The sequence below is a fragment of the Dankookia rubra genome (genome assembly GCF_004355005.1).
GTDB lineage: Bacteria > Pseudomonadota > Alphaproteobacteria > Acetobacterales > Acetobacteraceae > Paracraurococcus > Paracraurococcus ruber_A.
This window is the reverse complement of record NZ_SMSJ01000034.1, coordinates 1-56,394: the sequence shown is the minus strand read 5'-3', so window position 1 is coordinate 56,394 and position 56,394 is coordinate 1. Positions and strand designations below refer to the sequence as shown.

General features: G+C 69.3%; 50 protein-coding genes and 1 tRNA gene (1 of these 51 only partly in view). 30 read left to right on the top strand and 21 right to left on the bottom strand.

Annotation, left to right across the window (positions count from 1 at the left end; genetic code table 11):
* Positions 1–106 carry the 3' portion of an SDR family oxidoreductase gene (locus E2C06_RS21110; protein WP_133290599.1) on the top strand. It extends 632 nt beyond the left edge of the window, so 106 of the gene's 738 nt are visible here — the last part of the coding sequence; its start codon lies beyond the left edge, outside the window; the stop codon is at positions 104–106.
* A gap of 24 nt (positions 107–130) precedes the next feature.
* Here the strand turns inward: E2C06_RS21110 and E2C06_RS21105 are convergent, their stop codons facing one another.
* Both E2C06_RS21105 and E2C06_RS21100 read right to left on the bottom strand, forming a co-directional pair.
* Positions 131–910, bottom strand: coding sequence for an SDR family NAD(P)-dependent oxidoreductase (locus tag E2C06_RS21105; RefSeq protein WP_133290598.1), 780 nt, complete (start codon positions 908–910; stop codon positions 131–133).
* A 55-nt stretch (positions 911–965) separates the two neighbouring features.
* Positions 966–2,309: an aspartate aminotransferase family protein gene (locus tag E2C06_RS21100; RefSeq protein ID WP_133290597.1), complete on the bottom strand. Its 1,344-nt coding sequence runs from the start codon at positions 2,307–2,309 to the stop codon at positions 966–968.
* A 93-nt stretch (positions 2,310–2,402) separates the two neighbouring features.
* Between E2C06_RS21100 and E2C06_RS21095 the strand changes: the two genes are divergently transcribed.
* From E2C06_RS21095 to E2C06_RS21065, 7 genes are all read left to right on the top strand, one after another.
* Positions 2,403–3,524, top strand: a complete 1,122-nt coding sequence (locus tag E2C06_RS21095; RefSeq protein ID WP_133290596.1) for an NAD(P)/FAD-dependent oxidoreductase — start codon at positions 2,403–2,405, stop codon at positions 3,522–3,524.
* Entirely contained in the window at positions 3,505–3,801 is a 297-nt protein-coding gene (locus E2C06_RS21090) for a (2Fe-2S)-binding protein (RefSeq protein ID WP_133290595.1), read from the top strand. Before E2C06_RS21095 ends, E2C06_RS21090 begins: the two co-directional genes overlap by 20 nt.
* Complete coding sequence (locus E2C06_RS21085) at positions 3,798–5,144, top strand: (2Fe-2S)-binding protein (RefSeq protein ID WP_133290594.1); 1,347 nt, start codon at positions 3,798–3,800, stop codon at positions 5,142–5,144. Before E2C06_RS21090 ends, E2C06_RS21085 begins: the two co-directional genes overlap by 4 nt.
* A gap of 19 nt (positions 5,145–5,163) precedes the next feature.
* On the top strand, positions 5,164–6,729 hold the full coding sequence (locus tag E2C06_RS21080; protein ID WP_241671394.1) for a L,D-transpeptidase family protein: 1,566 nt from the start codon (positions 5,164–5,166) through the stop codon (positions 6,727–6,729).
* 1 nt (position 6,730) lies between these two features.
* Complete coding sequence (locus E2C06_RS21075) at positions 6,731–7,309, top strand: DUF882 domain-containing protein (protein WP_133290593.1); 579 nt, start codon at positions 6,731–6,733, stop codon at positions 7,307–7,309.
* Positions 7,310–7,324: 15 nt separating this feature from the next.
* Positions 7,325–7,789, top strand: a complete 465-nt coding sequence (locus E2C06_RS21070; RefSeq protein WP_133290592.1) for a surface-adhesin E family protein — start codon at positions 7,325–7,327, stop codon at positions 7,787–7,789.
* A gap of 137 nt (positions 7,790–7,926) precedes the next feature.
* Complete coding sequence (locus E2C06_RS21065; protein WP_165982530.1) at positions 7,927–8,292, top strand: response regulator; 366 nt, start codon at positions 7,927–7,929, stop codon at positions 8,290–8,292.
* A gap of 3 nt (positions 8,293–8,295) precedes the next feature.
* On the opposite strand, the gene E2C06_RS21060 is transcribed toward E2C06_RS21065, so the two are convergent.
* The 3 genes from E2C06_RS21060 to E2C06_RS21050 all read right to left on the bottom strand — a co-directional run bounded on the left by E2C06_RS21060 (position 8,296) and on the right by E2C06_RS21050 (position 11,809).
* Complete coding sequence (locus E2C06_RS21060) at positions 8,296–9,267, bottom strand: Bug family tripartite tricarboxylate transporter substrate binding protein (protein ID WP_133290590.1); 972 nt, start codon at positions 9,265–9,267, stop codon at positions 8,296–8,298.
* A gap of 23 nt (positions 9,268–9,290) precedes the next feature.
* Positions 9,291–10,526 (bottom strand): mandelate racemase/muconate lactonizing enzyme family protein, encoded by a 1,236-nt coding sequence (locus E2C06_RS21055; RefSeq protein ID WP_133290589.1) that lies wholly within the window; start codon positions 10,524–10,526, stop codon positions 9,291–9,293.
* Between the two features lie 122 nt (positions 10,527–10,648).
* Complete coding sequence (locus tag E2C06_RS21050; protein WP_133290588.1) at positions 10,649–11,809, bottom strand: MFS transporter; 1,161 nt, start codon at positions 11,807–11,809, stop codon at positions 10,649–10,651.
* A 109-nt stretch (positions 11,810–11,918) separates the two neighbouring features.
* Here E2C06_RS21050 and E2C06_RS21045 point away from each other — a divergent pair, with 109 nt between their 5' ends.
* Complete coding sequence (locus E2C06_RS21045) at positions 11,919–12,563, top strand: DUF47 domain-containing protein (protein WP_133290587.1); 645 nt, start codon at positions 11,919–11,921, stop codon at positions 12,561–12,563.
* A 5-nt stretch (positions 12,564–12,568) separates the two neighbouring features.
* A complete protein-coding gene (locus tag E2C06_RS21040) occupies positions 12,569–13,570 on the top strand; it encodes an inorganic phosphate transporter (RefSeq protein ID WP_133290586.1) in 1,002 nt (333 codons plus the stop codon).
* Positions 13,571–13,711: 141 nt separating this feature from the next.
* Here the strand turns inward: E2C06_RS21040 and E2C06_RS21035 are convergent, their stop codons facing one another.
* From E2C06_RS21035 to E2C06_RS21025, 3 genes are read right to left on the bottom strand one after another with little or no spacing between them, the layout of a single operon-like run.
* Complete coding sequence (locus E2C06_RS21035) at positions 13,712–14,998, bottom strand: cystathionine gamma-synthase family protein (protein ID WP_133290585.1); 1,287 nt, start codon at positions 14,996–14,998, stop codon at positions 13,712–13,714.
* Positions 14,999–15,043: 45 nt separating this feature from the next.
* Positions 15,044–15,652 (bottom strand): cysteine hydrolase family protein, encoded by a 609-nt coding sequence (locus E2C06_RS21030; protein WP_133290584.1) that lies wholly within the window; start codon positions 15,650–15,652, stop codon positions 15,044–15,046.
* Positions 15,653–15,712: 60 nt separating this feature from the next.
* Positions 15,713–17,755, bottom strand: a complete 2,043-nt coding sequence (locus E2C06_RS21025; RefSeq protein WP_133290583.1) for an NAD(+) synthase — start codon at positions 17,753–17,755, stop codon at positions 15,713–15,715.
* Positions 17,756–18,599: 844 nt separating this feature from the next.
* Between E2C06_RS21025 and E2C06_RS21020 the strand changes: the two genes are divergently transcribed.
* The 10 genes from E2C06_RS21020 (at position 18,600) to E2C06_RS20975 (ending at position 33,022) form a co-directional block, all read left to right on the top strand.
* Positions 18,600–20,873: a class I SAM-dependent methyltransferase gene (locus E2C06_RS21020; protein WP_165982529.1), complete on the top strand. Its 2,274-nt coding sequence runs from the start codon at positions 18,600–18,602 to the stop codon at positions 20,871–20,873.
* A gap of 156 nt (positions 20,874–21,029) precedes the next feature.
* Complete coding sequence (locus E2C06_RS21015) at positions 21,030–22,049, top strand: glycosyltransferase (protein WP_133290581.1); 1,020 nt, start codon at positions 21,030–21,032, stop codon at positions 22,047–22,049.
* Between the two features lie 44 nt (positions 22,050–22,093).
* A complete protein-coding gene (locus E2C06_RS21010; RefSeq protein ID WP_133290580.1) occupies positions 22,094–23,200 on the top strand; it encodes a class I SAM-dependent methyltransferase in 1,107 nt (368 codons plus the stop codon).
* Between the two features lie 27 nt (positions 23,201–23,227).
* The gene (locus tag E2C06_RS21005; protein ID WP_133290579.1) at positions 23,228–24,412 is read left to right on the top strand and encodes a class I SAM-dependent methyltransferase; all 1,185 of its coding nucleotides are present in this window, start codon (positions 23,228–23,230) and stop codon (positions 24,410–24,412) included.
* A 167-nt stretch (positions 24,413–24,579) separates the two neighbouring features.
* The gene (locus E2C06_RS21000; protein ID WP_133290578.1) at positions 24,580–26,688 is read left to right on the top strand and encodes an acetate--CoA ligase family protein; all 2,109 of its coding nucleotides are present in this window, start codon (positions 24,580–24,582) and stop codon (positions 26,686–26,688) included.
* A gap of 1 nt (position 26,689) precedes the next feature.
* On the top strand, positions 26,690–28,195 hold the full coding sequence (locus tag E2C06_RS20995; protein ID WP_206664623.1) for an acetyl-CoA acetyltransferase: 1,506 nt from the start codon (positions 26,690–26,692) through the stop codon (positions 28,193–28,195).
* A complete protein-coding gene (locus tag E2C06_RS20990; protein ID WP_133290576.1) occupies positions 28,195–28,971 on the top strand; it encodes an enoyl-CoA hydratase-related protein in 777 nt (258 codons plus the stop codon). Before E2C06_RS20995 ends, E2C06_RS20990 begins: the two co-directional genes overlap by 1 nt.
* A 10-nt stretch (positions 28,972–28,981) precedes the next feature.
* Entirely contained in the window at positions 28,982–29,809 is an 828-nt protein-coding gene (locus E2C06_RS20985; RefSeq protein WP_133290575.1) for an SDR family NAD(P)-dependent oxidoreductase, read from the top strand.
* Entirely contained in the window at positions 29,806–30,876 is a 1,071-nt protein-coding gene (locus tag E2C06_RS20980) for an SDR family oxidoreductase (RefSeq protein WP_133290574.1), read from the top strand. Before E2C06_RS20985 ends, E2C06_RS20980 begins: the two co-directional genes overlap by 4 nt.
* A gap of 10 nt (positions 30,877–30,886) precedes the next feature.
* Entirely contained in the window at positions 30,887–33,022 is a 2,136-nt protein-coding gene (locus E2C06_RS20975; RefSeq protein WP_133290573.1) for an acetate--CoA ligase family protein, read from the top strand.
* Here the strand turns inward: E2C06_RS20975 and E2C06_RS20970 are convergent.
* On the bottom strand, positions 33,019–33,987 hold the full coding sequence (locus E2C06_RS20970; protein ID WP_133290572.1) for an NADPH:quinone oxidoreductase family protein: 969 nt from the start codon (positions 33,985–33,987) through the stop codon (positions 33,019–33,021). The genes E2C06_RS20975 and E2C06_RS20970 overlap by 4 nt on opposite strands.
* Before the next feature lie 124 nt (positions 33,988–34,111).
* On the opposite strand from E2C06_RS20970, the gene E2C06_RS20965 reads away from it, so the two are divergent.
* From E2C06_RS20965 to E2C06_RS20955, 3 genes are all read left to right on the top strand, one after another.
* Complete coding sequence (locus E2C06_RS20965; RefSeq protein WP_133290571.1) at positions 34,112–35,353, top strand: acyl-CoA dehydrogenase family protein; 1,242 nt, start codon at positions 34,112–34,114, stop codon at positions 35,351–35,353.
* 3 nt (positions 35,354–35,356) lie between these two features.
* Positions 35,357–36,421: a phosphotransferase gene (locus E2C06_RS20960; RefSeq protein WP_133290570.1), complete on the top strand. Its 1,065-nt coding sequence runs from the start codon at positions 35,357–35,359 to the stop codon at positions 36,419–36,421.
* Positions 36,422–36,487: 66 nt separating this feature from the next.
* Entirely contained in the window at positions 36,488–36,934 is a 447-nt protein-coding gene (locus E2C06_RS20955) for a PaaI family thioesterase (protein WP_133290569.1), read from the top strand.
* A gap of 10 nt (positions 36,935–36,944) precedes the next feature.
* On the opposite strand, the gene E2C06_RS20950 is transcribed toward E2C06_RS20955, so the two are convergent.
* Positions 36,945–37,020 (bottom strand) — tRNA-Lys (locus E2C06_RS20950).
* Positions 37,021–37,152: 132 nt separating this feature from the next.
* Between E2C06_RS20950 and E2C06_RS20945 the strand changes: the two genes are divergently transcribed.
* Positions 37,153–38,832: a M3 family oligoendopeptidase gene (locus E2C06_RS20945; RefSeq protein WP_133290568.1), complete on the top strand. Its 1,680-nt coding sequence runs from the start codon at positions 37,153–37,155 to the stop codon at positions 38,830–38,832.
* Positions 38,833–39,097: 265 nt separating this feature from the next.
* Here the strand turns inward: E2C06_RS20945 and E2C06_RS20940 are convergent, their stop codons facing one another.
* From E2C06_RS20940 to trxB, 3 genes are all read right to left on the bottom strand, one after another.
* Entirely contained in the window at positions 39,098–40,825 is a 1,728-nt protein-coding gene (locus tag E2C06_RS20940; RefSeq protein WP_165982528.1) for a glycosyltransferase family 39 protein, read from the bottom strand.
* A 388-nt stretch (positions 40,826–41,213) separates the two neighbouring features.
* On the bottom strand, positions 41,214–42,104 hold the full coding sequence (locus E2C06_RS20935; RefSeq protein ID WP_133290566.1) for a LysR family transcriptional regulator: 891 nt from the start codon (positions 42,102–42,104) through the stop codon (positions 41,214–41,216).
* Positions 42,105–42,111: 7 nt separating this feature from the next.
* The gene (gene trxB, locus E2C06_RS20930) at positions 42,112–43,125 is read right to left on the bottom strand and encodes a thioredoxin-disulfide reductase (RefSeq protein ID WP_133290565.1); all 1,014 of its coding nucleotides are present in this window, start codon (positions 43,123–43,125) and stop codon (positions 42,112–42,114) included.
* Between the two features lie 102 nt (positions 43,126–43,227).
* Between trxB and E2C06_RS20925 the strand changes: the two genes are divergently transcribed.
* The 3 genes from E2C06_RS20925 (at position 43,228) to E2C06_RS20915 (ending at position 45,007) form a co-directional block, all read left to right on the top strand.
* Complete coding sequence (locus E2C06_RS20925) at positions 43,228–43,707, top strand: Lrp/AsnC family transcriptional regulator (protein ID WP_133290564.1); 480 nt, start codon at positions 43,228–43,230, stop codon at positions 43,705–43,707.
* 93 nt (positions 43,708–43,800) lie between these two features.
* Entirely contained in the window at positions 43,801–44,451 is a 651-nt protein-coding gene (locus tag E2C06_RS20920) for a class I SAM-dependent methyltransferase (protein WP_133290563.1), read from the top strand.
* A gap of 76 nt (positions 44,452–44,527) precedes the next feature.
* Positions 44,528–45,007 (top strand): DUF2171 domain-containing protein, encoded by a 480-nt coding sequence (locus tag E2C06_RS20915; protein WP_133290562.1) that lies wholly within the window; start codon positions 44,528–44,530, stop codon positions 45,005–45,007.
* 22 nt (positions 45,008–45,029) lie between these two features.
* Here E2C06_RS20915 and E2C06_RS20910 read toward each other — a convergent pair whose 3' ends face one another.
* From E2C06_RS20910 to carA, 8 genes are all read right to left on the bottom strand, one after another.
* Positions 45,030–46,253 carry a threonine ammonia-lyase gene (locus tag E2C06_RS20910; RefSeq protein ID WP_133290605.1) on the bottom strand — a complete coding sequence of 408 codons (1,224 nt, stop codon included), beginning with the start codon at positions 46,251–46,253 and terminating at the stop codon, positions 45,030–45,032.
* A gap of 118 nt (positions 46,254–46,371) precedes the next feature.
* Positions 46,372–46,845 (bottom strand): transcription elongation factor GreA, encoded by a 474-nt coding sequence (gene greA / locus E2C06_RS20905; protein ID WP_133290561.1) that lies wholly within the window; start codon positions 46,843–46,845, stop codon positions 46,372–46,374.
* A gap of 225 nt (positions 46,846–47,070) precedes the next feature.
* Complete coding sequence (gene carB, locus E2C06_RS20900) at positions 47,071–50,316, bottom strand: carbamoyl-phosphate synthase large subunit (protein ID WP_133290560.1); 3,246 nt, start codon at positions 50,314–50,316, stop codon at positions 47,071–47,073.
* Between the two features lie 16 nt (positions 50,317–50,332).
* Complete coding sequence (locus tag E2C06_RS37745; RefSeq protein ID WP_165982527.1) at positions 50,333–50,506, bottom strand: hypothetical protein; 174 nt, start codon at positions 50,504–50,506, stop codon at positions 50,333–50,335.
* A complete protein-coding gene (locus tag E2C06_RS20895) occupies positions 50,503–50,766 on the bottom strand; it encodes a hypothetical protein (RefSeq protein ID WP_133290559.1) in 264 nt (87 codons plus the stop codon). Before E2C06_RS20895 ends, E2C06_RS37745 begins: the two co-directional genes overlap by 4 nt.
* Complete coding sequence (locus tag E2C06_RS20890; protein WP_133290558.1) at positions 50,763–51,398, bottom strand: LysE family translocator; 636 nt, start codon at positions 51,396–51,398, stop codon at positions 50,763–50,765. Before E2C06_RS20890 ends, E2C06_RS20895 begins: the two co-directional genes overlap by 4 nt.
* Before the next feature lie 3 nt (positions 51,399–51,401).
* Positions 51,402–52,160, bottom strand: coding sequence for an SDR family NAD(P)-dependent oxidoreductase (locus tag E2C06_RS20885; protein ID WP_133290557.1), 759 nt, complete (start codon positions 52,158–52,160; stop codon positions 51,402–51,404).
* A gap of 5 nt (positions 52,161–52,165) precedes the next feature.
* On the bottom strand, positions 52,166–53,557 hold the full coding sequence (gene carA / locus E2C06_RS20880; RefSeq protein ID WP_133290556.1) for a glutamine-hydrolyzing carbamoyl-phosphate synthase small subunit: 1,392 nt from the start codon (positions 53,555–53,557) through the stop codon (positions 52,166–52,168).
* A 160-nt stretch (positions 53,558–53,717) separates the two neighbouring features.
* Here carA and E2C06_RS20875 point away from each other — a divergent pair, with 160 nt between their 5' ends.
* From E2C06_RS20875 to E2C06_RS40355, 3 genes are all read left to right on the top strand, one after another.
* Positions 53,718–54,182, top strand: a complete 465-nt coding sequence (locus tag E2C06_RS20875) for a GatB/YqeY domain-containing protein (RefSeq protein ID WP_133290555.1) — start codon at positions 53,718–53,720, stop codon at positions 54,180–54,182.
* Between the two features lie 54 nt (positions 54,183–54,236).
* The gene (gene dnaG, locus E2C06_RS20870; RefSeq protein WP_133290554.1) at positions 54,237–56,162 is read left to right on the top strand and encodes a DNA primase; all 1,926 of its coding nucleotides are present in this window, start codon (positions 54,237–54,239) and stop codon (positions 56,160–56,162) included.
* A 60-nt stretch (positions 56,163–56,222) separates the two neighbouring features.
* The coding region (locus tag E2C06_RS40355) for an RNA polymerase sigma factor region1.1 domain-containing protein (RefSeq protein WP_133290553.1) at positions 56,223–56,394 on the top strand (172 nt) is incomplete at its 3' end.

The window sequence follows — 56,394 nt, the reverse complement described above, 5'->3', positions numbered from 1 at the left end:
GCGGGGCGGCAGTGCCGAGGAGGTGGCGGAAGCGATCCTCTGGCTGCTCTCCGACGCGGCCAGCTACGTCGCGGGCGCCAGGGTGCCGGTCGGCGGCGGGCGCTAGCGACCGGGCGGGCGGTGCGCCGCGCTAGACGTGCTGCCCGCCGTTCACATGGATCTCGGCGCCGTTCACGTAGGAAGAGGCATCCGAGCAGAGGAAGTAGATCGCCTTCGCCACCTCGGCCGGCTTGCCCAGCCGTCGCAGCGGAATCTGCTCCTCGACGATCTTCTCTGTCCCGGGCGAGAGAATCGATGTGTCGATCTCCCCCGGGCTCAGCGCATTCACCCGGATGCCGAGCGGGCCGAAATCGTGCGCCATCTCCCTCGTCAGCGCCATCAGCGCCGCCTTCGAGGTTGCATAGGCCGCGCCGGCGAAGGGATGCACCCGGCTGCCGGCGATGCTGGTGACGTTGAGCACCGCGCCGCGGGTCCGCTGCAACTCCTCGATCAGCCCGCGGGCGAGCATAATGGAGGAGAAGAAATTCACCTGGAACACCCATTTCCAGTCGTCCAGCTGGGTCTGGATGGTGCCGAGCCGGCTGCCGCCCGGGCCCTTCGGGGAGATGCCGGCATTGTTCACCAGCGCGTCCAGCCGGCCGCCTTCGGGCTCCAGCCGCTGGCGGATCTCCTCGATCGCCCGGAGCGTGTCCTCGGCATTCGACAGGTCGGCCTGAATGTGGTCCTCGGGTCCCGCTTCCCAGGGACATTCCTCGGGGAAAGGGTGGCGGGAGACGGTGATGACTCGCCAGCCCGCCGCCGAGAAGACCTTGACCGTCGCATGGCCGATTCCGCGCGAGGCGCCCGTCAGCAGCATGACCCGGCGCGCCTGGTTGGGCGACCGCCGATCCGCGGCAAAGGTGGTGGTCATCGTCGTCTCCTGGGGCCGGCCAGGGTATCCGGGTGCAACTGGCGGGTGGCGCAGGCTAGCCCCGACCGGCCTCCCCCGCCAGCAGGGGGCGCCGCGCGGCGATGAACTCCTCGACGGCGGCGATGTAGCGGGCGCAGTCCGCATCGGTTACCGGCAGGGATAGGGCCACCATGCCGCGCCGCGCCAGATAGATCCCGGCCGCCAGCATGTCGAAGAAGAACAGCTCGCGGAGCCGATCCTCGGCTTGGCTTGCCGCATAGGGTCGGTCGATAACGCCATCGCGGAAATGCACCGTCAGCATCGACCCGCGGCCGGTGAACTGCAGTGCCACGCCGGCCCGGACGCAGGCGGAGTTCAGGGCGTCGCGCAGCGCCTCGCCGCGGGCATAGAGCGCCTCGGCCGCCGTCGCATCGAAGATCTCGCCCATGGCGACGCAGCCGGCGGCCATCGACCAGACATTGTTGTTGAAGGTGCCGGCATGCGGCAGCGTGCCAGGCCGGTGGCCGTCGAAGATCGCCATGATCTCGGCCCGGCCGCCGAAGGCACCGAAGCTCATCCCGCCCGCCATGTACTTGCCGAGCGTGGTCATGTCCGGGATCACCTCGGTTCGCTGCTGCAGCCCGCCGGCGCCATGTCGGCTGGTCATCACCTCGTCGAATATCAGCACCGCGCCGGTCTGCCGCGTCGCCGCGCGCAGCGCGGTCAGGAATTCGAGGCTGGCCGGGATGCAGCCGCCGGAGCCCAGCATCGGCTCGACCAGCACCGCCGCCAGCGTGTCGCCCTCGGCCAGTATGTCGCGGGTCACCGCCGCCGGGTCGTTGTAGTCGGAGAAGGCCAGCGGGATCGGCACGTTCACCGCGCTGCGCTCGTTGGCGAAGGTCAGCACGCCGCCATGGTAGCCGCCGCGCATCACCAGCGTCTTTGTGCGCCCGGTGAAACCGCGCGCCGCGGCCAATGCCATCAGATTGGCCTCGGTCCCGCTGTTGGTGAAGCGCACCTGCTCGATCGAGGGGAAGCGGCCGACGATCAGCCCGGCCAGCTCGGCCTCCTTCTCCCCGACCGAGGCCAGGTTGATCCCGCCATCGAGCGCCGCCTTGACCGCCTCGATGATCCGCGGCTCGGAATGGCCGAACAGGCCGGCGGTGTATTCGCCCAGCAGGTCGAGGTACTCGTTGCCGTCCGCGTCCCACAGCCGGCAGCCCTCGCCGCGGACCATGGCGGTGGGGAAGGGGGTGTAAAACAGGACGCTCCGGGTATTGCCGCCCGGCATCACCTCCCGCGCCCGGGCATGGATGGCGGCGCTGCGCGGGAGCCGCGCGGCATAGGCCTCGCGTGCCTCGGCCAGCGCCGCCTCCAGGTCACTGTTCCGCCGCAGGGCGGGCTCGTCGAGCGGGCTCATGGCGCGGTCTCCCCGGAGAGGCGGCAGGCTCGCCCGCGATCCCTCAGGTCGTCAACGGTTGACGCCGCCCGCCGGCCATCGTCCCCTCCGTCCATGCAGTCCGACTCCTTCGATGCGATCGTGGTGGGTGGCGGCCTGGTCGGCGCCGCCATCGCCTGGGGGCTGCGGCGGCAGGGCCTTTCGACCGTGCTGCTGGACGAGGGCGACGTCGCCTACCGCGCCAGCCGCGGCAATTTCGGCTTGGTCTGGGTGCAGTCGAAGGGCCTTGGCGCGCCCTGGTACCAGCGCTGGACCCGCGCCTCGGCGGGGAACTGGCCGGAGCTGGCCGCGGCGCTGGGCGGCGCGACCGGCACCGATGTCGGGCTGCGGCAGCCCGGCGGGGTGCATCTGTGCCTCTCGGACCGGGAGATGGCCGATCGAGCGGCCCGCATGTCGCGGATGCAGGCCGAGGCCGGCAATACCGGCTACGAATACCGGATGATCGAGGCGCCGGAACTGCGCGAGATGCTGCCCGGCCTCGGCCCGCGCGTCGTCGGCGCCTCCTGGACCCCCTACGACGGCCATGCCAACCCGCTCCGCCTGCTGCATGCGCTCCACGCGGACTTTGCGGCATCGGGCGGCGTCTATGCGCCGAATGCCAAGGTGGAGGAGGGGCACGCCGCGCCGCACGACTTCAGCGTCTTCGTCGGCGGCCGGCGCTTCGGCGCGCCCCGCATCGTCCTTGCCGCTGGCCTGGGCAATGCCGGACTCGCGCCGCGCTTCGGCCTCGCCGCGCCGGTCCGCCCGCAGCGCGGCCAGGTGCTGGTGACCGAACGCGCGGCGGAGCTGCTGTCGATGCCGACCACCACCGTGCGGCAGACCCAGGAAGGCAGCCTGATGATGGGCGACAGCATGGAGGAGGTGGGCTTCGACCTGCGCCAGAGCCCCGATGTCATGCGCCAGATCGCGGACCGTGCCGTGCTGTCCTTCCCCTGGGTCGGCCGTTTGAACATCCTCCGCGCCTGGTCGGCGCTCCGGGTCATGGCACCGGACGGGCTGCCGATCTACGACCAGTCCGCTCGCTTCCCCGGCGCCTTCACCGCGAATTGCCATTCCGGCGTGACGCTTGCCGGCGCGCATGCGCTGCTGCTGGCGCCGATGATCGCCGCCGGCGCGCTGGACCCGATGCTCGATCCCTTCACCGCGGGGCGGTTCGATGTTCGCGCCGCGTCCTGAACGTTCTGCCACGGTGGAGGTCTTCGTCGACGGCGCCGCGGTGCGGGTGCCCGCGGGCGCCTCCGCCGCCGCGGCCGTGCTTCTGGCTGGGGCGCCGCTCATCCGGGAGACGCCGATTTCCGGCGCGCCGCGGCTGCCCTATTGCATGATAGGCGTCTGCTTCGATTGCCTGGCCGAGATCGACGGCATCGCCAACCGCCAGGCCTGCATGGTCCCCGTCACGGCCGGCATGCGCGTCGCACCGCAGCGCGGCGCCCGCGTCGCCTTCCCGGCATGAGCCTCGACCTTGCCATCATCGGCGCCGGCCCGGCCGGCATGGCGGCGGCGGTGGAGGCGGCCGATCTCGGCCTCTCGGTCGCCGTCATCGACGAGAACCCGGCCCCGGGTGGGCAGGTCTTCCGCAATCTCGAAGCCGCGGCCGGCGACCCGGCGCTGCGGGGCGACTTCGCCGCAGGCCTGCCGCTGGTGCGCGCATTTCGGGCGTCGCGGATCGACTACCGTCCATCGACCACGCTCTGGCACCTGGACCCGGAGGCCGGCCTGCTCTCGGTGGCGGCGGGCGGCGCCGCCACGGAGATCGCCGCGGGCCGCGTGCTGCTGGCGACAGGCGCGCAGGAGCGTCCGGTGCCGATCCCCGGGTGGACCCTGCCGGGCGTGATGACCGCCGGCGCGGCGCAGACCCTGCTGAAGACCGCGGGCGCGGTGCCCGCCGGCCGCACGGTGCTGGCCGGGCAGGGACCGCTTCTCCTCCTGCTGGCAGCGCAGCTTATCCGCGCCGGGGTGCCGCCGGCGCTGCTGCTGGAGACGACGCCCGAGGGCCGCCTGGCCCTTGCTTGGAATACGGCGTCCCTGCTGGGCGGTGCCCCGTTGCTCGCCAAGGGGCTCGGGCTGCTGGCCGCGACGCGCCGCATCCCTCGCATCCGTGCCGCCGCCGGCCTGCGCGCCGAGGGCGACGGCCGCGTCGAGCGTGTCCTCTGGGATGGCGGCAGCGCTGCCTGCGACACGCTGCTGCTGCATGAGGGCGTGGTGCCCGCCACCCATATTCCGCTGGCCATAGGCCTCGCGCATGACTGGGACCCGGTGCAACGCTGCTGGCGGCCGCGGGTCGACGATTGCGGCGCCACCTCCGAGGCCCGGGTCGCCATCGCCGGGGACGGTGCCGGGATCGGCGGCTGGGAGGTGGCGGTCGCCTCCGGCCGGTTGGCGGCGGTGGATGCGGCGCGCCGGGTTGGTCGCCTGACAGCGGAGGGCTTTGCGCGTCGCGCCGACCCGCTGCGTGCCTCCCGCCGCGCCAAGCTGGCGCTGCGGCCCTTCCTCGATGCGCTCTATGCGCCGCCCGACTGGGTCCTGGCTCCGCCGGACGACGCCACCCTGGTATGCCGCTGCGAGGAAGTGACCGCCGGCCAAGTCCGCGCCGCCGCCCGGCTGGGCGCCACGGGTCCGAACCAGCTCAAGGCCTATCTCCGCGCCGGGATGGGTCCCTGCCAGGGGCGGCTGTGCGGTGCGACCCTCGCCGCCCTGATTGCCGAGACGCGTAACACTAGCCTTGAGGCGGTCGGTACCCTGCGGCCCCGCGCGCCCTACAAGCCACTCACCGTTGCCGAATTGGCAAAGGGCTGAGTCGAGCGCGCCGCCGGGCTTGGCGCGTCGCACCGGCGCCATGTATCACTGCAACGTGCGCACTCTCCTGGCCCTCACCCTGCTCGGCGCTGCCGCCCTGGCCGCGCTCCCCGCCCATGCCGCGCCGCCGGCGGCGCAGGGCGCCGCGCATTCGGTGCAAGGGGCGGAGGCGCTGCATCGCCTCGCCGACCGCCTGCGCCGCTTGGCCGAGGACGGGCTCGAGCCGCGCGACTATGCCATCCCCCCCGAGTCCCTGGCGCAGTTGGACCCGGCCGCCTTCGCCGCGGCGCTCCGTGCCTCCGCAGCAGCCGCTCTGGCCGACCTGTTGCATGGCCGCGTCCGCGACCTGCCGGGCCGCGCCGATATTCGCCGCGACACCGCCGCCCTGCCGCTCGGCCCCTGGACGGCCGAGCTGGGTACCGCCGCCGAGCCGGCCGCTGTTATTGACCGCGCCGCGCTGCTGCCGCAGGGGACTTCTGCGCTGAAGCGAGCGCTCGCAGCCGCCCGTGCCAGGGCGTTGGCCGGCGGCTTCCCTCCAGTGCCGCCGATGCCGGGCAACGACGCGCTGGAACCCGGCACCGCAGACCCGGTCCGGGTGCCGGCGCTCCGCGCCCGCCTCGCCGCAACCGATCCCGTCGCAGCCGCGCTCCGCCCAGCCGACCCGGCGGTCTATGACGAGGACCTCGTCGCCGCGGTGCGCCGCTTTCAGGCCGCCGAGGCGCTGGAGGCGGATGGCCGCGCCGGCCGCCTGACCTTCGCCGCCCTGAACCGCCCGGCCGAGGCCACGATCCGACAGCTTCGGGTCGCCCTCGACATGCGCCGTGCCGCCGCCAATGCCGGGTCGGAGCGGCGTATCGAGGTGAACATCCCGCACCAACGGCTGCAGGTTGTCGAAGCCGGACGGGTCCAGCTCGACATGGCGGTGATCGTCGGCAAGCCTGCCCGCGCCACGCCGATGTTGCGGGTGAGGCTGACCTCGGTAATGTTCAACCCGCCCTGGGGCGTGCCCGAGCGCAATGCGCGGGAGGACTTGCTGCCAAAATTCCGCAGCAACCCGCGGGCGATGATGGAAAAGGGCTTCCGGGTGTATGGGTTCGCCGAAGGCCAGCGGGTAGAGATCGACCCCACCACCATTGACTGGCGTTCGGTGAATCCGGAACGCTTTCCCTACGTGATTCGCCAGGATGCCGGCGAGGCCAATGCGCTCGGCCGGATCAAATTTGTCATCCCGAACACCGAGGACATCTTCATGCACGACACGCCGGATCGCGGCCTGTTCCGCCGTGCCGAGCGTGCCTTCTCCTCCGGCTGCATCCGGCTGGAGAAGCCGATGGAACTGCTGGACATCACGCTGCAGGGCGCTGCCGGCTGGGATCGGGCGCGGGTCGACCGGGTGCTCGAGAGCCGGCAGACCTCGGCAGCCACGGTGCCGCGACCGATCCCGGTGCGGCTGCACTATACGACGGTGACCGTGGAGGGGGCGGAGGTACGGATTCGCCAGGACATCTACGGGCATGACGAGGCCTATGCCCGGGCCCTGGACGCACCGCGGTTGCCGCGCGTCGCCGAATTGCGGGTCCGCTGAGATGCGCCTCGCACCGCTTGGCTGCCCCTGCTGCGCCGCGCCTGCGCCCGGACGGCGCTCGCTGCTGCGCGGGGCGGCCGGGCTGCTCTGCGCCGCGATAGGCGGCGGTGCTGCCCTGGCGCAGGTCACGGCCGGTGCCCCGCGCAGCCTCCGCATCCATCGCATGCAGACCGAAGAGAATTTCAGTGGCGTCTATTGGCAGGACGGCCGCTACGACCGGGAGGCGCTGAAGCAGCTCGACTGGCTGTTCCGCGACCCGGCGCGCGAAGAAGCCACGCCAATGGACCCGCGATTGTTCGATGTCATGCACAGCGTCGCGCTGCAGCTTGACGCCAGCGAAGGCTTCCAGGTTATCAGCGGCTATCGCTCGCCCGAGACCAATGCCGCGCGGGCCCGCGAATCCCGTCGCGTTTCGCGTGCCTCCCTGCACATGTCTGGCATGGCGGCGGATGTGCGGCTGCCCGGGCGGGACAGCTTCGGCTTGGCCCGGCTGGCGGCCGAGATGCAGATCGGCGGCGTCGGGCTTTACCGCCGCGACGGCTTCGTGCATCTCGACTGCGGCCCGGCACGGCGCTGGTAGAAGGGCTATCCGATCATGATCCGCGGCCTGCCTGGCGCCCTGCCGCTGCTCCTGCTGCTTGGCTGCGCCCAGCCGCCGCCATTGCCGCCGCCTGCCGCGGTGTCCGAGCCGCCGCTCCTAACCCTGGCGAGGCGTGCCGAATGGCGCCCGATCGCCATCGACCGGCGGGGCGGGATCGCCGCGGCTTTCGCGGCCTCAGAGGCGGCACATTGGACCGAGGGGCTGCGGCGGGTCTGGATCGTGCTGAACCTGGCGGAGCCGATCCGCCTGCCGGAAACCGGTGGCCGCGCCCGCAGCGTCGCCTTCCTTGCGGACTACCGCTGCGCCGAGCAGTCCTGGCGGCCGGTGGAGGGCAGTTGGTACCGAGCCCCGGATGCTGAAGGTCTGGAATTCGAGGAGCGCCCGCGGCTGAGCGAGGAACGCGGCGTGCAGCCGGGCACGCTGGTCGCGGTTTTCCTGGAAGCCGCCTGCCGGCTGTAATCGATTTGGCAACGCCACCCGGAAGTTGAACCCGCGGGCAGGCGACTCAGGCTCCCCGGCGGCCCATTTTGCCGTGTGCAGCCGGGGTCCGTTTGTTTCAGCCGGGGCCAGGTGCGGGCGAGGGAATGAGAGCCATCATGCGGGTCCTGCTGATCGAGGACGACGAACTCGTCCGGAGTGCCCTGTCCGAGACGCTGGACGGCAACGGCTTCGAAGTCGACGGGCTGGCCAATGCGGAAGATGCGCTGATCCTGCTGGGTGCCGGCCAGGTGCCGGACGTTCTGGTGACCGATGTCAATCTCGGCCCCGGGCTGGATGGCTTCGACCTGGCGGAGCTGGCCCGGGCACGACATCCGGATGTCGAAGTCATCCTGATCAGCGGCACCACACCCGACTTGGCGCGCCGCGCCACGGGCCGGCACGAACGCTTCCTGCAGAAGCCCTTCGAGCCGGAGCAGCTGGCGGCCAAGATCCGTGAGGCCGGCGCGGAGCGCGGCGCCTGATCCTTATTGGTCTAGGGTGATCTTGTGCTCCCGGATCACCTGGCCGAGGCTCGTCGTATCGGCCCGGAGTTGGTTGCGGAAGGCCTGGGCGCCCTCGGTGCGCGGCTCGCCGCCCAGCTCTGCCACCCTCTGACGGACCGCCGGCTCCTGCATCACCTGGCGCAGGGCGTTGTCCAGGGTCGCCACTGCCGCGGGTGGCGTATTGCCTTGCACCAGTACGCCCTGCCAGGTGCCAGCATTCGGATGCGGCCAGCCCAGCTCGGCGAAGGTCGGCAGCGCCGGCAGGCTCGCCAGGCGATGCGGACCTGAAACGGCGATGCCGCGCATCTGTCCCTGGGTGACATAGGGCATCGACTGGGTCGCGCCGGCCATGGTCAGGTCGGCCTCCCCGCTGGTGACCGCCAGCAGGCCCGGCGCGCCGCCGCGATAGGGCACCTGCGTCATCTCGCCGCCCCAGGCCGCGGCCAGCGCGACGGAGACGAGGTGGGTCAGCGTTCCGGCTCCGGCATTGGCGAAATTCAGCTTGCCCGGATTGGCCTTCACATAGGCCGCCAGCCCCGCCGCATCCTGCACCGGCAACCCGTTGCGCGCCGCCAAAATATAGGGCGCGTAGATCAGCATGGTGACCGTTGCCAAATCCTTCTCGACGTCGAAGGGGAGCCGGCTGAACAAGAATGGGTTGGTCGCCAGTACGCTGACATCCAGCAGCAGCATGGTGGTGCCGTCGGGCGCGCTCTTCGCCACGTAGTCGGCGCCGATATTGCCACCGGCGCCGGTCCGGTTCTCGACCACCACGTTCTGGCCGACCAGCTTGCCCAACGGCGTGGAAATCAGCCGCGCCAGAATGTCGCTGGTGCCACCGGGGGCATTCGGGACGATGATGCGGAGCGGCCGGTCGAAGGTCGCACCGGGCGCTTGGGCCCGCACGACGGATGGCGCCGCCAGCGCGGCGGCAAGAAGGTGGCGTCTCTGCATGGTCTCTCTCCCGGTTCCCTTGTTCAGCCGCCGGGCTGCAGCGGCGTGCCATATTCGCGGATGGCCGCATCTTCGCGCCGCCGCACCTCCGGCAGCAAATTGGTCCCGAGGCCCGGCGCGGTCGGCGCCTGGGCCATGCCGCCCTTGATGACCGGCAGGTCGGTGACGAGGTCGCGGTACCAGGTGGCCAGCGTCGCCCGCACCACCTCCTGGAAGATCGCGGTCGGCGCATGGATCGCCAGTTGCAGCCCGGCTATCAGCGTTACCGGACCGGTGCAGTCATGTGGCGCCAGCGGCTTGGCGAAGGCTTCGGCGAGCGCGGCGATCTTCCGCCCCTCGGTCAGCCCGCCGCACCAGGCAAGGTCGAGCATCACGAAATCAACCGCCCCGGCTTCCAGCATCTGGCGGTAGGAGACGGCGCCGCCCAGCGTCTCGCTGCCGCAGATCGGCACCCGGGTCTGCCGCCGCAGGTCGGCCAGGGTCTGGAAGTCGCCCATCTTGGCAATCGGGTCCTCTGCCCAGAAGATGCCGAGATCCTCCAGCCCCTGGCAGATGCGGATGGCGGCCTGGGAGGACCAGAGGCTGTGCAGCTCGGCCATCACCTCGATGCGGTCGCCGACCGCAGCACGGATTTTGCGGAAGGGTTCGAGCCCCGCCTTCAGCTCGGGCAGGGTTATCATCTGGCCGCCGCTGGCCGCCGCCTGAATGTCGAGCGGCCAGATCTTCATGGCCGAATAGCCTTCCGCGAGCAAACTCTCGGCCAGGGCGCCGGCATCCCGCATAAAGGCGATCTGGTCGTCGTAGGGGCCGGCGGCGACGTCGGCGGCGCCAATGTCGCGCCGCCCGGCGGCCAAGCCCTTGGCCGTGCCGCTGTTGTATGCATAGCCGGCACAGGTGTTGTAGGTGCGGATCTCGCTTCGGCTGGCACCGCCCAGCGCCTCGTGCACCGGGATGCCGTGCCGCTTGCCCATCAGGTCCCAGAGCGCGAGGTCGACCGCGCTCGCCGCCCGCACCTCGGCGCTGGCACTGGCAAAGCCGAGATATGGGGTCATCAGGTGGCGGGAGACGGCCTCGATCCGCCGGCTGTCGCGGCCGACCAGCCAGGGTGCGACGGTCTCGTGCAGGACCGCTTCCACCGCCTGGGCGCCGCGGAAGCTCTCGCCGAGGCCGACCAGTCCCTCATCGGTTTCGATCTCGACCCAGATCAGGTTGGGTCGCTCGGCGATGCGGATGGTGCGGAGGCATTGGATCTTGGACATGGGGCTCGCTCGGCTTGAATGCTGTTATACCCGGCCATGGCCGGCCTGACGTCCAGGGTCGATCGGCATGCGCGCCGCCTCGGCACGGCCGCTGCGTGGGATCCGGCCTGCCCAGGTCGGCGCTACCGGCGGCGTGGCAAGGCGACGGCCACCGCCGCTGCGGCCAACACGAGGGCCGTCCCGCCATAAAGCAGCCAGGGTTCCAGCACCGGCAGCAGCAGCCCCGCGGCCAGCGGCCCTAGCCCGGCGCCCAGGTCCCGCCAGGTTGCCAGCCGTGCCAGGGCCGGGACCCGGCCCGGCCCGGGATAGGCGGCGGCGGCGACCGGTGCCGGCAACGGCTGCAGCAGGCCGCGCAGCAGCACCACCAGAATCGCCCCGGTCCAAAGCGCGCCGAGGCCGTTCAGCAGCAGCCCGGCCGCCGAGGCGAGCGAGACCAGCACCAGCAGCCGCGCCGTACCGAACCGCTCGGCCAAGGCGCCGGCAGGCGGGCCCAGCACGACCTCCGCTAGGTAGCGGAGTGCCAGTGCCGTCCCGGCCGCCAGCACCGCGCCTTCCGGCATGGCGCGGGCCGCCAGGACCGAAAGCCCAAGGATGAAGATCCCGTCGAGCGCGAAGCCCTGGACGAAGGACCAGACATCCAGCCGGGTTGGCAGGGCGAAGCGTGGTCCCGGCGACTTCACCGGCCCGCCGGCGCCAGTCGGGAGTCGCCAGGCAAAGGGCAGGGCGAGCAATGCGACTGCCGCCAGCACCAGGAAGACCGCTTGCGGCCCGGCCCGTTCCGCCAGCGCCGCCCCGCCGAGCAGCCCGACCATCGGCCCGGCCGAGATGATGGCGCGCGACTTGCCACTACGGCGGGCGGCGTTCTTTGGCTCGGCGGTGGCCAGGGCCTGGGTCGCGATGTTCATGGCGGCGAAGGAGAGGCCCCAGACCAGCCGCGCCGCCAGCAGCCACCAGATCCCCGGCAGCAGGGCATAGCCCAGGGAGGAGCCGGCCGCTCCGAAGGCGGCGACGGTGCAGGCTACCCGTGGTCCCTGGCGCTCGTAGCTGCGGGCGACGAAGCCGTAGCCGAGAATGCGGACCAAACGGTTGGCCGCCAGCAGCAAGCCGGCCTCGGCCAGCGTGACACCGAAGGCGGCCGCATTCAGCGGTAGCAGTAGGTACAGGACCGTATCGGTCGGCAGGGTCAGGCCGAGGACGATGGAGGCGTCGCGGGAGGCGATGTCGGCCCGATCCGGTTGGGCGGCGGGCAAGGGCGGTGTGGCGGCTTGGGAAAGGGAACTCATCCCCGGACCGTGCCGTATGAGCCAAAATGTGACAAACGGATGACAGCGTGCCTTGTCGCCCCGGGCGGTCGGGCTGCAAGACAATGCGAACCCCTGGGGACTGCGACTGATGATGACTTGGTTCCGCCGCCTGATGCCGCGCGAGGAGCGCTTCTTCGAGATGTTCGCCCGGCATGCCGATGCTGTCGCGCGCGGCGCCGTGGAACTGCGCGGCATGCTGGAGGGCGGCGCCGCGGTGCAGCGCCATTACCCCGCGGTACTGGCCGCCGAGGACGATGCCGATGCGGTGACGCGGGAGGTGGTGCAGGCGGTCCGCCGGACCTTCGTCACTCCCTTCGACCGCGGCGACATCCAGACCCTGATTGGCCGGATGGACGACACGATCGACCAGATGAAAAAAGCGGCGAAGGCCATCGTGCTATTCGAGATGACCGACTTCGACCCTGAGCTGCGCCGTATGGGCGACGCCATCGAGCGCTGCGCCACCCTGCTGCGGGAAGCCGTGCCGCTGCTCTCCGCCATCAGTCCCAATGCCGGCCGTATCAACGAGCTCTGCGAGCAGATCCGCCAAATCGAAGGCGAGGCCGACGATATCCACGATGTCGGTGTGACCGAGCTGTTCCGCCGCTGCCCACCCGACCAGGCGCTGCGCTTTATCGCGGCGCGTGAGGTCTTCGACCAGCTCGAGAAGATCGTAGATCGTTTCGACGATGCGGCGAACGAGATCGAGAGCATCGTGGTCGAGCACGTCTGACCCCGATGGACGCGCATATCGCCCTGCCGCTGCTCTACGGCCTGATTGCCGTTGCGCTGCTCTTCGACTTTCTCAACGGTTTGCACGATGCAGCGAATTCTATCGCCACCATCGTCTCGACCCGGGTACTGCGGCCGCAATATGCCGTGGTCTGGGCGGCTTTCTTCAACTTCATAGCCTTCCTGTTCTTCGGCCTGCATGTGGCGCAGACGATCGGCACCGGCATCGTCGACGTTTCGGTCATCGACCCGAGGGTGATCTTCGGGGCGCTGGTCGGGGCAATCGCCTGGAACCTCATCACCTGGGGCCTTGGAATCCCCTCCTCCTCCTCGCATGCCCTGGTCGGCGGCATCCTCGGCGCCGGTACGGCCAAGGCGGGGTTCGGGGCGATCGTCTGGTCTGGGCTGGGCAAGACGCTGTTCGCCATCGTGCTCTCGCCGACGGTAGGGCTGCTGCTGGCCCTGGTGCTGGTGCTTCTGGTCTCCTGGGCCTTCGCCCGCAGCACGCCCTTTGCGGTCGACAACACCTTTCGGCTGATGCAATTCGGCTCCGCTTCGCTCTACTCGCTCGGCCATGGCGGCAACGATGCGCAGAAGACCATGGGCATCATCGCCGTGCTGCTCTACTCGCAAGGCCTTCTGGAGGGCGCCTTCCACGTGCCGCTCTGGGTGGTGATGTCGTGCCAAGCGGCGATGGCGCTCGGTACGCTGTTCGGCGGCTGGCGGATCGTCCACACCATGGGTTCGAAGATCACCCGGCTGACCCCGGTGCAGGGCTTTTGCGCCGAGACGGGTGGAGCGATCACGCTGTTCATGGCGACTGAGCTAGGCGTTCCCGTTTCGACCACCCATACCATCACCGGAGCGATTATCGGTGTCGGGGCCGCACGGCGGGTCTCGGCGGTACGTTGGGGCATCGCCGGCAACATCGTCGTCGCCTGGGTCGTAACCCTGCCGGCAGCGGCGCTAGTTGCGGCTGGGGCCTATTTGCTAGCCGGGGTCTTCTGAAGCGCAGCCAGATCGGGGAGGAAAAAGCATATCCGCCCCGATCGCCCGCATTGCTTTCCGTTTGCATGACATTTACCACGCGACCAGTGCCGACCCGCAAACATGGATGCGACGACTGCGGCAGGTAACGTTGTTCAAGCCTTAGGCGTCCAGGCTGGCAAGCGCCTGGGCGAGGTCAGCAATGAGGTCGTCCGGGTGCTCGATCCCGATGCTGAGACGGATCAGTCCGACTGTCACTCCGATCCGCGCCCGGGTTGCTTCCGGCACCCCGGAATGGGTAGTCGAGGCGGGATGGCTGGCCAGCGACTCGGTCCCCCCCAGACTGACCGCCAGCTTGAAGATGCGGAGCGCGTTGAGCACCTGGAAGGCCTCCGCCTGACCGCCGGCGATCTCGATGCTGAAGGTGGAGCCCGGGCCGCTGCATTGCCTGTCGTAGACCCGGCGTGGCGGGCTGCCCTCGGGCAGGTGGTTCAGGACATGCACTGCGCTGATCCGAGGATGCGCGCCAAGGAAGTCCGCCACCACCTCGGCATTCCGTGCCGCGGCCCGCATGCGCAGTGATAACGTCTCCAACGACCGTCCCAGCATCCAGCAAGAATGCGGGTCGAGCTGGGTGCCGATGGCGCCGCGCAGCAGCCGGATCGGGCGCAGCATCGCCTTGCTGCCGACCGCGGCGCCTGCGACCAAGTCGCTATGGCCGCCGACATACTTCGTCAGCGAGTAGAGCACCACATCGACACCATGCCCGAGCGGCTGCTGGAAGACCGGACCCAGCATCGTGTTATCGCAAGCGATGACTGGCCGGTGTCCTTGCGCCTCGCCGATCCGATCGGCCATGGCGCGGATCGCCGCCAGATCGACCAGGGTGTTCAGCGGGTTGGAGGGACTTTCGACCATCACCAAGCTGACCCGGCCGCGATCCATGGCGCGGGTCGCCGCGGCCTCGAGCGCCTCGGCGGAGGTTCCGTCCGAGAAGCCTTCGGAAGCGATGCCGAACTCGGCCATGCTTCGCGCTAGCAAGGTCTCCGTCCCGCCATAGAGCGGCTGGCTGTGCAGGATGGCATCGCCCGGCCGGGCATAGGCCAGGATGGTGGTGGCGATCGCCGCCATGCCGGAGGCGAAGACCAGCGCCGTCTCCGCCCCGTCCCAGACCGAGAGCCGGTCCTCGACGATCTCGCTGTTCGGATGGTTGAAGCGGGAATAAACGAGTCCGGCGCCGCCCTCCGGCGCCTCCTTCCGTCCGGCCACCACGTCGAAATATGCCTGGCCTTCTTCTGCCGAGCGAAAGGCGAAGGTCGAGGTCAGGAAAACCGGCGGCTTGACCGACCCTTCTGACAGGGCGGGGTCATACCCGTAACCCAGCATCAAGGTTTCCGGACTCAATCGATGGTTGCCGATCGTGGTGTGGTGGCTTCGGTCCTTGGCCATTCGGGCCTCCTGTCCACCCTTTCCAACGCGGCGCGGGCGGCGGCGTTAGCGCCAGGCGCGAATGATCTCCTCGACCGTCGCCGCTTCCACCTGCTGGCCATAACGATCCCGGTACAGGGTCAGCAGGGCGTCGTGGGTGTGGTCGGAGGAACTGCAGATCGCATCCGTCGCCACGACGACGCGGTAGCCGAGGTCGACCGCGCCCAGCACGGCGGCGAGGACGCAGACATCGGTCTCGGCGCCGCTGACCACCAGCGTGTCGATGCTTCGGGCCTGCAGGCGCCGATGCAGGTCGCTGTCCACCCAGGGGCTGTAGACCCGCTTGTCCACCACCTCGGCCGGCGGCGCGAAGCGGGCGAGGGAGGGGATCAACTCCACCGCCTCGGGCGGCAGCGCCGCCGAAGTCATGGACGCCCAGCGTTCCCAGTAGCGCCGCCAGGTGCCGTGGCCCTCGCCGGGGCGGTTGGCGGGTATGAAGCGAGTGAAGAGGGTGCGGTCTGGCCAAGCGGCAACTAGGCGTTCTACCACCGGCAGGACGCGCGTCATCCAGGGCGTGTGCCACTCGGTCTGGCCTGCGAACAAGGCCTGCATGTCGATGCAAAGATGCGCGCAGCTTGCGGTCAGCGGCCCGTTCTGCAAGCCTTCCTTCGGCATGGTAATCTCCCCGATGTGCCGCCCACCCAAACGGGCGGACGAACTTGGGGATGCCGCAGCTTACGCCTCCGGGACGTTCCTGCGCAGTTCCTCGATCCAGATCCGCGCATTACCGTCGGACGGAGCACGCCAATCGCCGCGCGGCGAGAGTGACCCGCCGGCAGCGACCTTCGGCCCATTCGGCATGGCGCTGCGTTTGAACTGGCTGAAGCCGAAGAAGCGCTGCAGGAAGATCTCCAGCCAGTGGCGGATGTCCTTTAGCGGATAGGCGATGCGCTTCGCCTCCGGGAAATGCGGCGGCCAGTGGCCGCGCGCAACATCGCCCCAGGCTCGCAGCGCAAGGAAAGCGATCTTCGACGGGCGGAACCCGTAACGCAATGTGTAGTAAAGGTGGAAATCCTGCAGGGCATAGGGGCCGACCTTGGCCTCCGTGCTTTGAATTGCCTGGCCCTCGGTCGCCGGGACCAACTCGGGCGAGATCTCGGTGTCCAGGATCGCAACCAGGGTCTCGCCGACCTCAGCGGAGAACTGGCCGGAGGCAATCACCCACCGGATCAGGTGCTGGATCAGCGTCTTCGGCACGCCGGCATTGACATTGTAGTGCGACATCTGGTCGCCGACGCCGTAGGTGCACCAGCCCAGCGCGAGCTCGGAGAGGTCGCCAGTGCCGAGCACGATGCCATCGAAGTAATTAGCGGCGCGGAACAGGTAATCGGTGCGAAGGCCTGCCTGCACGTTCTCGAAGGTGATGTCGTAGACGGGCTCGCCGCGCGAATAGGGATGGCCAAGATCGGCCAGCATCTGCCGCGCCGCCGGCTTGATGTCGAGCTCGTGCCCTGTGACGCCGAGCGCCGCCATCAGCTGGTGCGCATTGCCCTTGGTGTCGTCCGAGGTAGCGAAGCCAGGCAGGGTATAGGCGACGATATCGGTGCGCGGCTTTCCCAGCAGGTCCATCGCCTTGGCGGCGACGATCAGCGCGTGGGTCGAATCCAGGCCTCCGGAGACGCCGATCACCAGCCGCTTGATATGCGCCGCCTCCAACCTCTGGGTCAGGCCGGCGACCTGGATGTTGTAGGCTTCGTAACAATCCTGGGCGAGGCGTTCGGGGTTGGCGGGGACGAAGGGGAAGCGCTCGATCGGCCGCTCAAGGCCAAGGTCGGCGTCCGGCGGGTCCAGCCGGAAAGGGATGCGGCGGAAGCTGGCCGCTGCCGGAGTGTTGCGGCGGTTGTCGTCGAAGGTGCCTTGGCGCATGCGTTCCTGGCGCAGCAGGTCTAGATCTACATCGGCGATGGCATATTGCGCGCCGCGCGGGAAGCGGGCGGTCTCCGCCAGCAGGGCGCCGTTCTCCCAGATCTCCGCCTGGCCGTCCCAGGCGACCTCGGTGGTCGATTCGCCGGCGCCTGCCGCGGTATAGGCATAGGCCGCCAGGCAACGGGCGCTCTGCGACTGGCAGAGCATCCGCCGCGTCTCCGCCTTGCCGATGGTGATCGGGCTGCCGCTGATGTTCAGCAGAACGGTGGCGCCGGCCAGCGCGGCGGAGCCGCTCGGCGGGATGGGCACCCAGAAATCCTCACAGATCTCGGTATGGAGGATCAGACCTGGAACATCCTCCGCCTCGAACAGCAGGGCTGTGGCGAAGGGGGCGGTTGCACCGGCGAAGCAAATGTCGCCTGCCGGGGCGCCATCGCCCGCAGCGACCTGGCGCTTTTCGTAGAACTCCCGGTAAGTCGGCAAGTAGGTCTTCGGCACCACGCCGAGCAGCCGGCCGCGATGGATGACCATTGCGACATTATACACCCGGCCGGCATGGCGCAGCGGCGCGCCTACCACCAGCACCGGCCGCAGGATGCGGGAAGCCTCAAGTAACGTTGCTGCTGCCGCCTCGACTGCGTCCAGCACGGCGTCTTGCAGCAGCAGATCCTCGATCGAGTAGCCGGAGAGGGCGAGTTCGGGGAAGGCCGCCACCGCCGTGCCGCGGGCATCGCATTCGCGCGCCACCTCTAGGATCACCGCTGCATTCGCCGCCGGATCGGTCAGAATGGTGCGGATGGTGCAGGCGGCGATGCGGGCGAAGCCATGGCGGTAGAGGGACTCGAAGCGCATCGGGAACCCGGAGTTCGGGGTTGCGGGAGACGGCGGATGGGCGCCCGCCGCTTGAACAGCCGCAGTCTAACGCACCACCGCGTGCAGCGGCCATCCCGCGGGCCATGCAGGTGAGGCGCGACATGGACGCGAAGGGTGGTGGCGCATCAAGCCGAGAGGCCTTGGCTCAGCAACGCCACGGCCTGCTTTTCCGCTGATGGTCTTTACCTAGTCGCTTTTTCGAACCTTGTGGAGCAAAGGAGCAGCTTACGGGACCGCCTTGTCCTGCCCGAAAAAGGTCGGAGGCATGACCGTCTCGCATAGTTCAGAAACGTCGCTAGAAACCTTATATAATTGCGCTCGAGGCTGAACGAACGACATCGTGTGTCATGTTTCGTCGGTTCCCAGCCGGGAACACGTACGGACCAGGCACGTATTCGATCCGTTCCAAAAATATAATACTGCCGTGAGTGTAGTTCAGGACTGTCGAAGCTGCCTGGACAGGGGCAACCCGCCTTGCGTACAGAACATAATGGGGTGGCTTCGCAGGCGCAGCAAAACACTCACTGTGTTGTGAGGTCTGTTGAATGGCAGGATTGTCCTGTGGCGCAAGCGGAGAACCCAACCAGACGTTGGGCAGAAGCGGGGATTTGGTGCGGTGGCTATTATCCGGCAGCAGGACTGCGCGGAATTCTGGTTTTGTGCAGAGCGATGAAGGCCTCAAGAGGCCGTTCCCGGGACATCTCGGCGATGGCGGAACGAAGTGTGGATGCTTGTCCAGCTTACGTAAGCTGGCGTCGTCCCGAAGCGGAGCCGAGGCCGATGGCTTGGCATGCATGACGGACCGGCAGGCGGAGAGAGCGTGATGGATATCAATCTCCCGGCCCGGACCCGCCACGAATTCGCTTTGGGCGGAATCGATATCGGCCCGGAGGTCGACTGGACGCCGGAGCCGCAGGCCCCCACCGCATGGCACGAACATGTGCCTTTTGCTTTCTGGCTGGTGAAGGCCCTGCGGCCTCGCAGCATTGTCGAACTCGGCCCGGCCAGTGGCGTCGCCTATGCGGCCTTCTGCCTAGCGGTCGAACGGCTCGGCCTGGCTGCCCGGTGCTTCGCCGTGGAGCGGGCAGCGGAACTGCCCGGCCGGCCGCGGGAGACGGTGACCCGCATCGGCTCCGTCCGGCAGGATGGCCGCGGCCGTGCCTTCTCCACCCTGCTGCGCATGCGGCCGGAAGAAGCACGGACGCATTTCGATGCGGGCGAGGTCGACCTGCTGCATATCGATGGCACGCAGGACTCCGAAGCCGTCGCCGGCGCCTTCCAGCTGTGGCGGGAGGCTGTGTCGGACCGGGGCGTCGTCCTGTTCCATGACACCAACCTGCGGGATCGCAGGAATGGCGTCTGGCGGATCTGGCGCGAATTGCAGGCGGCGCATCCTCATTTCGAATTCCTGCACGGCCATGGGCTTGGCGTTCTGGGCCTGGGCCGCAACCTGCCGGAACCGGTCGCCGCCCTGTTTGCCACTGGCAGCCAGCCCGAGGAAGCCTTCGCCATCCGCCGCTTCTTCGCCGCGCGCGGCGAAGCGGTGCGTGACCGCTTCCTGGTGCGGACTTTGGAAGCTCGCCTGGCTGGCGCCGAGGAAACCGCATTCGCCGACCGCGACGCCGCGGTGGCTGAGCGGGACGAGGCGCGGGCGAGGGCGCAGCAGGCGGTCGCCGAGCGCGACCGCTTGGCCGCCGAATGCGCCGCCGCGCGGGCCGAACGCGACGCGACCCTGGCCGATGCGCAGCATGCCCGGGCACTGCGGGAGGCGATGATCCATTCAACCTCCTGGCGTATCACCCGGCCGATGCGCGTCGCGGTAGGGCTGGCGCGACGGGAGCCGAGCTACGTCGCCCAGGTGAAGCGGGTTCTCGGCCGCGGCGCGCCGACGCCCGGCGCCTTGCAAGCCCCCGCGGTGCCGCTGCTGGAGGCACTGCTGCCCTCCGGCACCCCGGTGGCATCCGATGCACATGCCTATGTCTCTGCCCGCCTGCCGGCGCCGCTAGCCACCTTCCCGGAAACGGACGCACCGCGTCGCCTGACGCTGGTGACTGACAGCATCAATGCCGGCCACCTGTTCGGCGGAGTTGGCACGGCCGTGGGGCTCGCGGCGCTGCTGGCCCGGCGGCTTGACGTGCCGTTGCGCGTGGTGACGCGAATCGAGCCGCCGGAGCCGCGCAACTTTGGCACTGTGCTGAACGCACATGGCATCCGCTACGACGGCAACGTGGAATTCCTGCATTCCGGTCACGGCCGGAACGTGCCGATGGGCCCCGAGGACCTGCTGCTCACGACTTCCTGGTGGAGCACCTGGGCGGCACTGCGCGCGGTACGACCGGACCGCATCCTTTACCTCCTGCAGGAGGATGAGCGGATGTTCTACCCCGCCGGTGATGAGCAGCTGCGCTGCCGCGAGGTGATGGATGACACCCGGGTACGCTTCATCATCAATACCGCGGCGCTGCGCGATTACCTCGTGGCCGACGGCGTACGCGGCGTGGCCGCCGACAGCATCGCCTTCGAGCCGGCATTTCCCGAAGGCATCTATCACCGGGAAGCTCAGCCGATCCGCGACAAGCGCCGCTTTTTCTTCTACGCCCGGCCCAACAACGACCGTAACCTCTTCCTTCGTGGGGTGGAGGCGGTAGCCGCAGCGATCGAGCAAGGCGTGTTGCCAGCTCAGGATTGGACCTACCATTTCGTCGGCAAGGACATCCCCCGCATCCTGCTGCCGGGCGGCATCCAACCGGAGATGTCGCAGAACCTGCCCTGGGCCAGCTATGCCGCGCTGATCCGCAGCATTGATGTCGGCCTGTCGCTGATGTTCACACCACATCCCAGCTACCCGCCGCTCGACCTCGCGGCCAGCGGAGCGGTGGTGGTGACCAACCGCTTCGGACCGAAGGTCTCGCTCGACCATTATTGCCGCAACATTCTCTGCGCAGAGCCTTCGGTCGAGGCGCTGGTGGCGGCCCTCGGCGACGCCGCGGCGCTGGCGCAGGACGAGCCGCGTCGCGAGGCGAACTACCGGGAGGCGCGGATCGGTCGGGACTGGGAGGCGGCTTTCGCGCCTGTCCTCGACCACATCGCTGGCTGAGCCATGTTCCTGAACGGCCCCGCCCCGGTTCGCTACAGCGACCCCTGGGCGCAGAGCTTCGCTTCTCGCCTCGCTGCCTTGTCGCGCGGGGCGCCGCGCGTTGCCTACTTCTACGAGCGGCCGGATACCAGCACTTTTCGTTATCGGTGCTTCAACATGATTGAATCCCTCGGTCTCGCTGAACCCGGCATCGGCGCCGCCTGGTTCAGCGCCGAGGAACTGGAATGGGCCGACCGGATCATCGACCGGGCAGACACGATCGTCGTCTGCCGGGCCCGCTATACCCCGGCCTTCGGCCGGCTGATCGCTACGGCCAGGTCGCGCGGCCGCCGCGTGCTGTTTGATGTCGACGACCTCATCTTCGATACCCGCTTCACTCACATGGTTATGGATACGCTCGACCAGAACACGACGGAGACCGACCTCGATTTCTGGTTCGGCGTCATGGCCCGCATCGGCGAGACGATGCGGCTCTGCGACGGCGTTATCCTCACCAACGATTACCTCGCCCGCCGCGCCACCGATTTCTGTGGCCTGCCGAGCTGGGTTGTGCCGAACTTTCTGAACGGGGCGCAGCTCGACCTCTCGGCCCGGATAGTCGAACGCAAGCGAGCCTCCGGCTGGCGCCGCGACCAGCGCATCCATCTAGGGTACTTCTCCGGCACGCCGTCGCACAACCGCGACTTCGCCATCATCGCCGACACGTTGGCCGAGCTGCTGCACCGCGACCGCCGGCTGGTGCTGCGGATCGTCGGTTTCCTCGAGCCCAAGGGCCGGCTGACCGGCCTAGCCGATCGGCTCGAACGCTTTCCGCTGCAGGATTTCATCAACCTGCAGCGCCTGATCGGCGAGGTCGAGCTGAACCTGGTGCCGTTGCAGGACAACACTTTCACCAATTGTAAATCCGAGCTGAAGATCTTCGAAGCGGCGATCACGGGTACGATCAGCGTCGCCTCCCCATCGTTCACCCTGAAGCGCGCCATCAATGAGGGCGAGACCGGCTACCTCGCCCCTGCCTACCGCTGGGAGGAGGTGCTGCTGCGGGCGATTGACCGCCTCGACGATTACGCGCGCATGGCGGAGGCAGCGGTTGCCGCGGCCGAGGAGCGGTATGCGCCGACGCGCCAGGCCAAGGCGATCACGGACGCCGTGTTCGGCGAGCGCGCGCGGGGCTGAGGCGGAGCGCGTCGGGACGGAAAGGAAGGGTGGGGAAAGCCCGAATGATGGATGCTTCGACCGTACCCGCCGAGCTCGATGTCGGCAACGACGGCGAGCGGATGATAGTCGCCAACATCTGGCCTTATTGGGCGCATCTCGCAGTCTACCACTTTGCCTTGCCTTTCGCGGTCGGTCGCCGCGTGCTCGACGCCGGCGCCGGCGAGGGGTATGGCGCCGCCTACCTTGCGCGCGGTGGGGCGAGGGCGGTGCGCGCGCTCGAATTCAGCCCGGAAGCCGTGCGCCATGCCCAGCGCCGCTATGCCGATCTGCCGGTGAGCTATGAGGAAGCCGACCTCAATCGGCCACTGCCCCTGCCGAATCGCAGCATCGACCTCGTCTTCAGCTCGAACGTCTTCGAGCATATCGCCCGTGTCGACGCGCTTGCGGCGGAGGTTGCCCGCGTGATTGTGGAGGATGGCATGGCCATCATCGCGGTGCCGCCGATCACATGGGCGGCGGCGATGGAGGCGGACATGCGCAACCAGTACCACGTGCATCATATCCCGCCGTCGGCCTGGGAGGCGAAGCTGCGACGCTTTTTCTCGGATGTGACGCTGCATGGTCACCGCGGGCGCGGCATCTACGCCTCCAAGGAGCGCGAGCGGGAGGAGATGGCACTGGCGCCGCATCGCGTGACCATCCGCGAGACCGACTTCGAATTCCCGGTCACTTCGGCCGAGGCCATGGAGAGGGATGGCGACTCGATCACGGCCATCTTCGTCTGCCGGGAGCCGCGCCTTGAAGCCCTGCCTGAGACGATTGCCGAGCGAACCCCGGCCGAGTGGTGCGAAGGCGCGGTCGCAGCACGGTTGATCGCGTCGGAGCGCGCCGAGGCACAGCGACAGGCGGAGCGCGCTTCGGCGGAGACGTTGTCCGCCGCGCTCTCACGTGCGGCGGCCGCCGAAGCGGCGTCGGCTGCTGCTGCCGCAGATGAAGCGCGACTGGCTGCTGTCGCCGCAAGCGAAGCGCGACTGGCTGCTGTCGCTGTATGCGAGACGCGGCTGGCTGCTGCCGCTGCAAGGCTTGCAGCGATTGAGGCTTCGACCACCTGGCGCATGACGGCGCCGCTTCGTCGCCTCGTCACCCGTCTGCGCGGCCTCGCTGGCTGACGCACATTCTGGAGACTTTCCGTAACTATGGACCAGCTGGGTTCGGCACGGACCGGTATTGACCGATACTGGTGCGATAGCAGCGGCATCTACCTCGAAGGTTGGGTGCAGGATGACACTGCCCGAATCGAGGCGGTGCGAATCGCGGCCGGCGAGCAGGCCTGCGACATCCACGCGTTCATCCCGCGTGGCGAGCCGGCCGGTGCTGTGGGTTTTCGTGCCTACCTCCCCTGGCGGCCCTCGGATCCCCTGACCCTAGAGGTGCGAGCCGCGGGCAATTCGGTGCGCCTGCCGGTCGTGCTGCCCGCAGGGCCAATTCCCTCCGCGCCCTGGTCGAATGCTGCCGCTGCACCGCCACAGACTGGCATCTTCGGTGCCGCGGAGATGGATGCCGCTTTCAATGTCATGCTGCAGGAGGCCAACGCGAAGAATTTCACGGTCTGCGAGGTTGGTTCGCGCAACGTCAGCCCCGGCGCGACCACGAAGCGGACGCTCTTCCCCGGTGCGGCGCGCTACATCGGCGTCGACGTGCATGCCGCCGACAACGTCGATCTCGCCGGGGACGCCCATTACCTGGACGAGCTGGTAGGCGAGGCATCGGTCGACCTAGTGTTCTCCATCGCGGTGATGGAGCATCTCTCCTTCCCCTGGCTCTTTGCCGCTGCGGTGAACCGCGCCCTGCGGCCCGGGGGCCTGACCTTCCACATGACCCACCAAGCCTGGCCGATCCACGAGGAGCCGAACGACTTCTGGCGCTTCTCCGACAACGGGCTGCGGGTTCTGTTCGGGCCCGACACGGGATTTGAGGTACTGGCGGCCGGCCTGCACGATCGCGCCTACATCCACCCGGAGGAACGGCGGGACGCCTTCGCGGGCGTGACGTTTGCTCCCTGCTACACCCACGTCTTCATCCTGGCCCGGAAGGTGGGCGATGTCGCACCCGATTCGGTGCGATGGCCGGTGGACCGGGAGGCGGCCGAGCTGCTCGCCAGCCAGTACCCGCTTCCACCCGGGGCTGCGCCGTTGCCGCCGCGGGTAAGGCCGCCCGCGGCGCCTCGCGCCGCTCGGCGGCCAAGCGAGGATGCTCTGGCGGCCGCAATGCAGCGTGCGGCCACCGCGGAGGCGCAGGTGTTGGCCTTGGAACAGTCCACCTCCTGGCGCATGACAGGGCCGTTGCGCCGGATGGTCAAACGATTGCGCGGCGCTCGCTGATCGCCGCGATATCCGGCACGCATAGACAATCCGCCGGGATCGCGCTTCGCTGGAGCAGGAGAAGGTGGGCGCCTGGAAGCAGCCCCCCCTGAGCGGAGGAAGTCCATGCGTGCCAATGCCGCCAAGGCCGGGCGAAGGTCGTGCGCCCGGCTGTCAGGACCTGAGGCATGAGCGACGCCACGCTGGGCAGCCTGTTCCGGGCGCGGTCCGTCGCACTGGTTGGCGCCACCGACCGGTCCATCTGGTCCACTGCGGCCTTCGCCAATTTCGAGCGGATTGGCTTCACCGGCCGGGTGCATCCGGTCAGCCGCAAGGGCGGCATCGTGCACGGCCTGCCAGCCGCGCCCGCTTGCGCCGCAATCGGGGAGCCGGTGGATGCGGCGCTGCTGATGGTGCCGGAAGGCGCCATCGCCGAGGCCCTTGCCGACATGAATGCCGCCGGAATCCGCAATGCCGTGGTGCTGACCTCGGGCTTCGCCGAAATCGGCGCTGAGGGCGCGGCGAAGCAGGATGCCTTGGTTGCCGCAGCGCGGGCCGAGGGGGTCACGCTGCTCGGGCCGAATTGTCTCGGCTTCATCAACTATGCCGACCGCGTGCCGATCTGGACCACGCAGCCGCCCATGCCGGTGATCCAGGGCGGCGCCATCGGCATCGTCTCGCAGAGCGGCGCGACGGCCGGCTTCATCGCCGCCTTCGCCCAGCGCCAAGGAATCGGCCTGTCCTATCAGGTCTCCACCGGCAACGAGGCGGACGTGAACGTCGCCCGTGTGGTCGACTTCCTGGTCGACGACCCGACCACCAGGGTGATCGGACTGTTCCTCGAGACCGTGCACGACGCCACGCTGCTCGCCGCCGCTGCGCGACGGGCGTTGGCGGCGGACAAGCCCATCGTCGCCATCAAGATCGGCGCCAGCGAAACTGCAGCCCGCGCGGCCGAGGCGCATACCGGGTCGCTGGTCGGCGACGACCGGGTCTTCGATGCGGTCTGCCGCCAGCTCGGCATCATCCGCGTAGCCTCGATCGAGGATCTGGTCTTCACCGCGGCGTTGCTGGCGCGGCTCGGCCATGTGCAAGACCGTCGGCTCGGCTTGGTTTCCATCTCCGGTGGAGTCTGCGAGATGGCTGCCGATCAGGCGGAACTCGCCGGCGTCGCAGTGCCGCAGCTGGCGCCAGGGACGCAGGCAGCGCTGCGCCAGGTCCTGCCGGCCTTCGGCACGCCGAACAATCCGCTGGACGTCACCGGCGGGGCAATGCTCGACGCCTCGATCTTCGCCCGCAGTCTGCCGGCCTTCGGCGCCGATCCCGCGATCGGCCTCGTCGCCTGCTTCATGGACGTGCCCGACACGCCGGAGGAGATCGCCGGCTATCGCGGCGGCATCGTGCGGCAAATTGGCGAGGGCTTCCGCGCCTCCGGATGTCCTTCGGTGATGCTCAGCGTGCTGTCTCGACCGGTGACGGAGGCCGGCAGGGCACTGCTCGAGGAGACCGGCATCACCTATCTCGGCAGCGGCGTGCAGCACGGGCTCGGAGCCATCGGCCGCGCCTTCGCCTGGGCCGAGCAGCAGGAGAAGTGCGTCCCGCGACCGCCCGCCGCACCCGACCAGGTAGCCGAACGGCCGGCGAGCGAGCATGCGACGCTCCGCTTCCTCGGCGCGCGCGGCGTGCCGGTGGTGCCGCTGAGCCTGGCGCGCAGCGCAGCCGAGGCGGTGACGGCGGCGCTTGCGCTGGGCGGCCCGGTGGTGCTGAAGGTCGCCTCCCCCGATATCGCCCATAAATCCGATATCGGCGGCGTGCTGCTGAACCTCAAGGGCGAGGAGGCCGTGGCTGCCGGCTGCGATCGCATCATGGCCAGCGTCCGCGCCGCGAAGCCGGAGGCGGCGATCGATGGCGTGCTGGTAGGGCCGATGCGATCTGGCAGCGCCGTGGAGCTTTTCGTCGGCGTGCTGCGCGATCCGCTCTGGGGCCCCGCGATCGCCGTCGGCCTCGGCGGCATCTGGGTCGAGGCATTGCGCGATACCGCCATTCGCCTGCTGCCGGTTACGCCGGATCAGGTGCTGGAGATGTTCGCCGAACTGCGCGGCGCGAAGCTGCTCGACGGCTATCGCGGCACGCCAGGTATCGACCGGCGCGCGGCGGCGGACGCGGTGGCGCGCATTGGCGATGCGGCGCTGGCGCTCGGCCCGGCACTTACGTCGCTGGAGGTCAATCCGTTGCGCGCCACGGCAACGGGCGTGGAGGCGCTCGATGCGCTGGCCATCTGGAATGAGGATGCCTGAAATGAACGCCGACCGCATCCCCGTCATCATCGGCGCCGGCGAGGTCACCGAGCGCCCCGCCGACCTGCTCCACGCGCGCGAGCCAGCCGCGCTAATGGCCGAAGCGTTGCGCCGCGCCGCCGCCGATGCCGGTGCGCCGGACCTGCTGGCGGCGCTCGACAGCCTCGACATCGTCAATTCCGTCTCCTGGCCCTACGGCGACCTGCCGGCGGCGCTGGTCCGCTTCCTCGGCATGCGGCCACGGCGCCTGGTGTACGGGCCGGTCGGCGGCGAGAGCCCGGTGCGGCACATGCACGAGGCGGCCAACCGCATCGCCCGCGGCGAGAGCATGGTCGCGGCCGTGGTGGGCGGCGAGGCGACGCATGCGGTGGGGCAAGCGCAGAAGCAGGGCGTGACCCTGCCCTGGACCGCACCCGACCCGAATTGGACAAGGACACGTGGGCGCGACTTCCTGCATCCGATGGCGGTGCAATTGGGCGTCGCCGATCCCGTCTCGGTCTATCCTTTTTATGAAAATGCGGTGGAGGCCTTCCTCGGTCAGACACCGGCGGAGGGACAGGCGGAATCGGCCGCGCTCTGGTCCGCATTCTCGGGCGTGGCCGCGCGCAATCCGGCGGCCTGGCTGAAACGCGAATATACGGCGGCGGAGATCAGCACGCCCGGGCCGAACAACCGCCCGATTGCTTATCCCTATACCAAGCTGCAGGTCGCCAACCCGATGGTGAACCAGGGTGGCGCGATCCTGCTGTGCAGCTTGTCGAAGGCGCGCGCGGCAGGTGTGCCGGAAAACCGGATGATACACCTGTGGGCCGGCGCTGCGGCAGTCGAACCGCGCGACTACCTGGCGCGCGACCACTACCACGAATCGCATGCCCAAAACGCTGTGCTGGACGCCTGCCGCGCTATCGCGGATTTGGAAGATGCCAGCTTCGAAAGCTGCGAGCTGTACAGTTGCTTCCCCTGCGTGCCGAAGATGGCGGCGCGGCGGCTCGGCCTGCCGCCCGGTATGGCGCCGACCACGACCGGTGGTTTGACCTTCTTCGGTGCGCCCCTGAACAACTACATGACCCATGCCGCGGCCGGGATGGTGCGCGCCTTGCGGGAGAAGCCGGGCAGCGCCGCGCTGCTGTATGGCCAGGGCGAGTTCGTGACCAAGCATCATGCGGTGGTGCTGGCGAGCCGTCCCCCGCGCGCGGTCCGCCTGCCGCAGGACTATTCCGTGCAGGCGGAAGCCGATAGCCGCCGTGGCCCGGTGCCGTCCTTTACGGTGGACGCGGCGGGCGAGGCGACCATCGAGACGTTTACCGTGCTGCACGACCGCGACGGCGCGCCGCACCACGGTGTGGTGATCCTGCGCACCGCGGATGGGGAGCGGACCTTCGGCCGCGTGCCAGGCACTGAGGCGGACACCATCGCCCTGCTGAAGCGCACCGACCGCACGCCGATCGGAACCCGGGGCATGCTGCGTCGCGCTGCGGATGAATTGCAGGACTGGAGCCCGAACTGATGACCGATGCCGTCCTCTTCGAGGTGATCGAGCCGCATATCGCTCTCGTCACCATCAACCGACCTGAGGCGCGCAACGCCGTCAACGCTGCTGTGGCCGCAGGTATCGAGGCCGCGGTGGAGCGAGTGGAGCAGGACCCGGACCTCTGGGCGGCGATCCTCACCGGCGCCGGGCCGCATGCCTTCTGCGCCGGCGCCGACCTGAAGGAAGTCTCGAAGGGCACGGCGGCTGGCCTTTCGACCGAGAAGGGCGGCTTCGGCGGCTTCGTCCGGGCTGCCCGCACCAAGCTGTGGATTGCCGCGGCGCAGGGCCATGCGCTGGCGGGCGGCCTTGAACTCCTGCTCGCCTGCGACCTAGCGGTGGCGGCGGAAACCGCCAGTTTCGGCCTGCCGGAGGTCAAGCGCAGCCTCGTCGCCGGGGCCGGCGGCGTCTTTCGCCTGCCACGCGCGCTGCCCAGGGCGATCGCGCTGCAGATGATCGCCACCGGTGAGCCGATCCCGGCGTCACGCGCCGCGCAATTCGGGCTGATCAATGCCGCCGTGCCGGCGGACAATGTGGCGGCGGCCGCGCTCGATCTCGCCCGCCGGGTCTGCGCCAATGCGCCAGTCGCGGTGAAGGAAAGCCTCGGCATCGCCCGCCGCGCCGCGGACCTGCCGGAGGCGGAGCTTTGGGCGTTGTCGCGCGAGGCCGGGCTGCGCGTGCGCGCCACGGAGGATTTTAAGGAAGGCCCGCGCGCCTTCGTCGAGAAACGCGCGCCGAAATGGGTCGGCAGGTAGGAGCAGTAGTATGGCAGGCAAGTTGGATGGCAAGATTGCGCTGGTCTCGGGATCCGGGCGCGGCATCGGGCGGCAGATCGCCCTGAAGCTTGCGAGCGAGGGCGCCCGCGTCGTGGTCAACGATCTCGACGACGGCCCGGGCAATGAGACGGTGGCCGAGCTTCGCGCCATGGGCGCCGAGGCGATCGCCTGCAACGGCGACGTGACGCAGGACGGCTTTGCCGAACGCTTCGTTGCTGCCGGGATCGACACCTGGGGCGGGCTCGACATCATCGTCAACAATGCCGGTTATACCTGGGACAACGTCATCCAGAAGATGACGGACGAACAATGGCACGCCATCCTCAACGTCCACCTGACCGCGCCCTTCCGCATCATGCGAGCGGCGCAGCGCTTCATCCGCGAAGCTGCGAGGCAGGAAGCGAGCGAAGGACGCGAGGTCTTCCGCAAGGTGGTGAACATCTCCTCCACCTCCGGCGTATTCGGCAATGCCGGGCAGGCGAACTATTCTACCGCGAAGGCGGGCATCCAGGGCCTGACGCGGGCCATGGCGAAGGAATGGGGGCGCTACAAGGTCAACGTGAACGCCGTCGCCTTCGGCCTGATCATGACCCGGCTGACTGAGGCACCGGCACATGGCGGTGCCACGATCGACATTTCAGGCCGGGAGATCGCCGTCGGCGTGCGGCCGGAGGTGCTGCAGACCGCGGAGAAGCTGATCCCGCTCGGCCGCGGCGGCAGGCCGGAGGAAGCGGCGGGGTCGGTCTACCTGTTCTGCATCCCGGAATCGAATTACGTCACCGGCCAGACCCTGGTCGTCGCCGGCGGGCGACCGTGACAGGCACCGTACTTGTCGCCGGCGCGCTCGGCCTGGTTGGTCGGGCGGCGCTGGCGGAGTACGAGGCAGGCGGCTGGAACATCGTCGCGCTCGCGCGGCGGAAGCCTGAGTTCGAAAGCCCGGCGCGCTTCCTTTCTGTCGACCTGACGGATGCGGAAGCCTGCCGCGCGGTGCTGTCGCCGCTGCGCGGCATCAGCCACATCGTCTACGGCGCGCTGTTCGAGAAGCCGGAACTCGGCAAGGGCTGGCTGGAGGCCGACCAGATCGCCACCAACGCGGCAATGCTGCGCAACCTGATGGATGCCGTGGAGCCGGGCAATCCGGGCCTGCGGCATGTCTCGCTGCTGCAGGGCACCAAGGCCTATGGCGTGCATCTCGGCCAGATGCCGATTCCCGGCAAGGAAGGCGCGCCGCGACACATCCATCCGAATTTCTATTGGGCGCAGGAGGACCTGATTCGTGAGCGCCAGGCGCATGCCGGCTGGGCATTCACCATCTTCCGACCACAGGCGCTGGTCGGCTTCGCCCTTGGCAGCACGATGAACATGCTGTCGGCCATAGGCGCTTATGCCGCCGTCAGCCGCGAACTCGGTGTGCCGCTGATATGGCCCGGTGCCGGTGCACGCTACACCGAGGCGACCGACGTCCGCATCCTCGCCCGCGCCATGCGCTGGGCGGGAGGGACTGAGGCCGCGGCAAATCGCACCTTCAACGTCACCAACGGAGATGTCTTCCTCTGGCAGGACCTGTTCCCGCTGGTGGCGAAGCGCTTCGGGATGGAAATGGGCGCGCCGCACCCGATGTCCCTGGCCGTGCTGATGGCCGACAAGGGCCCGGTCTGGCAGCGCATCGCGGAGAAGCACCGGCTCGCACCCTGGTCGCTCAACCAGCTTATCGGCGGTTCGTGGCAATTCGCCGATTTCGCCTTCGCGCGGCCGGGCCAGGTGGCTTCCATCCTGTCCACCATCGCCATCCGACAGGCTGGCTTCGCCGAGTGCATCGACAGTGCCGAGATGTTCGACTGGTGGCTCGCCGAGCTGCAGCGCCGCCGCATTCTACCCGCATAGGACACCCACCGTGGCCACATCGCGTCCGCTCTACCGCGCTGCCGACCTCGCCCGGCTGCTGAACCCGCAGAGCATCGCCATCATCGGCGCTTCCGAGCGCGCCGGGTCCTTTGGCGAGCGCACGCAACTCAACCTGGCGCAGTTCCAGGGCCGGGTGCACCTGGTGAATGCGCGCTACCAGACGCTGGGTGGGCTGCCCTGCCATGCCGCGATCGCCGCGCTTCCGGAGGTGCCGGACATCGCGGTGGTCGCCGCGCCGATGGAGGCGGTCGAGGGCGTGGTGCAGGATTGCGTCGCCGCCGGCGTCGGCGCCGCGATCGTCTACGCCGCCGGCTTCGCCGAAACCGGCCGGGAGGACCGCATCGCACTCCAGGCGCGCATCGCCGCCGTCGCGCACGAAGGCGGCGTGCGGCTGGTCGGGCCGAATTGCATCGGCATGCTGGACTATGCCGGCGGTGCGACCATCAGCTTCGCCGCGGTGCCACGGCCGGCGGCTGCGCCGGGGCGCGCCGCGGTCGGCATCGTCAGCCAGTCCGGCAATCTGGGCTTCGCCCTGGCGCAGGGCGTGGAACGGGGCGTCGCCATCAGCCGCGTGCTGGCTTGCGGCAATTCGGCCGATGTGGACGTCGCCGATGGAGTGGCCGCCCTGGCCGAGGATCCGGCCTGCGCCGCTATCGCCTGCGTCTTCGAAGGCATGGCAGATCCGATGCGGTTGGCGGAAGCGGCGGAGATCGCCTTGGCCGCCGACAAGCCGCTGGTGGTCTATAAGCTCGCCACTGGGGAGCAGGGTGCGGCGGCGGCGTTGTCACATACCGGATCGCTTGCCGGGTCGGATGCCGCCTACCGCGCCGCCTTCGGCCGGGCCGGCGCGGTGACGGTGGAGAATTTCGACGCTTTGCTGGAAACCGCCGCCTTCCTCGCCAAGGCGCCACCCTGCCGTGCGCCGGGCATCGCGGTGGTCTCGACCTCTGGCGGTGCCGCGATCATGGCGGCCGACAAGGCGGAGGTGCATGGGGTGACGCTGCCCCAGCCCGGGCCGGCAGCGAGGGCGGTGCTCGATGCGCGGATCCCCGAATTCGGCTCCTCCCGCAATCCGGTCGACATCACCGCGCAGGTGCTGAACGATCCGGAGTCGCTGCGCGCCTGTGCCGACGCACTCTGCGCCGACCCAGCCTACGGCGCAGTGGTGCTGCCGAACGGCTATGCCTACGACTTCGCCACGCCGCGCTTTGCCCTGCTGGGTGAGCTTGCGGCACAGCACGGCAAGGCTGCGGCAGTGGTCTGGCTGCCCGAATGGCTCGAAGGCCCAGGTGCGATGGCGGCCGAGGCCAATCCACAGGTCGGGGTGTTCCGCTCAATGGACCGCTGCTTCGCGGCACTGGCTGCTTGGCAGGGCAGGGCGACACGGCGCGCGGCAGGTCCTGGCAAGACGTCCCGGCTTTCCTCACCGGAGGCCACGGGGCAGGCAGCGGCGCTGCTGGATGCGGCCGGCAGCGCCACGTTGACCGAGCGCGAGGCGAAGGCAGTGCTCGCGATCTATGGCGTCCCGGTGGTAGGTGAACGGCTGGTCGGTGATGCCGATGCGGCGGTGGCCGCGGCAACGGCGCTTGGCTTCCCTGTGGTGCTCAAGGTCGAATCGCCCGACATCCCGCACAAGACCGAGGCCGGCGCCATCCGCCTCGGCCTGCGCGATGCGGCTGCGGTGCGGGAGGGCCATGCCGCCGTCATGGCCAATGCCGCCAGCGGCGTGCCCGGCGCGCGCATCAAGGGCGTGCTGGTGCAGCCGATGGTGCCGGAGGGGCTGGAGATTGTGGTGGGCGCGCGGCGCGATCCGCTGTTCGGGCCGATGGTCGTTGTCGGCCTCGGCGGCATCTTCGTCGAACTGCTGCGGGACACCGCCACGGCGCTTGCGCCGGTCGGCGAGGACGAAGCGCGCGCCATGCTGCGCCGTCTGAAGGGCCATCGGCTGCTGGAAGGCTTCCGAGGGATGGCTACTGTGGACCAGTCGGCCCTGGTCGGCGTCATCCGGCGCGTCTCCGAACTCGCCGCCGACCAGCGCGATCGCATCGCGGAGGTCGACGTCAATCCGCTGATCTGCGCTGGGGACCGTATCATCGCAGTGGACGGGCTTATCCTCAAGAGCTAGGTCGTCAGCACGATCTTGCCTGTCACTTGGCGCGCCACCAGCAGTTCCAGTGCCTCTGCGGCGCGGTCCAGTGGCCATACATGCGCGATCGCGGGCTTCAGCGCACCCGCGGCGATCCATTCGAAGAGCTGCGCCATCAAGGCGCGGTTAGCTTCGGGCTCCCGCTTCACATGAGTGCCGTAGAGCACGCCGAGGATGTCGCAACCCTTCAGCAGGGCGAGGTTCAAGGGGATGCGGGGAATGTCGCCGGCGGCAAAGCCCACGACCAGGTAGCGCCCGCCCCAGGCGATGGAGCGCAGCGCGGGTTCGGCATAGGGACCGCCCACTGCGTCGAACACCACCTCGACGCCGGCGGGCGCCAGCGCCTTGATCCGGTCCCGCCAGTTCTCCGCGGCATAGTCGACGACCGCCGCCGCGCCGGCCCCGAGGCAGGCGGCGTGCTTGGACGGAGAGGCCGCGGCGATCACCCGCGCGCCCATGATGCGCGCCACCTGCAACGCCGCCATGCCGGCGCCCCCGCCGGCGCCCAGCACCAGCAATGTCTCGCCGGGCTGCAGGGCGGCACGGTCCCGCAGCGCATGCAGCACGGTGCCGTAGGCGTAAGAGAGAGACGCAGCTGTCACCGCATCAATGTCGTTCGGTAGCGCCACGACGTTCTCGGTCGGGGCGCAGGCCAACTCGGCGAAACCGCCATGGCCGCACATCGCCAGAACGCGGGTGCCGGGGGCGGGACCCGCCACGGCCTCGCCCAGTGCCTCGATCCTGCCGGCGACTTCACCGCCCGGGGCGAAAGGGAAGGCCGGCTTGGCCTGATAGCGGCCCTGGATGATCAGCGTATCCGGGAAATTCACCGCTGCCGCTTCGACGCGGATCAGCACCTCGCCCTTGCCTGGCCATGGTGCCGGCACCTCGCCCAGCGCCAGCGCCGCGGGTGGCCCGAATTCCCGGCACAGCACCGCCCTCATGCGCGTCTCCTCCCCATGCGCGCAGGCTGGCCGCAGCCGCCCCCGCTGGCAAGCGCGGCTTGCCGCGCCGGCCGCCCTGAGTCAGGCTGGCCGGCGAAAACGACCGGCCGAAGGGAAGAACGCCATGGACTTCGCCTATACCGAAAAGGTCGAGCAGCTGCGCGCCCGTCTGCTGGCCTTTTTCGACGACCACATCTACCCGAACGAGCACACCTATCACCATCAGATCGATGCCGCACCCGATCGCTGGCAGCCGGTGCCGATCATCGAGGAGCTCAAGCCCAAGGCGCGCGCCGCCGGGCTGTGGAACCTCTTCCTGCCCGAAAGCGACCTCGGCGCCGGGCTGACCAACCTGGAATACGCCCCGCTGGCCGAGATCATGGGCCGCGTGCCCTGGTCGTCCGAGGTCTTCAACTGCTCCGCCCCGGATACGGGCAACATGGAGACCATCCACCGCTACGGCACCGAGGCGCACAAGCAGCGCTGGCTGGCGCCGCTGCTGGAAGGCGAGATCCGCTCCTGCTTCAGCATGACGGAGCCCGAGGTCGCCTCGTCCGACGCCACCAATATTCAGACCCGCATCACCCGTGATGGCGACCACTACGTGATCAACGGCCGCAAGTGGTGGTCGTCGGGCGCCGGCGACCCGCGTTGCGCGATCTTCATCGTCATGGGCAAGACCGCGCCGGACAGTCCGGACAAGTACCGCCAGCAATCGATGATCCTGGTGCCGCGCGAGACGCCGGGCCTGCAGATCAAGCGCATGCTGCCGGTCTTCGGCTTCGACGACGCGCCGCACGGCCATGCCGAGATCGTCTTCGACAACGTCCGGGTGCCGGTCGAGAACATCCTGCTCGGCGAGGGGCGCGGCTTCGAGATCGCCCAGGGGCGGCTCGGCCCGGGACGCATCCACCACTGCATGCGGGCGATCGGCTTGGCCGAGCGCTCGCTGGAGTTCATGTGCAAGCGGTCGCTCGAGCGCAAGCCCTTCGGCAAGCCGTTGGCCGAGCAGGGCGTGACCATCGAGCGCATCGCCAAGTCGCGCATCCTGATCGACCAGGCTCGGCTGCTGACGCTGCACGCCGCCTGGCGCATGGACACGGTGGGCAACAAGGAAGCCCGTAAGGAGATCGCCGAGATCAAGGTGGCTGCGCCCGAGATGGCCTGCCAGGTGGTGGACTGGGCGATCCAGGCGCATGGCGCCGGCGGCGTGACGGAGGATTTCCAGCTCGCCTATTTCTATAAGATCGCTCGCACCCTGCGCATCGTCGACGGGCCGGACGAGGTGCATCGCTTCCAACTCGGTCGGATGGAATTGGCAAAGTATAAGCCGGCGCGGACCGAGGCGGCCCGGGCCGCGGAGTAGCGCATGTCGGGCACGCCCGAACTGGTGCCGGTCCTCGACCGGCACCGCTTTGACGAGGCGGCGCTGGCGCGGCATCTCGCGCCGCACCTGCCGGGCTTCGACGACCCGATCGAGGTCCGGCAGTTCCAGGGCGGCCAGTCCAACCCGACCTTCCACATCGCCACGAGTGCCGGCAATTACGTGCTGCGCAAGAAGCCACCGGGCAAGCTGCTGCCGCGGGCGCATGCGATCGAGCGCGAGTACCGCATCCTGCGCGCGCTGGAAGGCAGCGATGTGCCGGTGCCGCGCGCCCGCATCCTGGTCGAGGACGAGCGCGTCATCGGCACGTCGTTCTTCGTCATGGACCACGTGCCTGGCCGCGTCTTCTTCGACCGCGTGCCGCTGGCCGCGCCGCCCGCCGACCGCGCGGCAATCTTCGAGGACATGGCACGTGTCCTGGCCGCGCTGCACAAGGTCGATTGGCGCGCCGCGGGGCTCGAGGGCTTTGGCCGGCCGGATGGCTACATGCCGCGCCAAGTCGATCTCTGGGTGCGGCAATGGGAGGCGGCGAAGGTCGAGGAGATGCCGGAGATGGACCGGCTCGGCGCTTGGCTGGCCAGCCACATCCCGCCCGACGAGCCGGCGACGATCGCGCATGGTGATTACCGTCTCGGCAACCTCATCATCCACCCGACCGAGCCGCGCATCGTCGCGGTGCTGGACTGGGAGTTGGCAACGATCGGGCATCCGCTGGCCGATCTTGGGTATTGCTGCCTGGCCTATCATTTCGATCCGGGGCCGGATGGCGTGACTGGCGTGGCGGGCATGGACCTGGGCGGCACTGGCATCCCGGATGAGCGGACCTTCGTCACCAGCTACAGCGCGCTCATGGGCCGCGGGCTGCCGCAAGCTCTGGACGTTTTCGTGGTCTTCTCGATGTTCCGGCTGGCCTCGATCGTCGCCGGGGTCTGGCGACGGGCGCTGGACGGCAATGCGTCGGACCCGCGGGCGATCGGCTACCGCGATCGCTACCGCGAGATGGCGGAGCGGGCCTGGGAGATCGTGCGCAGGATCGATCCGGCGGCCTGACACGACCGCTGGACCGCGCGGCGCCGGCGGGCGAGGTTGCGCTGAACAGCGCAAGCGGACGCCAACATGGACCAGACCATCATTCCAGCCCCCGACATCCCGAAAGGCTTCGTACCGGCCACGCATGGCGGGCCCTATGCCCAGGAACTCGGCCCCTTCTGGTCGCACCGGGCAGCGGACCACACGGCACTTGGCATCCGCGTCGCGCACCGGCACAGCAATTCGATGGGCGGCGCGCATGGCGGATTCGTTGCCACCCTGGCCGACCTGGCGCTGGTGCATGCGGTGGCGGTGGCGCGGGAGCAGGCCGGGCTGCCGCGCGCCAGCCTGGCCACGGTGAACCTTTCCGTCGACTTCATCGGCCCGCCGAAGGAAGGCTGCTGGCTGGAAGTGCGCGCGCAGGTGACGCGCATGGGCCACAGCTTGGCCTTCACCGAGGGCACGATGTTCGCCGACGGCAAGCGCGTGGCGCGCGTCAGCGGCGTCTTCGCCATGAAGGAGCGGAAAGGCTAGGGAAGGGGGGTGGTGGGCGCCGTAGGATTCGAACCTACGACCCGCTGATTAAGAGTCAGCTGCTCTACCAACTGAGCTAGGCGCCCGCCGGGGGTCGACCGTGGTCGCCGTCCGGGAGGCGCCTTTTAGCGCCCGCCGCCGCTTTGTCCACCCCCTATTTTGCCGGCGCAGCGGCGTGCTACCCCGATGGCCTCACCGGAAGCAGGCACGGCAGCGGCATGAACGCAATCCCAAGGTTTTCCGATCTGGCTTTCCCGCAGCCGACGCGCGAAAGCCTGGCCGATGATTACGCTGCCATCGACGCTTTGCTGGATGTCGGCGACCTCACCGCAGCGCTCGCCGCCTGGGATCGCCGGCGGCGGGACTACGACAGCTGGGCGTCCCTGGTGCATCTGCGCTTCTCGCAGGACACAACGAGCGAGGCCGCGAGGGCGACGCGGGAATATGCCGATGCGCTCTCCCCAGTGGCCACGGCGTATGAGACCGCGCTGAAGCGTCGCCTGCTGGCGCTGCCGGACCGCGCCGCGCTCAACGCTACTGCCGGCGGCTTCGCGCTGCGGCTCTGGGAAATGGACATCACCACCTTCGAGCCGGCCATCGCCGCCGACCTCGAGGAAGAATCGCGGCTCGGCGCCCGCTACACCGAGATCCTGGCCTCGGCGAAGCTCGGGATCGGCGGTCAGGTGGTGAACCTCTCCGGCCTCACCCCGTATGCCGAGGACCCCGACCGAAGCGTCCGCCATCAGGCGGAGGCGATGCGTTGGGGCTTCTTCGCCACGCATGGCGCCGAGCTCGATGCGATCTACGGCAACTTGGTGCGGCTGCGGCACGGCATGGCCCGCAAGCTTGGTTTCGAGAACTACATCCCACTCGGCTACCGCCGCATGCGCCGCACCGACTACGACGCCGCCGATGTCGCCCGCTACCGTGAGGAGGTGGCGGCGCATGTCGTGCCGCTGGTGGCGAAGCTGCTGGAACGGCGCCGGCGCGACCGGGGCTGGGATGTGTTGCGTTTCTGGGACGAGGCGCTGGTGGACCCGGAGGGCAACCCGAAGCCCGTCGGCGGTCACGACACGCTCTGCACTCAGGCACGCACGATGTTCGACCGGATGGACCCGCGCCTCGGCGCCTTCTGGCGGTTCATGGAGCAAGGCGGCTTCACCGACCTGAAGAACCGGCCGGGCAAGGCGGGGGGCGGCTTCTGCACCAGCTTCCCGAGCCTCGGCGCACCATTCATCTTCGCCAACTTCAACGGCACCCACAATGATATCGGCGTCTTCACGCACGAGATGGGGCATGCCTTCCAGAATTGGGAAAGCCGCTTCCAGCCGGGCATCGACTACCTGTGGCCGACCATGGAGGCCGCCGAGATCCACTCCATGTCGCTGGAGTTCCTGACCCACCCGCATATGGGCCTGCTGGTCGGAGAGGATGCCGCGGAGCGCTTCCGCCGCATGCACCTGGAATCGTCGCTTGCCTTCCTGCCCTATGGGGTGTGCGTCGACCACTTCCAGCATGAGGTCCATGCCGATCCGCAGGCTACGCCGGCCGAGCGGCACGTCATCTGGCAACGGCTGGAACGACGCTACATGCCCTGGACCGATTACGGCGACCTGGACTGGCCGGCCATGGGCGGGCGCTGGCAGGCCAAGCCGCACATCTTCCGCTCGCCCTTCTACTACATCGACTATACGCTCGCGCTCTGCTGCGCCATGCAGTTCTGGGTGCGGTCACGACGGGATCCGGTGGCGGCCCTGGCCGACTATGTCGCGCTCTGCGGCCGTGGCGGCTCGGCGCCCTTCACCGAATTGGTCGACTCGGTTGGACTGGCCTCCCCGTTCGCGCCTGGGGCGCTCGAAGCCGTGGTGCGGGAGGCAGAGGCAGTGCTGGCGGCATAGTCCGTCGTCGCTTCCCGCAGCTCCGCTTCGCGGGCCAAGCGCGGCCCGCAGGTGGTGAATTCCGCGGCAGAGCAGGCAGGCTTGCCGCAGCTCAGGCACATGTCCATCGCATCCGGTACGGTGTCGACGACATTGCGCCGGATGAAACTGCGAATCCTGTCGAGGCCCATGATGCAAATCCCGCCCGGTCGGCCGGGATCGTCACGGCATTGGGCGGTCCCGGCCTTGCGGCGCCGCAAAGGCCGGGTCACGTCACAGCGAGGCGTCAGGTCCCACCGGCTACCGCATGCACTTCCGGCCGCAGCGGCCGGAGCCGCTCCGCATCCTCGGGCGCGATGGGCGGCGGATGCACGGCCAGGACATGTACCGTGCAATAGTCGTCGGGGCCGGTAGCGATGGCGCCACGGTCCTCCACCAGGTGCTCGGCCGCCAGCCGCGCGCGGTAGTCGCCGAGCGACCGGTCGCCGACATTGCGCATGCTGGCAGGCTTCAACGGATCGCGGCCACCGTGCCAGAACACCTCTGGCACCACCACGAGGTCGACCTTTCGCGTCTCCCGCAACACCTGGTCCCAGTCCACCTCGGTCGCCGAGTCGTTCAGGATCTCGATTGTCTTGGCGAGTGTCCCCCGGCGGAGGAAGGCCTGTTGCAGGTTGGGCGGGTTGACCGCGAGGGTCAGGCCAAAGAGGCCGATCCGGGGCGCCGCATGCCCCGGCGGCACCAGCGCGGTCAGCGCATGGAAGTCGCAGGCGAAATTCGGTCGCCAGGCTGCTTCCACCATCGGCCGCAGCGGGCGTGCCTCGACAGGACCGGCCAGCGCCACCCACCAGGCCATGCCGAGTTGGGCCAGCGCGGCGCCGCCGGCCGTGCCGGCCAGGGTCCGGGCGGCAAGGCCCGACGCTTGGCGCAACGCCGTGCCCAGCAAGATGCCGGCGGGAAAGGCCAGTATGACCAAGCTGATCGCCATGTAGCGTTCGGTCTGGTTGCGGGAGAGCAGGAACGCCAGGAAGGGTGGCGCTGCGGCCAGTGCGGCGAGCAGCACGAAGGCCCACTCGGTCGTCGCCAGCCGTCGCCAAACGAGGAATCCAGCCACCAGCGCCGCTAGCAGCAGCGCGGTGCCGCCGAGCCCGAAGACCTCCCAGACCAGGTCACCCACGGCATAGCGGGCGAAGTCGAGGCCGGTTGCCTCCACCGGGTTGTAGGCATAACCGCCGGCAGTCGCCTTGGCATAGGCGAGGTAGCGCGGAATGTTCAGCAGGTAATGCGGCCAGGCGACCAGGGCCAAGCCGATGGAGGGCAGGGCGAGCCGCAGCGCGAAGCCGGCCGCGTCGCGGTCCCGCCACAGCCGCCACGCCGCGACGCCGACCCAGACGATGCCGATGGTCGGCAGGAAGGTCAGCTTCGACAGCGCGCCGAGTCCGAGCACCGGGCCGAGCAGCGCGAGGCGCAACGCCCCAGGGCGCGGCGCAAGCGCTTCCCGCAGCAGCAGCGTCATGGCGAGTGCTGCGGCAAGGTGGAGCACCGTCTCCGTCATGAAGCTCTGCGCGCCGACTAGGTTCTGCGGCGTCAGTGCGAAGAGCAGCGCGCCGGCGGTCGCGCCCGCGGCGCCAGCCACCGGGCGCAGGCCGAACCAGATGATCGGCAGCGGCAGCAAGGTCAGCACGGCCGCGGCGATGCGCAGCGCGATCGGTGCCTGGTCCCAGAAGGTGGCAGCGATTGGCAGGCCGATCAGTCGGAGCCCGGGCGGCAGCCAGCGGTTCTGCAGGAAAAAGGCATCACGCAGGGCCGGCAGGTTGCCATGGCGCAGCAGCAGCGCGTCACTCATGGAGTTGTTCTGATGCATCACCTCGTCCCAGGAGGTGAGCAGCGGGTTGCGTTGCAACCAAAGCATGGCGAGACCGGCCAGGGTCACGACGGTAGCCAGCAGGGCGAGGTGCAGCAGCCAGCGGGGCCAGGCTGTTTGACCGGCCGTCTGTGTGGTAATCGCGGGCAATTCATTCCCCCTCGCAATGGCAAGTCGCCGCGACGGCATTCGCCGGCACGGGACCTCTTGCAGGGCAAAGTCACTGCATTGGCATAGGTTCCCACCATTCCGCGACCGAATCACGGAAACGCGAGCCATTGAGGAGAAGGCTTTCGGGCGCGGCACCCGGCCAGCAGCCGGTAAACGAGCCGCCATCCGGGCAAAAAGATGCCCGCTAAGCCATTGGCCTAGCGGGCTGAAGTCAACAGGGAGGCTTCACGTCTGGGAGACGAAGGGGTTCGAGGCAAAGCCCCGAGTTACCCTGAACGGCCAAATGGGCCGGACAGGAGGAAGCCTAGACCCCTCATTGCCATGCTGGTTTGGTCAAAGTGACCATCACCCATGCGCAACTTGCATATCAGTTGTTCCCGGTCAGTTCCGCGATCAGAAAGTCTCGGAAAACCGAGACCCGCTTTGAATGGCGCATTTCCTCGGGGTAGACGAAATAGGCATCCAGGCGCGGTGCCTTCAGCTCCGGCAGGACCTGCAGCAGCCCGTCCAGCTCGGCCCCCATGTAGTCCGGCAGGGCGGCCAGCCCGAGGCCGCTCTGCACTGCCCGCAGCATGCCCGTCAGGCTATTCACCTCGACTGCGGCGCGTCGCGGCGCTCCGGGGCGGCGGCCGGCCTCGCTCAGCCAGTTCACCTCGTCGATCGGCGGCCGGTGGTCACCCCAGACGATCAGCCGATGCGCGTCGAGGTCCTCCGCCCGCTGCGGCATGCCGGCGGTCTTCAGGTAGGCCGGGGCACCGCAGACCCGCCAGCCGAAGCTGGCGAGGTGCCGCTGGATCAGGTCCGGCTGCCGCGGCGGGTGCATGCGGATGGCCACGTCTGCTTCGCGCATCGCCAAGTCGAGGTCACTGTCGTCCAGCAGCAGCGTGACGCTGACATCGGGGTAAATCTGCAGGAAGCGCGAGAGCCGTGGCGCCAGCCAGGTGCTGCCGAACCCGGTGGTGCTGGTGACCTTCAGGCGCCCGGCCGGGCGCTCGCGGCTCTCGGTCAGCAGCGCCTCGGTCATCGCCAACTTGGCGAAGACCTCGCGCACCGTCCGGTTCAGCGTCTCGCCCGGCTCGGTCAGGATCAGGCCGCGGGCGTGGCGATGGAAGAGCGGGACCTGCAGCGCCTCCTCCAGCGCCTGGATCTGGCGCGACACGGCGGATTGGCTGAGGTTCAGCGTCTCCCCCGCATGGGTGAAGGACCCAGCCTCGGCAACCGCGTGGAAGACCCGCAGCTTGTCCCAGTCGAGCGGCATCGCCGGCTCAGGTCCAGGCTTCGATGGCAGCGGCCTCGGCTGGCATGTGGGCCAGCCACTTCTCCGCCTCCAGCGCCGCCATGCAGCCGGTGCCGGCGGCGGTGACGGCCTGTCGGTAGATGCGGTCCTGCACGTCGCCGGCGGCAAAGATGCCGGGGATGCTGGTCCGGGTGCTGCCCGGCTCGGTCACGATGTAGCCTTCCGCATCCATCCCGACCTGGCCGCGGAACAGCGTCGTGGCGGGGTCGTGGCCGATGGCGACGAAGACCCCGTCGAAGGGCATCTCAGCCGCCTCTGCGGTCTTGATGTTGCGGGTGCGGATGGCGCGCAGGGCGCGGAACCTGCCCTCGGTCGCCAGCATTTCCTCGACCACCGTGTCCCATACGACGGTGACGTTTGGCTTGGCGAAGAGCCGGTCCTGCAGGATGCGCTCGGCACGGAAGCCGTCCCGGCGGTGGATGACGGTGACATGCTTCGCCAGGTTCGAGAGGTACAACGCTTCCTCCACGGCGGTATTGCCGCCGCCGATGACGGCGACGTCCTTCCCGCGGAAGAAGAAGCCGTCGCAGGTGGCACAGGCGGAGACGCCGAAGCCTGAAAGCTCCTTCTCGCCGGGAATCCCGAGCCAGCGGGCTTGGGCGCCGGTGGCGATGACCAGGCTCTCGGCCATGTAGGTGTCGCCCGAGTCGCCTACCGCCCGGACCGGCCGGGCCGCAAGGTCGATGCTGGTCACCACGTCCTGGATGATCTGCGTGCCGCAGTGCTCGGCCTGCGCCTTGAACTGGTCCATCAGCCAGGGGCCCTGGACCGTCTCGGCGAAGCCGGGATAGTTCTCGACATCCGTGGTGATGGTGAGCTGCCCGCCGGGCTGCATGCCGGCGACCAGGATGGGCTTCAGCCCGGCCCGCGCGGCATAGATCGCCGCCGTATAGCCGGCTGGTCCGGCCCCGAGGATGAGAAGGCGCGTGCGGTGGGTCTTGGGCAAGGCTCGATTCCCGGCAATCTGGGCGGAACGACCCATATTTGTCACTAGGAGGCCGGCCACAAGCACAAGCCTTGCGGCGCGGACTGTCAGCAATGATATTGCGCCGAGAGCCAGTTCACGGCAACGAATCATGAAAGCATGAGTGCGGAACCCGACGCATCCCTCGACGAGGTGGATCGCCAGATCCTGGCGGAGCTGCAGGCCGATGGCCGGATGACCAACGTGGAGCTGGCCCGCCGGGTCGGCCTCTCGGCACCGCCCTGCCTCCGCCGCGTCCGCCGGCTGGAGGAGGAGCGGATCATCCGCGGCTACTACGCCGACCTCGACCCCGTGGCACTGGGCTACGAGATCACCTTCTTCGCCCTGGTCGGCCTCGAGAGCCAGAAGGAGGCCATGCTGAGCGCCTTCGAGCAGCGGGTGCGCGCCTGGCCGGAGGTGCGGGAATGCCACATGATCCGCGGCGGCGGCGACTTCCTGCTGCGGCTGGTGGCGCGGGACACGGCGCATGAGAATGCGCTGACCTCGAAGCTGACCGCGGCGGACGAGGTGGCGCGGGTGCAGACCCTGCAGACCATCCGCACCTCGAAGGACGACGCCGGGGTGCCGATCAGCGTTTGATCACGATCCGGCAGGATTCCGGCGACATCTACGGCGCAGCCTCGCCGTCCGCCGTGGGGCAGTCCCGCCGGCGCCGATGACGCCGGAGTGCTCATGCCCGACCTGCCGACCGCCGTGCCGACCGAGTCGCGGCTGGATGCCGCGGCCCGCCATGCCGGCGACATCTGGCTGCCCGAGCACCCCTATTTCGATGCGGCGGAGGCAGGCTTCGCACCGCTTTGGCGCATGATCGAGCCTTTCCTCCGCGGTGCCGACTTCGACTGCGTGCTGGACCTTGCCACCGGCCGCGGGCGGAACGCGGCGAAGCTGCTGCCCTTGGCGGGGCGGCTGGTCCTGGTCGATATCCGGCCGGAGAACATCGCCTTCTGCCGCCGCCGCTTCGGCGAAGATCCGCGCATCACCTTCGTCGCCAATACCGGCTACGACCTGCGCGACGTGCCGGATGCCAGCGTGACGCTGTTCTACAGCTTCGACGCCATGGTGCATTTCGACAGCGACGTGGTGCGCGCATATCTGGCTGAGGCGCGGCGGGTCATGGCGCCGGGTGCCCGGGCCTTCCTGCACCATTCGAACTACACCGGCGGGGAGGACTGGCTGCTGGCGCCGCACTGCCGGAATTTCATGTCACAGGCGCTGTTCGCCCACTACGCCCGGAAGGAAGGGCTGGGCGTCTCGCAGCAGGTGGTGATGGACTGGGGCGGGGTGTCCGGGCTCGACTGCCTCTCCCTGCTGCGGCGGGACTGACCGGCGCCGCGGCGGCCGCAGGCATCCATCGGGCTACCTCGCCGTTCTCCCTGCCACCGGCCAGGAGCAACGCGGCATGACGACCACCGGCGAAATCCGCCAGCATATGGAAATCATCGGCGCCGATGGCGGCCATGTCGGCACCGTGGACCGCCTCGAAGCCGGCCATATCCGCCTGACCAGCGGCGACGACCCGGACGGCAGCGGCCGGCATCATCACGCCTTGCCGCTGCATCTGGTCGATCGGGCCGAGGCCGGCCAGGTCCGCCTGACCATCACCGCGCAGGAGGCCCGCGCCATGGTAGTCGGCGGTCTGCGCCTGGCCGATGTGCGCGACGGCGTGCCGGATGACGAGGAACCCGGCGTGGATGCGGCAGGCGCCGCGACTTCGCCGATGCCGGACCAGGGCGGGACCGGGTCCGGCATGGTGCATGGCGGCGGCACGACCGGGCCGGGCAGCCTGCCCGGCTGGGGCGCCGGCGGGCGAACCGGCGGCACCGGCTTCCCGGACGATCCCAACATGGACCGGCATGGCGGGAGCGATCCCGGCCGCTGAGCCGGTGCCGCGACGACCCGTCCTATCCCCGCCGCACCACGTATTGCCCGGCTTCCAGCGCTGCAACGATCGCGTTGCCCTGGGCGGTGTCGCGCACCTCGACCATCAGCTCCAGCTCGGCGCTCTGCACGGAGGGAGCGGCAAAGAGCCGTTGGTGGCTGACCTCGATGACATTGCCGCCGGCGGCGGCCACCCGCGTGGCGATATCCGCCAGCACGCCCGGCCGGTCCGGGATGTCGAGATGGAGCCGCAGGATCCGGCCGTCCCGCAGCAGGTTGCGGAGCAGGACGTTGGCCAGGATGCGGGCGTCGATGTTGCCGCCGCAGACCACGGTTCCTACGGACTTGCCCGCGAATCGCTCGGGGAAGGTGAGGATCGCAGCCAAGCCCGCGGCTCCGGCGCCTTCGGAGACCACCTTGGCACCCTCGGCCAGCAAGGCGATCGCTTGTTCCACAGCCCGTTCCGGCACCACCAGCACCTCGACCCCCATTTGCCGCAACAGCGCCAGCGGCAACTCCCCGACGTCGCGCACCGCGATGCCTTCGGCGATGGTCGGGCCGCCGACCGCGACCGGGCGGCCGGCCAGGCGCTGTGCCATGGCCGGGTAGCCTTCGACCTCCACGCCATAGACCGGCAGGCCGGGGCGCAGCTCGCGGGCGGCCGAGGCGCAGCCGGTCAGCAACCCGCCGCCGCCGACCGGGAAGACCAGCGCGTCGAGCGCCGGGGCATCCTCCAGCATCTCCAGCACCATGGTGCCCTGGCCGGCGATGACCCCGGGGTCGTCATAGGGATGGATGAAGGTGAGCCCGTCGCGCAGCGCCAGCTCATGCGCATGGGCGGCCGATTCGGCCAGTGTCTCGCCATGCAGCACGACGCGGGCGCCCCAGCCCTCGGTGCGCACCACCTTGGTGACGGGCGTGAATTTCGGCATGACGATGGTCGCCGCGATCCCGGCCAGCGCGGCATGCCGCGCGACGGCCTGGGCATGGTTGCCGGCCGACATGGCGATGACGCCCGCCGCCCTTTCCCGCGCCGTCAGCAGGGCGATGCGGTTGGCCGCGCCGCGTTCCTTAAAGGCGCCGGTCGCCTGGAGGTTGTCGAGCTTGAGAAAGACCCTGGCCCCGGTCGCTTGGGAGACGGCATGCGAGGGCAGGGTCGGGGTGCGGAGGATGGCACCCTCGATCCGCGCCGCGGCGGCCCGCACATCGGCAAGCGTGACAGGGACGGGTGCGGCGGCACCGTCCATGGCCAGGGCGCGCAGGGGCAAGGCAGAGATCCTTAGCGGCGGTTCGTCTCGGAACGCCGCCTATAGACCCAATCCACAACGTGGGCGAAGCCCTTTGCTGCGCCGCAGCAAGACGACCTCAGCGGTAGGCAACCGCCGTGATCTCATAGGCCCGGGCGCCGCCGGGGGCCGGGACCTCGACGCTGTCCCCGACCTTCTTGCCGATCAGCGCCTTGGCGAGCGGCGAGGAGATCGAAATCGAATTGACCTTCATGTCGGCCTCGTAGGCGCCGACGATCCGGTAGGTCTTCTCCTCCTCGGTCTCCTCGTCGACCACGGTGACGCGGGCGCCGAACTTCACTTGGTCGCCCGACAGCTTCGAGATGTCGATCACCTCGGCGGCCGGGACGATGGTCTCGAGCTCGGCGATCCGGCCCTCGATGAAGGACTGCTTCTCCCGCGCCGCATGGTATTCGGCATTTTCGGAGAGGTCGCCATGGGCGCGGGCCTCAGCGATTGCGCGGATCACCGCCGGGCGTTCCTCGCCCTTCAGGAGCTTCAGTTCCTCCTCGAGTTTCGCCAGACCTTCCGCGGTCATGGGGAACTTCTGCACGGCAAGCCCTTCCTTCGAGCAACGTCAGGCGAAGTCTGCGCGTCTCGCCTGCCGGAATGCGACCAAAACTTTTTTACCCGTCCCGCAGCGACACCGGCCCAGGGCCAAGCACTGGGTCCGGGTAGCGGAGGGAAGCCGGGCAGGCAGGGCCCTGATTCCGTGCCGCCGGGCGCTGCCGCAGAACCGCATGCCCAGCGAATCGCGCCGGATGCCGCCACCATCGGCTCAGAATGAACGGGTAAAATAGGACTGCAGCGGCGCTACATCAAGGGTGCCGGCCCGGAGCGCGGCAATCGCATGCACCGCGGCCCGGGCGCCCGCCGCCGTGGTGTAGTGCGGAATGCCTTGGGTGAGTGCCGAGCGGCGGATGTCGAAGCTGTCCGCCACCGACTGCCCGCCGCCGGTGGTGTTGATCACCAGCTGGATGTCGCCGGACTTGATGGCATCGACGCAGTGCGGCCGGCCTTCCAGCACCTTGTTAATGATCTCGCAGGCGAGGCCGGCGTCGCGGATGCGCGCCGCGGTGCCGCGGGTGGCCACCACCGCGAAGCCCATGTCGATCAGCCGCCGTGCAAGCACCACCGCTGCCGGCTTGTCGGTCTCCTTGACCGAGATGAAGGCGGTGCCGGCCAGCGGCAGCTTCACCCCGGCGCCGAGCTGCGACTTGGCGAAGGCCCGCTCGAAGCTGGTGTCTAGGCCCATGACCTCGCCGGTCGACTTCATCTCGGGGCCGAGGATGACGTCGACATTGGGGAAGCGGTTGAAGGGGAAGACCGCCTCCTTGACCGCGACATGCCGGTAGACCGCGTCGCCGTCGAGGCCGAATTCGGCCAGCTTCGCCCCTGCCATCACCTGGGCGCCGATCTTGGCCACCGGCACGCCGGTCGCCTTGGCGACGAAGGGCGCGGTCCGCGACGCGCGCGGGTTGACCTCGAGCACGTAGATCTCGCCGTCCTTGACAGCGTACTGCACGTTCATCAGGCCAACGACCTTCAGCGCCCGGGCCATCGCTTCGGTCTCCGCCTTCAGCTCGGTCACGATGGCGGGCGGCAGCGAGTAGGGCGGCAGCGAGCAGGCACTGTCGCCGGAATGGATGCCGGCTTCCTCGATATGCTCCATGACGCCGGCGACATAGACCATGCCATCGGCATCGGCGATGCAGTCGACGTCGACCTCGATCGCATCGGCCAGGTACTGGTCGATGAGGATGGGGTTCTCGCCGGAAACCTTCACGGCCTCCTGGCCGAAGCGGCGCAGCTGCTCGGCATTCCAGGCGATCTCCATGGCGCGGCCACCAAGCACGTAGGAGGGCCGCACGACCACGGGATAGCCGATGCGCTCGGCTTCGATCACCGCCTCGTCGAGCGTGCGCGCCGTGCCGTTCCGCGGCTGCTTCAGGCCGAGGCCCTTCAGCAGGTGCTGGAAGCGCTCGCGGTCCTCGGCGATGTCGATCGCCTCGGCACTGGTGCCGAGGATCGGGATGCCTGCCTTGTGCAGCGCCTGGGACAGCTTCAGCGGCGTCTGCCCGCCATACTGCACGATGCAGCCGAGCAGCGTGCCCTTCTCCTGCTCCTTCCGCAGCAGAGACAGCACGTCCTCGCCGGTCAGCGGCTCGAAGTACAGCCGGTCGGAGGTGTCGTAGTCGGTGCTCACCGTCTCCGGGTTGCAGTTGACCATGATGGTCTCGAAGCCGGCATCCTTCAACGCGTAGCAGGCATGGACGCAGCAATAGTCGAACTCGATGCCCTGGCCGATGCGGTTCGGACCACCGCCGAGGATGACGATCTTCCGCCTGTCGGTCGGCCGCGACTCGCATTCCGGCTTGCCGAAGCCGCCCTCAAAGGTCGAGTACATGTAGGGCGTATCGGAGGCGAACTCGCCGGCGCAGGTGTCGATGCGCTTGAAGACCGGCACCACGCCGAGCCGCTGGCGCGCCGCCTCGACCGCCGTCTCCGGCTGGCCGGCGAGCTGGCCCAGCCGCTTGTCCGAGAAGCCGAGCGCCTTCAGCCGGCGCAGTGCGGTCGCGGTCCTCGGCAAGCCCTCGGCCTTCACCACGGCTTCCGCCGCGACGATCTTCTCGACCTCGCGCAGGAACCATGGATCGAATTTCGATGCCTCGTGGATCTCCTCGGTCGAGACGCCGGCGCGCATTGCCTGCGCCGCCATCAGGATGCGGTCGGGTGTCGGCGTCGCCAGCGCGGCGTGGAAGGCCTGCGCGGTGCCGTCGCCGGGGGCCGGAACCTCATCGAGGCCGGAGAAGCCGGTCTCCAGGCTGCGCAGACCCTTCTGCAAGGCTTCGGCGAAGTTGCGGCCGATCGCCATCGCCTCGCCCACGGACTTCATGCTGGTGGTCAGCGTCGCCGGGGTGCCGGGGAATTTCTCGAAGGTGAAGCGGGGGATCTTCACCACGACATAGTCGATCGTTGGCTCGAAGCTGGCCGGCGTCACCATGGTGATGTCGTTCTTGAGCTCGTCGAGCGTATAGCCGACGGCCAGCTTCGCCGCGATCTTGGCGATGGGGAAGCCGGTCGCCTTCGAGGCCAGCGCCGAGGAGCGCGAGACCCGCGGGTTCATCTCGATCACCACCATGCGCCCATCGGCGGGGTTGATGCCGAACTGCACGTTCGACCCGCCGGTATCGACGCCGATCTCCCTGAGGCAGGCGATGCTGGCATCGCGCATCCGTTGGTACTCTTTGTCCGTGAGCGTCAGCGCCGGAGCGATGGTCACCGAGTCGCCGGTATGGACGCCCATGGCGTCCAGGTTCTCGATCGAGCAGATGATGATGCAATTGTCCGCGCTGTCGCGGACCACCTCCATCTCGTACTCCTTCCACCCCAGCACGCTCTCCTCGACCAGCACCTCGTTGGTCATCGAGGCATCGAGGCCGGCGGCGACGATCTGCTCGAACTCTTCCCGGTTGTAGGCGATGCCGCCGCCGGTGCCGCCGAGGGTGAAGCTCGGCCGGATGACGCAGGGCAGCTTGACCAGGTCGAGCGCGGCGCGGGCCTCGTCCATCGTATGGGCAATGGCGCTGCGCGGGCTCTCGATGCCGATCTTGGTCATGGCGTCGCGGAATTTCAGCCGATCCTCGGCCTTGTCGATAACCTCGGCCTTGGCGCCGATCAGCTCGCAGCCGTATTTCGCCAGCACGCCGGCCTCCGCCAGCTTGAGCGAGGTGTTCAGCGCGGTCTGCCCGCCCATGGTCGGCAGCAACGCGTCCGGCCGTTCCTTGGCGATGATCTTCTCGACCATCTCCACCGTGATGGGTTCGACATAGGTGGCATCCGCCAGGCCGGGATCGGTCATGATCGTCGCCGGGTTGGAATTCACCAGGATCACTCGGTAGCCCTCCGCCCGCAGCGCCTTGCAGGCCTGGGCGCCGGAATAGTCGAACTCGCAGGCCTGGCCGATGACGATCGGGCCGGCGCCGATGATGAGGATGGACTTGATGTCGGTGCGCTTCGGCATGGGGGCGTTCCGGTCGTCAGCGTGAAGCAGGGGCGCAGTCGGGCGACTGGCGGGTCTCGGGCGGCAGCAGGCGGGAGATGCCGCGGCGGGTACGCTCGGCTTCGCATTGTGCGCGGCGCTGTTCCGGCGTGGCCGTGGTGGCGCAGGCCGAGAGCATGGCCAGCGCCGTAAACAGGAGCGGCCGGGTCATCGGCGCTGCTCCTCCCGCCGCGCCGCCAGCAGCAGAGGCGGCAGCAGCAGGGCATGGCAGGCAAGGATCAGCAGGACGGCCGAGAGCGGCTCGCCGGGCGAGGCATAGGCGGCGCTGATCGTGTTGAAGACCAAGCTGAGACCGAAGGCCCGCCAGGCTGCCTGGCGCGGCGGCGCCATGCGCTTCATCAGCATGGCCAGGATAGCGAGCGAGAGCCCGGTCCAGGACAGCGCCAGCAGCGCGATGAAAACCAGCGTCATGCCGCGCGTCCCTGTGTCGCCAGCTTTACCGCGAGCAGGCCGAGCGCGGCGCCGAGCACCCAGCGCTGCGCTGCCAGCCAGGCCGGCCTTTCGCCGAGGAAACGCGCGGTGGCCGCGGCACCCCAGACAAGGACGGCATCGAAGGCCGTGCAGACGGCGATCTGGATGGCGCCGAGCAGCGCGCCCTGCAGGAACACATCGCCCCGCGCCGGATCGATGAAGGGCGGCAGCACCGCCATGTAGAACAGCGCCACCTTTGGGTTCAGCGCCGCCGTGGCGAAGCCGACCGCGAAGAGCCGCGCGCCCGGCTCCCGCGGCATCGGCCGCGGGGCGAACAGCGGCTGGCCGCCGGGGCGGAGGCATTGCCAGGCGAGGAAAGCCAAGTAGGCCGCGCCGCCGAGCCGCAGCACGTCCCAGGCATAGGGCACCGCGACCAGCGCCGCGGTGATCCCGGCCGCGGCGGCCAGCATGATCGCCAGCGACCCGGCCTGGCAGCCGACGAGCGAGACCATGCCCGCCCCGGTCCCCTGCGCCAGTGAGCGGGAAACGAGGTAGAGCATGTTCGGCCCCGGCGTCAGCGCGAGGCCGAGCGACAGGGCGGCGAAGACGAGCAGCGTCTCGGCGGAGGGCACGGGTCAGCCGTTGACGGAGAATCCGCCATCCACCGGAATGGCGACGCCGGTGATGAAGGCGCTGGCATCCGAGCCGAGGAAGGCGGCGATGCCTTCGAAGTCCTTGGGGTCGCCCCAGCGGCCCTTCGGCGTGCGGGCCATGACGTTGTCGTTCAGCGCCGGCATGTCGGTGCGCGCCTTGCGGGTCAGGTCGGTGTCGATCCAGCCGGGCAGCAGGCAGTTCACGGTGATGCCGTCCGGGCCCCAGGCCACCGCCATGGACTTGGTCATCTGCACCACGCCGCCCTTGGACGCGCCGTAGGCGGCATGGAAGGGCAGGCCGAAGATCGACAGCATGGAGCCGTTGTTGATGACGCGCCCATGCCCGCCCGCCTTCAGGTGCGGATGCGCCGCCTTGCTGGCCAGCATGGCGCTGGTCAGGTTGGTGGCGATCACCTTGTGCCAGTCGGCCAATTCGTAGACCTCGGGCTTGTTGCGGATGTTGATGCCGGCGTTGTTCACCAGGATGTCGAGCCGGCCGAAGCGCTTCGCGGTCGCGGTGACCATGGCGTTGACGCTGGCCTCCTCAGTCACGTCGACGACCACCGCATCCGCCTCGGCGCCGAGCGCCCGCAGCTCGGCCACCGCCGCGTCGTTCTTCTCGGCATTGCGGCCGGCCACCATCACCGCCGCGCCGGCCTTTGCCAGGCCGCGCGCCAGGCCGAGCCCGATGCCGCCATTGCCGCCGGTGACGAGGCCGACACGCCCCTTCAGGTCGAACATTGTTCTCAGCCTCCCTTGTGCTTCTCGATCAGTTCGACGAAGCGGTGGAACAGGTAATGGCTGTCGGTCGGGCCGGGGTTCGCTTCGGGGTGGTACTGCACCGAGAAGGCCGGCCGGTCGGTCGCCGCGAGGCCCTCGTTCGAGCCGTCGAAGAGCGAGACATGCGTCACGCGGACATTGGACGGCAGGCTCCGCTCATCGACCGCGAAGCCGTGGTTCTGGCTGGTGATCTCGACCCGGCCGGTGGTCAGGTCCTTGACCGGCTGGTTGGCGCCGCGATGGCCGCGGTCCAGCTTATAGGTGGAGCCGCCGAGGGCGAGGCCAAGCAGCTGGTGGCCGAGGCAGATGCCGAAGACCGGCACCTTGCGGTCCATCACCTCGCGGATCACCGGCACCGCGTATTCGCCGGTCGCCGCCGGGTCGCCGGGGCCGTTGGACAGGAAAACGCCGTCCGGCGCGTGCCGCAGGATCTCCTCGGCGGTCGCCGTCGCCGGCACCACCGTGACCTCGAGGCCGGCGGCGGCCAGGCAGCGCAGGATGTTGCGCTTCGCGCCGTAATCCACCGCGACCACCTTGTGCTTCGGCTGCGTCTGGGTGCCGAAGCCGGCTGGCCAGGCCCATTCGGTCTCACTCCAGCCATAGGCTTGGCGGCAGGAGACCTCCTTGGCCAGGTCCATGCCCTCGAGGCCCGGCCAGCCGGCCGCCTGGGCGCGCAGCGCGGCCAAGTCGAACCGGCCATCGGCCGGGAAGCACAGCACGCCGTTCGGCGCGCCGCCGTCGCGGATGCGCAGAGTCAGCGCGCGGGTGTCGAGCCCGGCGATACCCGGCACGTCATGGCTCTTCAGCCAAAGATCGAGATGCCGGGTGGAGCGGTAGTTGGCCGGCTCGGTCAAGTCCTGCTTGACCACCAGGCCGCGGGCGACCGGGGTCGCCGCCTCGAGGTCCTCGGGGTTGGTGCCGACATTGCCGATATGCGGGAAGGTGAAGGTGATGATCTGCCCGGCATAGGACGGGTCGGTCAGCGTTTCCTGGTAGCCGGTCATGCCGGTGTTGAAGCAGACCTCCGCCACCGGGGCGGCGCCGGCGGGGGTATGCGCGCCGAAGCCGATGCCCCAATGGACGCTGCCATCGCCGAGCACGAGGCAAGCGGTCGCGCCGTCCGGGACGGAGTCGGGGGCGGTGTCGGGCTGGGGCATCGTGGTCTCCGCACGGGTCTCGGGGGCGCCGGGAAGCTCGGCGAGGGACAGGCCGGTAGCCGCCAGGATGGCGGGCCAATGGCGGGGCGGAATGGCGCGGGCCTGGCGCCACTTGCGCACCGCCTCGGTCCCGATGCTGCAACGCTGCGCCGCGGCCTCCGGGCCACCGAGCAGGGTAATAATGTCTTCGACCGTCCGCATGGGGTGGGATATGTGGGAAAGCACTTCCCAGTTCAATCCGAATTCGGCTGCTGGGAAGTGGTTTCCCAGGTGGCCGCCCCCGAACCAGCCGCCCCATGGCGATGCCGGCCCGCCATGCTACAGCGCCGGAGCCAGCCGATCACCTGACAAGGAACGCCCCATGGCCGAGGATCTCCGCAGCCGGTTCACCGCGGCGCTCAAGACCGCCATGCTGGCGCGCGACGCCGCCACCACCTCCACCCTGCGCATGATCACCGCGAAGCTGAAGGACACCGACATCGCCGCCCGGCCCTCCGGCGTCACCGCGGTGCCGGAGGAGCAGATCGTCGCCATGCTGCGCGGCATGGCCAAGTCCCGCCGGGAGAGCGTCGAGCTCTACCGGCAGGGCGGCCGGGAGGAGTTGGCGGCGAAGGAGGAGGCGGAGATCGCGGTGATCGAGAGCTTCCTGCCGCAGCAAATGGACGCGGCGGCGGCCGAGGCCGCCATCCGCGAGGCCATCGCCGAATCGGGCGCGACCTCCATCAAGGAGATGGGCAAGGTCATGGCCGTGCTCCGGGCGAAGCATGCGGCGACCATGGATCTTGGCAAGGCCGGGCCTATGGTGAAGGCCGCGCTCGGCGGCTGAATCGTGCAGGGGTGATGCGGGGCGGGGCCGGGGCGGCTAGAGTGCCAGGACGCCATGGCCCTTCCCCCGCAATTCCTCGATGAGCTGCGCGCCCGGACCCCGCTGCACGGGCTGATCGGCCGCAAGACGCGGCTGGCGCGCAACGGTCGCCAGTGGAAGGGCTGCTGTCTCTTCCACAACGAGAAGTCGCCGAGCTTCTACGTCTACGACGACCATTTCCATTGCTTCGGCTGCGGCGCGCATGGCGACGCCATCACTTTCCTCATGCGGGCGGAAGGCGCCTCCTTCCCCGAAGCGGTCGAACGGCTGGCCGCCGAGGCCGGGCTGGAGGTGCCGAAGCCGACCCCCCAGGCGGCGGCGCGGGAGAAGCGGGCGCGCGACCTCCATGGCGTCCTCTCGCTCGCCGAGGCGGCCTATCGGCGCCGGCTGTTCCTGCCGGAGGGGCGCGCGGCGCTCGATTACCTGCGCCGCCGCGGCCTGACCGACGAGACCATCGCCCGCTTCGGCCTCGGCTGGTCCGGCGAGGGCAGGGGAGCGTTGGCCGCCGAGCTGAAGCCGGAGGGGATCGAGCCGGCCCAGCTGGTCGCCGCCGGGTTGATGAAGCCGCGTGACCCGGACGATCCCGCCGCCGGCCTGTCCGACATGTTCTTCGGCCGGGTGATGTTCCCGATCCGTGACCGCCGCGGCCGCACCATCTCCTTCGGCGGCCGGACCCTGGGCGACGGCCAGCCGAAATACGTCAACGGGCCGGAGACCGAGCTGTTTTCCAAACGCCGCGGCCTCTACGGCCTCGACCTGGCGCGGGACGCCGCCTTCCGCGGCGCCCCGGTGCTGGTGGTCGAGGGCTACATGGACGTCATCGCCCTGCACCAGGCCGGTTTCGGCGGCGCGGTCGCCCCGCTCGGCACGGCGCTGACCGCCGAGCAGCTGGAACTGCTCTGGCAGCTGACGCCCGAGCCGGTGCTCTGCTTCGACGGCGATGGTGCCGGCGCCCGCGCCGCGGCCCGTTCGGCCGAGCTGGCGCTGCCGCTATTGAGCCCGGAGCGCAGCCTGAAGCTGGCGACCCTGACCGGCGGCGAGGACCCCGACACCCTGGTCCGCAAGGGCGGTGCCGCGGCCTTCCAGCCGGTGCTGGATGCGGCACGGCCGCTCTCGGTCGCGCTCTATGAGCTGGTGACCGCGGGCAAGCCGCGCGAGACACCGGAACAGCGGGCGGCGCTGCGGGCCAGGCTGGAGGAGGTGGCGCGCCTCATCCCCGACCGGATGCTGGCCGGCGAATACCGCCGTGCCCTGCTGGACCGCTTCTTCGAGGCCGGCCGGCGGCCGATACCGCCCGCGGGCGCCCGTCGGCCGCCCCGCCGGGAAGGCGGCGCGACGTGGCGGCGCGAGCCGCCGATGGGCGTTCCCGGCCTGCAGCGGCCCGCGATAGACCCGCCGGGCATCAGGCTGGAGCGGGCCCGCAACCTGCTCGCCATCCTGCTCCGCCACCCGCTGCTGCTGCCGGAGGTGGAGGAGTCGCTGATGGCGCTGGACCTGCCGGAGGGCGACTGCCAGGCGCTGCGCGCGTCCCTGCTCGGTTGGCTTGCCGGGGCTGAACTCCTTGACTCGGCAGCGCTGGCGCGCCACCTCGCCAATGACGGGATGGAGAATGCCGCCACCTGGGCCACCCGGGCTCCTGGGCTCTGCGCCGCGGCGCAACCCGCGGCCCAGCCGAAAGAGGCGCTGGATGGCTGGTGGCATTTCTTCGGGCTGCTGCGGGGCGAGGCGGAACTGGTCGAGGATCGGGCCGAGGCGCAAAGGCTGCTGGTGGAGACCAACGACCCGGCGGCGCAGCAGCGCCTGATCCGCCTGTCGGAGGCGCTTGCCGTCCTTCGGGGCGGCGAGTCCGAGGTCACGACCGAGGAAGCGACGATCCGGGCCGCGGCTGGCCCCGCTTCGGGCGGCCCCTCCGGGGCACCGCGTGCGGACACCATAGGGTAGAGGGCATCGCAACTGCACCCCGCGGGGGCGGGCGCAGGGCGCGTTGATGGAGCGGACGGTATGGCGAGCAAGGTCACCGGCGGCACGGATACGGTCGAGACCCGCGACGACGTGGTGGAGGGCGTTCTGCTCGACACCATGATGGCCGCGGTCAAGAAGCTGATCACCCGCGGGAAGGAGCGGGGCTATGTCACCTATGACGAGATCAACGCCGCGCTGCCGCAGGACCAGG

What these genes read in the sequence shown, in the direction of transcription:
- E2C06_RS21105 (WP_133290598.1), bottom strand. Translation starts at nt 910, where the DNA reads ATGACCACCACCTTTGCCGCGGATCGGCGGTCGCCCAACCAGGCGCGC.
- E2C06_RS21100 (WP_133290597.1), bottom strand. Translation starts at nt 2,309, where the DNA reads ATGAGCCCGCTCGACGAGCCCGCCCTGCGGCGGAACAGTGACCTGGAG.
- E2C06_RS21095 (WP_133290596.1), top strand. Translation starts at nt 2,403, where the DNA reads ATGCAGTCCGACTCCTTCGATGCGATCGTGGTGGGTGGCGGCCTGGTC.
- E2C06_RS21090 (WP_133290595.1), top strand. Translation starts at nt 3,505, where the DNA reads ATGTTCGCGCCGCGTCCTGAACGTTCTGCCACGGTGGAGGTCTTCGTC.
- E2C06_RS21085 (WP_133290594.1), top strand. Translation starts at nt 3,798, where the DNA reads ATGAGCCTCGACCTTGCCATCATCGGCGCCGGCCCGGCCGGCATGGCG.
- E2C06_RS21075 (WP_133290593.1), top strand. Translation starts at nt 6,731, where the DNA reads ATGCGCCTCGCACCGCTTGGCTGCCCCTGCTGCGCCGCGCCTGCGCCC.
- E2C06_RS21070 (WP_133290592.1), top strand. Translation starts at nt 7,325, where the DNA reads ATGATCCGCGGCCTGCCTGGCGCCCTGCCGCTGCTCCTGCTGCTTGGC.
- E2C06_RS21065 (WP_165982530.1), top strand. Translation starts at nt 7,927, where the DNA reads ATGCGGGTCCTGCTGATCGAGGACGACGAACTCGTCCGGAGTGCCCTG.
- E2C06_RS21060 (WP_133290590.1), bottom strand. Translation starts at nt 9,267, where the DNA reads ATGCAGAGACGCCACCTTCTTGCCGCCGCGCTGGCGGCGCCATCCGTC.
- E2C06_RS21055 (WP_133290589.1), bottom strand. Translation starts at nt 10,526, where the DNA reads ATGTCCAAGATCCAATGCCTCCGCACCATCCGCATCGCCGAGCGACCC.
- E2C06_RS21050 (WP_133290588.1), bottom strand. Translation starts at nt 11,809, where the DNA reads ATGAGTTCCCTTTCCCAAGCCGCCACACCGCCCTTGCCCGCCGCCCAA.
- E2C06_RS21045 (WP_133290587.1), top strand. Translation starts at nt 11,919, where the DNA reads ATGATGACTTGGTTCCGCCGCCTGATGCCGCGCGAGGAGCGCTTCTTC.
- E2C06_RS21040 (WP_133290586.1), top strand. Translation starts at nt 12,569, where the DNA reads ATGGACGCGCATATCGCCCTGCCGCTGCTCTACGGCCTGATTGCCGTT.
- E2C06_RS21035 (WP_133290585.1), bottom strand. Translation starts at nt 14,998, where the DNA reads ATGGCCAAGGACCGAAGCCACCACACCACGATCGGCAACCATCGATTG.
- E2C06_RS21030 (WP_133290584.1), bottom strand. Translation starts at nt 15,652, where the DNA reads ATGCCGAAGGAAGGCTTGCAGAACGGGCCGCTGACCGCAAGCTGCGCG.
- E2C06_RS21025 (WP_133290583.1), bottom strand. Translation starts at nt 17,755, where the DNA reads ATGCGCTTCGAGTCCCTCTACCGCCATGGCTTCGCCCGCATCGCCGCC.
- E2C06_RS21020 (WP_165982529.1), top strand. Translation starts at nt 18,600, where the DNA reads ATGGATATCAATCTCCCGGCCCGGACCCGCCACGAATTCGCTTTGGGC.
- E2C06_RS21015 (WP_133290581.1), top strand. Translation starts at nt 21,030, where the DNA reads ATGATTGAATCCCTCGGTCTCGCTGAACCCGGCATCGGCGCCGCCTGG.
- E2C06_RS21010 (WP_133290580.1), top strand. Translation starts at nt 22,094, where the DNA reads ATGATGGATGCTTCGACCGTACCCGCCGAGCTCGATGTCGGCAACGAC.
- E2C06_RS21005 (WP_133290579.1), top strand. Translation starts at nt 23,228, where the DNA reads ATGGACCAGCTGGGTTCGGCACGGACCGGTATTGACCGATACTGGTGC.
- E2C06_RS21000 (WP_133290578.1), top strand. Translation starts at nt 24,580, where the DNA reads ATGAGCGACGCCACGCTGGGCAGCCTGTTCCGGGCGCGGTCCGTCGCA.
- E2C06_RS20995 (WP_206664623.1), top strand. Translation starts at nt 26,690, where the DNA reads ATGAACGCCGACCGCATCCCCGTCATCATCGGCGCCGGCGAGGTCACC.
- E2C06_RS20990 (WP_133290576.1), top strand. Translation starts at nt 28,195, where the DNA reads ATGACCGATGCCGTCCTCTTCGAGGTGATCGAGCCGCATATCGCTCTC.
- E2C06_RS20985 (WP_133290575.1), top strand. Translation starts at nt 28,982, where the DNA reads ATGGCAGGCAAGTTGGATGGCAAGATTGCGCTGGTCTCGGGATCCGGG.
- E2C06_RS20970 (WP_133290572.1), bottom strand. Translation starts at nt 33,987, where the DNA reads ATGAGGGCGGTGCTGTGCCGGGAATTCGGGCCACCCGCGGCGCTGGCG.
- E2C06_RS20965 (WP_133290571.1), top strand. Translation starts at nt 34,112, where the DNA reads ATGGACTTCGCCTATACCGAAAAGGTCGAGCAGCTGCGCGCCCGTCTG.
- E2C06_RS20960 (WP_133290570.1), top strand. Translation starts at nt 35,357, where the DNA reads ATGTCGGGCACGCCCGAACTGGTGCCGGTCCTCGACCGGCACCGCTTT.
- E2C06_RS20955 (WP_133290569.1), top strand. Translation starts at nt 36,488, where the DNA reads ATGGACCAGACCATCATTCCAGCCCCCGACATCCCGAAAGGCTTCGTA.
- E2C06_RS20945 (WP_133290568.1), top strand. Translation starts at nt 37,153, where the DNA reads ATGAACGCAATCCCAAGGTTTTCCGATCTGGCTTTCCCGCAGCCGACG.
- E2C06_RS20935 (WP_133290566.1), bottom strand. Translation starts at nt 42,104, where the DNA reads ATGCCGCTCGACTGGGACAAGCTGCGGGTCTTCCACGCGGTTGCCGAG.
- trxB (WP_133290565.1), bottom strand. Translation starts at nt 43,125, where the DNA reads ATGGGTCGTTCCGCCCAGATTGCCGGGAATCGAGCCTTGCCCAAGACC.
- E2C06_RS20925 (WP_133290564.1), top strand. Translation starts at nt 43,228, where the DNA reads ATGAGTGCGGAACCCGACGCATCCCTCGACGAGGTGGATCGCCAGATC.
- E2C06_RS20920 (WP_133290563.1), top strand. Translation starts at nt 43,801, where the DNA reads ATGCCCGACCTGCCGACCGCCGTGCCGACCGAGTCGCGGCTGGATGCC.
- E2C06_RS20915 (WP_133290562.1), top strand. Translation starts at nt 44,528, where the DNA reads ATGACGACCACCGGCGAAATCCGCCAGCATATGGAAATCATCGGCGCC.
- E2C06_RS20910 (WP_133290605.1), bottom strand. Translation starts at nt 46,253, where the DNA reads ATGGACGGTGCCGCCGCACCCGTCCCTGTCACGCTTGCCGATGTGCGG.
- carB (WP_133290560.1), bottom strand. Translation starts at nt 50,316, where the DNA reads ATGCCGAAGCGCACCGACATCAAGTCCATCCTCATCATCGGCGCCGGC.
- E2C06_RS37745 (WP_165982527.1), bottom strand. Translation starts at nt 50,506, where the DNA reads ATGACCCGGCCGCTCCTGTTTACGGCGCTGGCCATGCTCTCGGCCTGC.
- E2C06_RS20895 (WP_133290559.1), bottom strand. Translation starts at nt 50,766, where the DNA reads ATGACGCTGGTTTTCATCGCGCTGCTGGCGCTGTCCTGGACCGGGCTC.
- E2C06_RS20885 (WP_133290557.1), bottom strand. Translation starts at nt 52,160, where the DNA reads ATGTTCGACCTGAAGGGGCGTGTCGGCCTCGTCACCGGCGGCAATGGC.
- carA (WP_133290556.1), bottom strand. Translation starts at nt 53,557, where the DNA reads ATGCGGACGGTCGAAGACATTATTACCCTGCTCGGTGGCCCGGAGGCC.
- E2C06_RS20875 (WP_133290555.1), top strand. Translation starts at nt 53,718, where the DNA reads ATGGCCGAGGATCTCCGCAGCCGGTTCACCGCGGCGCTCAAGACCGCC.
- dnaG (WP_133290554.1), top strand. Translation starts at nt 54,237, where the DNA reads ATGGCCCTTCCCCCGCAATTCCTCGATGAGCTGCGCGCCCGGACCCCG.